The 57,671-nt window shown below is 50.2% G+C and carries 52 protein-coding genes and 2 tRNA genes; 16 read left to right on the forward strand and 38 right to left on the reverse strand.

Annotation, left to right across the window (positions count from 1 at the left end):
• Positions 1 to 626: 626 nt before the first annotated feature.
• The 4 genes from OIN60_RS16330 to OIN60_RS16345 form a co-directional block, all read right to left on the reverse strand.
• The gene (locus OIN60_RS16330; RefSeq protein WP_305755953.1) at positions 627 to 2,225 is read right to left on the reverse strand and encodes a type 2 periplasmic-binding domain-containing protein; all 1,599 of its coding nucleotides are present in this window, start codon (positions 2,223 to 2,225) and stop codon (positions 627 to 629) included.
• 219 nt (positions 2,226 to 2,444) lie between these two features.
• A complete protein-coding gene (locus tag OIN60_RS16335; RefSeq protein WP_305755954.1) occupies positions 2,445 to 4,043 on the reverse strand; it encodes a type 2 periplasmic-binding domain-containing protein in 1,599 nt (532 codons plus the stop codon).
• Positions 4,044 to 4,308: 265 nt separating this feature from the next.
• On the reverse strand, positions 4,309 to 5,220 hold the full coding sequence (locus OIN60_RS16340) for a carbohydrate ABC transporter permease (protein ID WP_305755955.1): 912 nt from the start codon (positions 5,218 to 5,220) through the stop codon (positions 4,309 to 4,311).
• A gap of 12 nt (positions 5,221 to 5,232) precedes the next feature.
• A complete protein-coding gene (locus OIN60_RS16345) occupies positions 5,233 to 6,141 on the reverse strand; it encodes an ABC transporter permease (RefSeq protein ID WP_305756001.1) in 909 nt (302 codons plus the stop codon).
• A 399-nt stretch (positions 6,142 to 6,540) separates the two neighbouring features.
• Here OIN60_RS16345 and OIN60_RS16350 point away from each other — a divergent pair, with 399 nt between their 5' ends.
• Both OIN60_RS16350 and OIN60_RS16355 read left to right on the forward strand, forming a co-directional pair.
• Complete coding sequence (locus OIN60_RS16350; protein ID WP_305755956.1) at positions 6,541 to 9,738, forward strand: alpha-mannosidase; 3,198 nt, start codon at positions 6,541 to 6,543, stop codon at positions 9,736 to 9,738.
• Between the two features lie 24 nt (positions 9,739 to 9,762).
• Positions 9,763 to 11,043, forward strand: coding sequence for a glycoside hydrolase family 125 protein (locus OIN60_RS16355; protein ID WP_305755957.1), 1,281 nt, complete (start codon positions 9,763 to 9,765; stop codon positions 11,041 to 11,043).
• Between the two features lie 28 nt (positions 11,044 to 11,071).
• Here OIN60_RS16355 and OIN60_RS16360 read toward each other — a convergent pair whose 3' ends face one another.
• Complete coding sequence (locus OIN60_RS16360; RefSeq protein ID WP_305755958.1) at positions 11,072 to 11,980, reverse strand: AraC family transcriptional regulator; 909 nt, start codon at positions 11,978 to 11,980, stop codon at positions 11,072 to 11,074.
• Positions 11,981 to 12,101: 121 nt separating this feature from the next.
• On the opposite strand from OIN60_RS16360, the gene OIN60_RS16365 reads away from it, so the two are divergent.
• From OIN60_RS16365 to OIN60_RS16380, 4 genes are all read left to right on the forward strand, one after another.
• Entirely contained in the window at positions 12,102 to 13,160 is a 1,059-nt protein-coding gene (locus OIN60_RS16365) for a Gfo/Idh/MocA family protein (RefSeq protein ID WP_305755959.1), read from the forward strand.
• On the forward strand, positions 13,157 to 14,014 hold the full coding sequence (locus tag OIN60_RS16370) for a sugar phosphate isomerase/epimerase family protein (RefSeq protein ID WP_305755960.1): 858 nt from the start codon (positions 13,157 to 13,159) through the stop codon (positions 14,012 to 14,014). The genes OIN60_RS16365 and OIN60_RS16370 overlap by 4 nt, the downstream gene beginning before the upstream one ends.
• Before the next feature lie 247 nt (positions 14,015 to 14,261).
• Positions 14,262 to 14,942, forward strand: coding sequence for a hypothetical protein (locus OIN60_RS16375; protein WP_305755961.1), 681 nt, complete (start codon positions 14,262 to 14,264; stop codon positions 14,940 to 14,942).
• 56 nt (positions 14,943 to 14,998) lie between these two features.
• Positions 14,999 to 15,361: a toxin-antitoxin system TumE family protein gene (locus OIN60_RS16380; protein WP_305755962.1), complete on the forward strand. Its 363-nt coding sequence runs from the start codon at positions 14,999 to 15,001 to the stop codon at positions 15,359 to 15,361.
• 69 nt (positions 15,362 to 15,430) lie between these two features.
• On the opposite strand, the gene OIN60_RS16385 is transcribed toward OIN60_RS16380, so the two are convergent.
• The 14 genes from OIN60_RS16385 to OIN60_RS16450 all read right to left on the reverse strand — a co-directional run bounded on the left by OIN60_RS16385 (position 15,431) and on the right by OIN60_RS16450 (position 32,555).
• Entirely contained in the window at positions 15,431 to 16,297 is an 867-nt protein-coding gene (locus OIN60_RS16385) for a sugar phosphate isomerase/epimerase family protein (protein ID WP_305755963.1), read from the reverse strand.
• Positions 16,298 to 16,504: 207 nt separating this feature from the next.
• On the reverse strand, positions 16,505 to 17,965 hold the full coding sequence (locus OIN60_RS16390) for a glycoside hydrolase family 1 protein (protein WP_305755964.1): 1,461 nt from the start codon (positions 17,963 to 17,965) through the stop codon (positions 16,505 to 16,507).
• 26 nt (positions 17,966 to 17,991) lie between these two features.
• On the reverse strand, positions 17,992 to 19,857 hold the full coding sequence (locus OIN60_RS16395; protein ID WP_305755965.1) for a beta-glucoside-specific PTS transporter subunit IIABC: 1,866 nt from the start codon (positions 19,855 to 19,857) through the stop codon (positions 17,992 to 17,994).
• A gap of 231 nt (positions 19,858 to 20,088) precedes the next feature.
• Positions 20,089 to 20,931 (reverse strand): BglG family transcription antiterminator LicT, encoded by an 843-nt coding sequence (gene licT, locus OIN60_RS16400; RefSeq protein WP_305755966.1) that lies wholly within the window; start codon positions 20,929 to 20,931, stop codon positions 20,089 to 20,091.
• Positions 20,932 to 21,315: 384 nt separating this feature from the next.
• Positions 21,316 to 22,383 (reverse strand): ABC transporter ATP-binding protein, encoded by a 1,068-nt coding sequence (locus OIN60_RS16405; RefSeq protein ID WP_305756002.1) that lies wholly within the window; start codon positions 22,381 to 22,383, stop codon positions 21,316 to 21,318.
• 161 nt (positions 22,384 to 22,544) lie between these two features.
• On the reverse strand, positions 22,545 to 23,297 hold the full coding sequence (gene map / locus OIN60_RS16410; RefSeq protein WP_305755967.1) for a type I methionyl aminopeptidase: 753 nt from the start codon (positions 23,295 to 23,297) through the stop codon (positions 22,545 to 22,547).
• A 273-nt stretch (positions 23,298 to 23,570) separates the two neighbouring features.
• Positions 23,571 to 26,309 (reverse strand): isopeptide-forming domain-containing fimbrial protein, encoded by a 2,739-nt coding sequence (locus tag OIN60_RS16415; RefSeq protein ID WP_305755968.1) that lies wholly within the window; start codon positions 26,307 to 26,309, stop codon positions 23,571 to 23,573.
• Positions 26,310 to 27,699: 1,390 nt separating this feature from the next.
• The gene (locus tag OIN60_RS16420) at positions 27,700 to 28,356 is read right to left on the reverse strand and encodes a DUF4310 family protein (protein WP_305755969.1); all 657 of its coding nucleotides are present in this window, start codon (positions 28,354 to 28,356) and stop codon (positions 27,700 to 27,702) included.
• A gap of 2 nt (positions 28,357 to 28,358) precedes the next feature.
• The gene (locus OIN60_RS16425) at positions 28,359 to 29,144 is read right to left on the reverse strand and encodes a DUF4311 domain-containing protein (RefSeq protein WP_305755970.1); all 786 of its coding nucleotides are present in this window, start codon (positions 29,142 to 29,144) and stop codon (positions 28,359 to 28,361) included.
• A 26-nt stretch (positions 29,145 to 29,170) separates the two neighbouring features.
• On the reverse strand, positions 29,171 to 29,509 hold the full coding sequence (locus OIN60_RS16430; protein WP_305755971.1) for a DUF4312 family protein: 339 nt from the start codon (positions 29,507 to 29,509) through the stop codon (positions 29,171 to 29,173).
• 3 nt (positions 29,510 to 29,512) lie between these two features.
• Positions 29,513 to 29,878 carry a glycine-rich SFCGS family protein gene (locus OIN60_RS16435; RefSeq protein WP_305755972.1) on the reverse strand — a complete coding sequence of 122 codons (366 nt, stop codon included), beginning with the start codon at positions 29,876 to 29,878 and terminating at the stop codon, positions 29,513 to 29,515.
• Position 29,879: 1 nt separating this feature from the next.
• Complete coding sequence (locus OIN60_RS16440) at positions 29,880 to 30,254, reverse strand: hypothetical protein (protein ID WP_305755973.1); 375 nt, start codon at positions 30,252 to 30,254, stop codon at positions 29,880 to 29,882.
• 85 nt (positions 30,255 to 30,339) lie between these two features.
• Positions 30,340 to 32,244, reverse strand: a complete 1,905-nt coding sequence (locus OIN60_RS16445; protein WP_305755974.1) for a BglG family transcription antiterminator — start codon at positions 32,242 to 32,244, stop codon at positions 30,340 to 30,342.
• 53 nt (positions 32,245 to 32,297) lie between these two features.
• A complete protein-coding gene (locus tag OIN60_RS16450; RefSeq protein ID WP_305755975.1) occupies positions 32,298 to 32,555 on the reverse strand; it encodes an HPr family phosphocarrier protein in 258 nt (85 codons plus the stop codon).
• 351 nt (positions 32,556 to 32,906) lie between these two features.
• Between OIN60_RS16450 and OIN60_RS16455 the strand changes: the two genes are divergently transcribed.
• The 5 genes from OIN60_RS16455 (at position 32,907) to lpdD (ending at position 37,776) form a co-directional block, all read left to right on the forward strand.
• The gene (locus OIN60_RS16455) at positions 32,907 to 33,353 is read left to right on the forward strand and encodes an Hsp20/alpha crystallin family protein (RefSeq protein ID WP_305755976.1); all 447 of its coding nucleotides are present in this window, start codon (positions 32,907 to 32,909) and stop codon (positions 33,351 to 33,353) included.
• A 183-nt stretch (positions 33,354 to 33,536) separates the two neighbouring features.
• Positions 33,537 to 34,724, forward strand: coding sequence for an enoyl-ACP reductase FabV (fabV, locus tag OIN60_RS16460; protein WP_305755977.1), 1,188 nt, complete (start codon positions 33,537 to 33,539; stop codon positions 34,722 to 34,724).
• A 652-nt stretch (positions 34,725 to 35,376) separates the two neighbouring features.
• Positions 35,377 to 36,219, forward strand: a complete 843-nt coding sequence (locus OIN60_RS16465) for an AraC family transcriptional regulator (protein ID WP_305755978.1) — start codon at positions 35,377 to 35,379, stop codon at positions 36,217 to 36,219.
• A gap of 83 nt (positions 36,220 to 36,302) precedes the next feature.
• Complete coding sequence (gene mgrA, locus OIN60_RS16470; protein ID WP_305755979.1) at positions 36,303 to 37,298, forward strand: L-glyceraldehyde 3-phosphate reductase; 996 nt, start codon at positions 36,303 to 36,305, stop codon at positions 37,296 to 37,298.
• Between the two features lie 124 nt (positions 37,299 to 37,422).
• A complete protein-coding gene (gene lpdD, locus OIN60_RS16475; protein WP_305755980.1) occupies positions 37,423 to 37,776 on the forward strand; it encodes a prenylated flavin chaperone LpdD in 354 nt (117 codons plus the stop codon).
• On the opposite strand, the gene OIN60_RS16480 is transcribed toward lpdD, so the two are convergent.
• The 8 genes from OIN60_RS16480 to deoR form a co-directional block, all read right to left on the reverse strand.
• On the reverse strand, positions 37,718 to 37,918 hold the full coding sequence (locus OIN60_RS16480; protein ID WP_370872518.1) for an AraC family transcriptional regulator: 201 nt from the start codon (positions 37,916 to 37,918) through the stop codon (positions 37,718 to 37,720). The two genes, lpdD and OIN60_RS16480, sit on opposite strands and share 59 nt — an antisense overlap.
• 148 nt (positions 37,919 to 38,066) lie before the next feature.
• Complete coding sequence (locus OIN60_RS16485; protein WP_305755981.1) at positions 38,067 to 38,813, reverse strand: amino acid ABC transporter ATP-binding protein; 747 nt, start codon at positions 38,811 to 38,813, stop codon at positions 38,067 to 38,069.
• Between the two features lie 13 nt (positions 38,814 to 38,826).
• Positions 38,827 to 39,495: an amino acid ABC transporter permease gene (locus OIN60_RS16490; protein ID WP_305755982.1), complete on the reverse strand. Its 669-nt coding sequence runs from the start codon at positions 39,493 to 39,495 to the stop codon at positions 38,827 to 38,829.
• Between the two features lie 66 nt (positions 39,496 to 39,561).
• A complete protein-coding gene (locus OIN60_RS16495; protein WP_305755983.1) occupies positions 39,562 to 40,404 on the reverse strand; it encodes an amino acid ABC transporter substrate-binding protein in 843 nt (280 codons plus the stop codon).
• Positions 40,405 to 40,585: 181 nt separating this feature from the next.
• Positions 40,586 to 41,887: a pyrimidine-nucleoside phosphorylase gene (locus OIN60_RS16500; RefSeq protein WP_305756004.1), complete on the reverse strand. Its 1,302-nt coding sequence runs from the start codon at positions 41,885 to 41,887 to the stop codon at positions 40,586 to 40,588.
• Positions 41,888 to 41,940: 53 nt separating this feature from the next.
• On the reverse strand, positions 41,941 to 42,651 hold the full coding sequence (gene deoD, locus OIN60_RS16505; protein ID WP_305755984.1) for a purine-nucleoside phosphorylase: 711 nt from the start codon (positions 42,649 to 42,651) through the stop codon (positions 41,941 to 41,943).
• Positions 42,652 to 42,772: 121 nt separating this feature from the next.
• A complete protein-coding gene (deoC, locus tag OIN60_RS16510) occupies positions 42,773 to 43,438 on the reverse strand; it encodes a deoxyribose-phosphate aldolase (RefSeq protein ID WP_305755985.1) in 666 nt (221 codons plus the stop codon).
• A 108-nt stretch (positions 43,439 to 43,546) separates the two neighbouring features.
• Complete coding sequence (gene deoR / locus OIN60_RS16515; RefSeq protein ID WP_305755986.1) at positions 43,547 to 44,479, reverse strand: DNA-binding transcriptional repressor DeoR; 933 nt, start codon at positions 44,477 to 44,479, stop codon at positions 43,547 to 43,549.
• Positions 44,480 to 44,716: 237 nt separating this feature from the next.
• On the opposite strand from deoR, the gene OIN60_RS16520 reads away from it, so the two are divergent.
• Both OIN60_RS16520 and OIN60_RS16525 read left to right on the forward strand, forming a co-directional pair.
• Complete coding sequence (locus OIN60_RS16520; protein ID WP_305755987.1) at positions 44,717 to 45,211, forward strand: winged helix-turn-helix domain-containing protein; 495 nt, start codon at positions 44,717 to 44,719, stop codon at positions 45,209 to 45,211.
• A gap of 59 nt (positions 45,212 to 45,270) precedes the next feature.
• A complete protein-coding gene (locus OIN60_RS16525) occupies positions 45,271 to 46,539 on the forward strand; it encodes an MFS transporter (RefSeq protein WP_305755988.1) in 1,269 nt (422 codons plus the stop codon).
• A 123-nt stretch (positions 46,540 to 46,662) separates the two neighbouring features.
• On the opposite strand, the gene OIN60_RS16530 is transcribed toward OIN60_RS16525, so the two are convergent.
• Complete coding sequence (locus tag OIN60_RS16530) at positions 46,663 to 46,920, reverse strand: GlsB/YeaQ/YmgE family stress response membrane protein (protein ID WP_305755989.1); 258 nt, start codon at positions 46,918 to 46,920, stop codon at positions 46,663 to 46,665.
• 218 nt (positions 46,921 to 47,138) lie between these two features.
• Here OIN60_RS16530 and OIN60_RS16535 point away from each other — a divergent pair, with 218 nt between their 5' ends.
• The gene (locus tag OIN60_RS16535) at positions 47,139 to 48,653 is read left to right on the forward strand and encodes a WIAG-tail domain (protein WP_305755990.1); all 1,515 of its coding nucleotides are present in this window, start codon (positions 47,139 to 47,141) and stop codon (positions 48,651 to 48,653) included.
• Between the two features lie 59 nt (positions 48,654 to 48,712).
• Here OIN60_RS16535 and OIN60_RS16540 read toward each other — a convergent pair whose 3' ends face one another.
• Positions 48,713 to 49,393, reverse strand: coding sequence for an S-layer homology domain-containing protein (locus tag OIN60_RS16540; RefSeq protein ID WP_305755991.1), 681 nt, complete (start codon positions 49,391 to 49,393; stop codon positions 48,713 to 48,715).
• 176 nt (positions 49,394 to 49,569) lie between these two features.
• Here OIN60_RS16540 and OIN60_RS16545 point away from each other — a divergent pair, with 176 nt between their 5' ends.
• On the forward strand, positions 49,570 to 50,523 hold the full coding sequence (locus OIN60_RS16545; RefSeq protein ID WP_305755992.1) for an acetylxylan esterase: 954 nt from the start codon (positions 49,570 to 49,572) through the stop codon (positions 50,521 to 50,523).
• A 64-nt stretch (positions 50,524 to 50,587) separates the two neighbouring features.
• On the opposite strand, the gene OIN60_RS16550 is transcribed toward OIN60_RS16545, so the two are convergent.
• Positions 50,588 to 50,902: a DUF3817 domain-containing protein gene (locus OIN60_RS16550; RefSeq protein WP_305755993.1), complete on the reverse strand. Its 315-nt coding sequence runs from the start codon at positions 50,900 to 50,902 to the stop codon at positions 50,588 to 50,590.
• Positions 50,903 to 51,037: 135 nt separating this feature from the next.
• Here OIN60_RS16550 and OIN60_RS16555 point away from each other — a divergent pair, with 135 nt between their 5' ends.
• A complete protein-coding gene (locus OIN60_RS16555; RefSeq protein WP_305755994.1) occupies positions 51,038 to 51,220 on the forward strand; it encodes a small acid-soluble spore protein Tlp in 183 nt (60 codons plus the stop codon).
• 111 nt (positions 51,221 to 51,331) lie between these two features.
• Here OIN60_RS16555 and OIN60_RS16560 read toward each other — a convergent pair whose 3' ends face one another.
• From OIN60_RS16560 to OIN60_RS16595, 8 genes are all read right to left on the reverse strand, one after another.
• Complete coding sequence (locus OIN60_RS16560) at positions 51,332 to 51,553, reverse strand: hypothetical protein (RefSeq protein ID WP_305755995.1); 222 nt, start codon at positions 51,551 to 51,553, stop codon at positions 51,332 to 51,334.
• 178 nt (positions 51,554 to 51,731) lie between these two features.
• Complete coding sequence (gene clpP / locus OIN60_RS16565) at positions 51,732 to 52,313, reverse strand: ATP-dependent Clp endopeptidase proteolytic subunit ClpP (RefSeq protein ID WP_305755996.1); 582 nt, start codon at positions 52,311 to 52,313, stop codon at positions 51,732 to 51,734.
• 16 nt (positions 52,314 to 52,329) lie between these two features.
• A complete protein-coding gene (locus OIN60_RS16570) occupies positions 52,330 to 53,064 on the reverse strand; it encodes an RNA polymerase sigma factor (RefSeq protein ID WP_305755997.1) in 735 nt (244 codons plus the stop codon).
• Between the two features lie 184 nt (positions 53,065 to 53,248).
• Positions 53,249 to 53,322: transfer RNA gene (locus OIN60_RS16575), tRNA-Pro, on the reverse strand.
• A gap of 60 nt (positions 53,323 to 53,382) precedes the next feature.
• A tRNA-Gly gene (locus tag OIN60_RS16580) sits at positions 53,383 to 53,457 on the reverse strand.
• Positions 53,458 to 53,894: 437 nt separating this feature from the next.
• Complete coding sequence (locus OIN60_RS16585) at positions 53,895 to 54,752, reverse strand: transglutaminase family protein (RefSeq protein ID WP_305755998.1); 858 nt, start codon at positions 54,750 to 54,752, stop codon at positions 53,895 to 53,897.
• The gene (locus tag OIN60_RS16590) at positions 54,749 to 55,759 is read right to left on the reverse strand and encodes an alpha-E domain-containing protein (protein WP_370872520.1); all 1,011 of its coding nucleotides are present in this window, start codon (positions 55,757 to 55,759) and stop codon (positions 54,749 to 54,751) included. Before OIN60_RS16590 ends, OIN60_RS16585 begins: the two co-directional genes overlap by 4 nt.
• A gap of 3 nt (positions 55,760 to 55,762) precedes the next feature.
• Complete coding sequence (locus tag OIN60_RS16595) at positions 55,763 to 57,220, reverse strand: circularly permuted type 2 ATP-grasp protein (RefSeq protein ID WP_305756000.1); 1,458 nt, start codon at positions 57,218 to 57,220, stop codon at positions 55,763 to 55,765.
• Between the last annotated feature and the right edge of the window lie 451 nt (positions 57,221 to 57,671).

Consider the following 57,671-nt stretch of genomic DNA (forward strand, 5'->3'; position numbering starts at 1 on the left):
GCTTCTGCGTGCAGATTTCTCCGAGCGCAGGCATCCTAGCTACACGGGGGCTTGGCCCCTCCCGTGACCGGACTCTCACCGGTTAGAAAATGCGTGCTTAGCTGGGCACGCGCCAAAGGCGAACGCTCCGCTTTTCCGGAATTGCTTCGTTCTCTCCGCTGCTCCGTGCTTAACCCAACTTAATAATTCCTAATAGAGCTCAATTATCGAAAAGGAGGTTTATTTCCATGTCAGATGATTCCACAACAAGACGCCTTAAAGAGTTAGGGATCGAGCTCCCTGAAGCGAGTGATCCTGCAGCACGATAAATGGTTGTTCTGATTTGTTCTTAGAAGCTTTTGGTGAAGAGAAAGGCTCCCATGCAAGGTCCGTATTCGGAGCTATTTCTTTGCGTGATAATTTGCCCATCATCATTGATTCCATATTTGAATATAGTACTACGGACTAGTCTTCAATTGATGACGTTTACAGTCTTTGCACAATTAACGACTCGTCAGTCCACGAAAACGTCTGTTAAGAGGCTTGCGCCTACGTGGATTTACTCCGCCCGTCAAATCGCCGGAAAAGGTGAAGACGGTACGATATAACTCAAGATTGGATATGTGACAGCTCTATGAAGGGTTGCCTTAGCTGGATTTCCAGCGGTCGTAGGCTGTTTGATAGATCTCCGCCAGACGGCCTCCGCCCATTTTGTTAATAGTCTCCACATACTTATCCCAATTCGCAAGCGGCTCCTGGCCTGTCACAAACCGTGCCTCCATCTGCTCCACATACGTGTCCAGGTCGGATTGCAGACTTGTGACCTCCGCCTGTTCTTCCTCGGTCAGGAACAATACAGGGAACGGAATTCTCGCTCCCCGATCAAGCAGCTTCTCCTGTGATTGCTGGGCCACCCATTTGTCAAAATCAGTGGTAAGCCCTTTGTTGATATCGTCCGTCATCATAGCTGGTGTCGGAATGCCGTAATTCGGCGTGATGGTGGCGCGATAGTCTTCGCGTTCCATGCCGTTCGGAACAGGCAGCCATTCCTTCACACGTGCTTCCTTGTCCGTATATTTCCAAAGCAGGCCATCCGGACCTTTATCGAACAAAACGGCACCTTCGTAGGAATAAATGTAATCCACCCACCGCATCGAGGCTTCCGGCGCGGGATTCGTGCTGGTAATCGCAAAGGCTCCGCCCGTGACTCCCTTGTTGCGGGCAATCGCCGGGGTATCGACCATGTCACTTTTCACCGGGCTGAACATCGGATCATCCGAGCTTGGTTCGCCGCCCAATACAAAATAGGCATGCCAGTCGGAGAACAGGCCCAGTTGTCCGTTCTTGCCCTTAGCTTTTTTCTGTTCAGCCGTTTGCGAAAAGGTATCATGATCCAGCAAATCCTCATTCCAAAGCCGGTTCAGGTAAGTCAGATACTCCTTGTACCCTTCTTCAACCGGTGTGTAATGCACCTTGTCCAGGTCATCCACATAAATTTTCTCTTCATAAATGCCGAAGGCACCCAGGAGCCATGTGCGGATGTCCTTCAGCTTTACGGAGGTGAGCGGGATTTCATCCTGCTTACCGTTGCCGTTCGGGTCCTCTTCCTTGACGCGTTTCAGATATTCATATAATTCGTCTGTCGTTTCAGGAAGCTTGGTTACTCCCAATGCCTTTAAATAATCACCGTTATACCACAAAGGATTCTTGTACCAGGGTTGGTTGAACTCGATGCGCGGCAGAGAATATATATGCCCGTCCGGCGCCGTAATCGATTTGCGGATTTCCGGATTTTCATCCAGAATTTTTTTGAAATTTGGCGCGTATTCATCGATCAGATTTTCAAGCGGAATCAGAATGCCCTGACTGCCGTAAGTCAGCTCTTCGGCCGGAGTCAGGCCGGCTGCGTAGAACATGTCCGGATACTCCCCGCTGACGAAGACCAGATTCTTTTTCGTCTCGAAGCTTTCCTTCGGGGCATTCATGAATTCAAGATGGATTCCGCTAAGCTCCTCCATTTCATGAATGACCGGCATATCCGCCCAGTTCTGAATACCAACATCCGGCCCCATCATCGTAAGCGTCAACGGTTCACTTACAATGGGAAAGCCTTCTTTATTAACGATTTCTGCCTTAGCGGACGGCCCTTCCGCCGCCCCTGAGTCCGATGATCCGCAGCCCGCCAGCAGCGATACACTAAGGCCCGCCGCCAGCAGCAGGCTGAGGCTTTGTTTCAAAGTAATCATAGTTTCATCCCTTTCCTGTCATAGATGACTAAGATGGCAGTAAAATTCCTTTCACTTCCCCAGCTTCGAAGAAAACACCCAAGAAAATTGCTTTCCCCACGTACAGAGGGAGCAGAATTCCACTGGAGAAGCGGAGCGTTCGCCTTTGTCCCCGGATTTTTACCACTTAAATGTAATTCAATAAAATCCGGGGACAACAGCGATCGGAAGTGGAATCTGCTAACTCTCCTTCCAGCGGTCATACGCCCCCTGATACACCTCACGCACGCGGCTGCCGCCCATTTTCTCCAGCGTTTCAATGTAGTTGTTCCAGTTACCCAGTGGCTCCTGACCTGTGACAAACCTGGCCTCCATCTGCTCCACATACGTACGCAGGTCCGACAGCAGGCCAGACACCTCCGTCTGCTCCTCCTGCGTCAGGAAGAGCGCCGGGAACGGAACCCGGGCTCCGCGGTCCACCAGCTTCTCCTTTGTCTCCTTGTCGACCCAGTCATCAAAGTCGCTCTTGAGTCCTTTCACCACATCATCGTTCACCATCATTGGCGAGGCGATACCGTAATTGGGGGTCAGGGTCGCACGGTACTCTTCGCGGTCACCTCCGCCGGGAACCGGAAGCCATTCCTTGGTCAAGATATCTTTATCCGTATACTTCCAGAGAACGCCCTCTGGACCTTTATCGAACAGCAGCGCTCCCTCATATGTGTAAATGTAGTCGATCCAGCGCAGGGAGGCTTCAGGCGCCGGATTGGAGCTGGTAATGGCGAATTGCCCCGTGGAAATGCCTCTATGCTTGGCAATGGCGGCCGCCTCGACGGAATCGCTTTTTATCGGGATGAACATAGGGTCTTCGGTGCTCTGCTCTCCGCCAAGTGTAAAGTAGGCATGCCAGTCAGGGAACAGGGCAAGCAGATTGCTGCGGCCTTTCGCCTTTTTCTGCTCATCCGTCTGTGAGAAGGCTTCATGATCCAGCAAGTCCTCGCTCCACAGCCTGTTCATATACTTCAAATACTCCAGGTAGGCGTCATCCAGCGGGGTAAAATGGACCTGCTCCTTATCATCCACATACAGTTCTTCATCGTAAATGCCGAAGGCGCCGAGCATCCAGACCCGGATGTCCTTGATCTTGACGGACTCCAGCGGGATTTCGTCCGCCTTGCCGTTGCCGTTCGGGTCTTCTTCCTTCACCCGTTTCAGATAGGTATAAAGCTCCTCCGTCGTCTCCGGCAGTTTCTTCACACCAAGCGCTTTCAGGAAATCCCCGTTGTACCACAGCGGGCCTCGGTACCAGACTGCATTCAAGTCAATGCGGGGCAAAGAATAGATATGACCGTCGGGAGCGGTGATCGATTTGCGGATATCCGGGTGCTCGTCGAGAATTTTTTGCACATTGGGCGCATATTCCGGCAGCAGCTCCTCCAGGGGCAGCAGAATGCCCTGGCTGCCGTAGGTGATCTCCTCGGCCTGCGTCAGGCTGGCCGCATACAGTATGTCCGGATACTCCCCGCTGGCGAACACCAGGTTTTTCTTCGTTTCAAAGCTGTCCAGCGGGGCGTTGGCAAACTTCAGTTGAATGCCAGTCAGCTTCTCCATCTCCTGCATCACCTTCATGTCCTGCCAGTTCTGAATGCCGACGTCCGGTGCCATCATCGTAAGGGTCAACGGTTCACTAACAATCGGAAAACCTTCTTTATTGACAATTTCTACAGTAGCGGACGGCCCTTCCGCCGTTCCTGAGTCCGGGGAGCCGCAGCCCGCCAGCAGCGATACACTAAGACCTGCCGCAAGCAGCAGGCTGAGGCTTTTTCTGAAAGTAATCATATTTCCATCCCTTTCCCGGTGTTTTCCTGGCGTTGAAACTAACGGAATAACCCGCTTCGAAGAAAGCACCCAAAAAATGTCTTCCCACGTACAGAGGGAGCAGAATTCCACTGGAGAAGCGAAGCGTTCGCCTTTGTTCCCGGATTTTTACCGCTAAAAACAATTCAATAAAATCCGGGGACAACAGCGATCGGAAGTGGAATCTGCACCCGGCGTATCTGTAGCTAACACCGAGGTTATTCCGTTATTCCGTTATTTCGTTATCTCACCCCTTCACGGAACCAATCATCACCCCCTGCACGAAATAGCGCTGCAGGAAAGGATAGATCACGATGACCGGCAGCGTGGAGACGATAATGGCGGCATATTTTACAAGTGATGCCACATCCGCCTTGTTGTTCAGCGCAATGGCCATGTCCCCGCTGACGGCAACGCCCGTCGTTTCTGCCGTCATCTCCTGCAGGACGAGAATCTGGCGCAGAATGAGCTGCAGCGGATATTGGCTCTCATCCGTCAAATAAATGAGCGCCGAGAAATAGCTGTTCCAGTGGCTCACCCCGTAAAACAGGGCCATCACGGCGATAATGGGACCGGAGAGCGGCAAAATAATGCGTACGAACAGCTTGAAATTGGTGCAGCCGTCCATTTGGGCGGCTTCCTGCAGCTCATGGGGAATCGTCGTCTGGAAAAAGGTTCTGGCAACGATGATATTCCAGACGGAGGCTGCCACCGGCAGAATCAGCGCTCCCATCGAGTTCATAAGGCCCAGGCTTTTGACCAGCAGGTAGCTCGGCACCAGACCGCCGCTGAAGAACATCGTAACGAGCATCATCCCCATAAAAAAATTACGCCCGACAAAATCCTTCCGGCTCAGGGCATACGCGGCCGGGAGCGTTACTGCCAGATTCAGCAGCGTGCCGAGTACCGTATACAGGATGGTGTTGGTGTAACCGTTCCATATTTTAGCGTTTTCAAAAACCCGCTTGTACCCGTCTACATTCCAGCCCTTGGGAAACAGCCACATTTCCCCCGAATTAACGTATCGCGGATCGCTGACCGAAGCGCTCAGGATATAGAGAACCGGGTACAGCACAATGATCATGGCAATGGACAAGTAGATATAGTTCAAAATAACGAATAACCGGTCCAAACGTGTCTCTTTAACGGGTGTAATCATCAGCTGTCCCCCTTACCATAAGCTGTTTTCGCTTGTGCGGCGTGCGATTTGGTTGACGGTAATCAGCAGCAAGGCATTTACAACGGAATTGAATAATCCCACAGCCGTGGAGAAGCTGTACTGGGCATCCACCAGGCCCGAACGGTACACGAAGGTGGAAATGACGTCAGAGGAGCTCATATTGAGCGGATTTTGCAGCAGCAGGATTTTCTCAAAGCCAACGCCCAGAATATTGCCCATATTGAGAATCAGCAGAATGGTGATCGTCGGCAAAATAGTCGGAATATTGATGTGCAGCATGCGCTTGAAGCGGCTGGCTCCATCGACGATGGCTGCCTCGTGCAGCTGCGGATCGACACCGGACAGCGCCGCCAAATAAATAATCGTCCCCCAGCCCGCGCTCTGCCAGACACCGGACAGCACATACACGGTCTTGAACCAGGCGGGATCGGTCAGGAGATCAGGCGACTGGAAGCCAAGAAATTCCACGATCCGCACAATCATGCCGCTAGATGGGGATAAAAAGGTGATAATCATGCCGGCCATAACAACAACGGAAATAAAGTGTGGAGCATAGGTGATCGTCTGTACGGATCGCTTGAAAAAGCCGTTCCGGATTTCATTAAAAGCCAGCGCCAGGATGATCGGAAGCGGGAAGCCTACCGCCAGCTCGTACAAGCTAAGGCTAAAGGTGTTCCATAGCAGGTCCCAAAAATAATAGGAATTAAAAAAGCGTTCAAAATGATCAAAGCCTACCCACGGACTGCCGGTGATCCCCTTCGTGGGAATAAAATTTTTGAAGGCGATCTGGACACCGTACATCGGGATGTAGTGAAAGATAATAAAATACAGCAATGCCGGAGCGATAAACAGATACAATTCCCAATTTTTCAGAATCCGGCTCCAAAGGGTTCTGCCCATCTCTCTGGAGGAAAGAACGGTACCTTGCACTGCAGCCGACTTCAACGAGAGAGTCCCTTCCTCTCTTTTCTTCATAGCATCCATCCCCTCTTTTCAATGTTCAGGCTGTAGTTCGCGGCTTGCGCCGCAACCCCGGGGCCCCGCTTGGAGTTACTGAGGAAATTGTAGTCCGACGCTTTCACAAGGTAAATATGTAGAATCTGCACAAACGCGGCAAAATAGCTGCCATCCTTTATACAACAAGGTTTTAAAGAACTATGCAACTCCTTTTTGAAAGCGTTTGTACATGTTGGCTATATGTGAAATTTGTTATCGAAGGGTCAATTCACATCTAACACATTGCATAATCGATCAGGTTGTGTAATTCTTTCTAACGAGCCGTTAGGAGGGATATGGAACATGTTTCTGACTGAGAAAAAATTGTATGCACGTCTGAGAGAATTAGATGAATACCGTTACCGGGACCGGATTCCGTTCAAGGAGCTCCGGACACTCGAAGATGAAGGTTCCGGAGTCAATCCCGACCTGCCGGAGATCAGTGGAGACTGGGGGATTATCCATCACGGGGATACCTGGACCGGCCGCGACCGTTATCTATGGCTCTCCGTCGATGCGGAATTCCCGGCCGAGTGGGCGGGAAAACGAGTGCTGGGTCGCTTCGATTTCGGCACCACCGGCGGGGGCACCAATTCAGGGTTCGAGTCGATGCTGTACTTGGACGGCCAGCCATATCAGGGCGTCGATTCCAACCATAAGGAAGTGTTCTTTGCGGGAGTGGATGTAGCAGGCGGCAGCAAAAGACTGTTATTCCGGCTGTGGTCGGGCCTCGAAGGAGGCGGAAAGCCCAGAGAGCAGAAGCATGAAATCAAGCTCGCGGAAATTTGCTGGCTGGATGAAGCGGCAGACGATCTGTACTACACCGGGTTAACGGTGTATCAAACGATCCAGGTGCTGGACGAGCAGGATGCCGAACGTGCGCTGCTGCAGAAAACGATGGATCGGGCCTTCCGCCTGATCGACTGGAGCGAGCCAGGCTCGGACGCTTTTTATGAAAGCGTGGCTGCGGCCCGTAAATATCTGTCCGACCGGATCGATGAAATGGACAAAAACACGCTCGTCACCATTACCTGTGTCGGCCATACCCATATTGACGTCGCCTGGCTGTGGCGGTTAAAGCATACGCGTGAGAAAAGCGCCCGCTCCTTCTCTACGGTCATGCGTCTGATGGAGCTGTTCCCGGAATATATTTTTCTGCAAACCCAGCCGCAGCTTTACGAATACATCAAGCAGGACTTCCCCGAAATTTATGAGCAAATTCAAAAACGGGTCAAGGAAGGGCGCTGGGAAGCCGGCGGCGGCATGTGGCTGGAAGCGGACTGCAATCTGACGTCAGGTGAATCGCTCACCCGCCAGCTGCTGGTGGGCACCAGATTTTTCAAGGAAGAATTCGGAGCAGATTGTGAGTACCTGTGGCTGCCTGACGTGTTCGGGTACAGTTGGTCGCTGCCACAAATTTTACGCAAGTCCGGAATCAACACATTTATGACCACCAAAATCAGCTGGAACCAATATAATCGAATGCCGCACGATACGTTCAAATGGCGCGGGATTGACGGCTCGGAGGTGCTAACCCATTTCATCACCACGGTTGAGCCGTGGGCTGTGGCCTCGTCCACGTTCTATACGTATAACGGGCATGTCGAACCAAAGACGGTCAAAGGCAGTTGGCGGGCTTACCGGGACAAGGAGCTGAATCAGGAACTGCTGCTATCGTATGGCTACGGCGACGGCGGAGGCGGCGTCAATCGCGAAATGCTGGAAATGCGGCGCAGAATCGACCGTCTGCCAGGGCTGCCCAAGGTGAAGACCGGCCGAGCGGATGAGTATTTCCGGCGGCTGCAGGAGACCGTGGAAAATACGGGGAGCTACGTGCACACCTGGGACGGGGAGCTGTACCTTGAATACCACCGCGGCACCTATACGAGCCAGGCCTACAATAAGCGCATGAACCGCAAGCTGGAGCTGCTGTACCGGGAGGCGGAATGGCTCAACGTCTGGCAAAGCGTGCTGGGCGGAGATTGGACGCTGTACGAGGGGAAAAAGCTGACGGACGGCTGGAAGATCATTTTACGCAACCAGTTCCACGACATAATCCCCGGCTCCTCGATCCGGGAAGTCTACGAGGACAGCAGGCTGGAATACGCCGAAGCGGAGGAAATCGGCCAGTTAGTGCGAACACAGGCTGAACAAGGCATCGCTTCTGCCGGGGAATCAGACGACCCTGGGCGGAAGTCAGATTCGGCGGGAGTCAGATCCTTCGTGATCTGGAACTCCTCCCCATGGCAGCGCACAGACCTGGTTGATGTTCCCCTTCCAGACAGCGGCGGTTCAGGTGTATGGCGCACCATGGACGGCCGCACGCTGAACGCGCAGTGGAATAACGGCATCTGGACGATTCAAGTGGAAGACCTCCCTCCGCTCGGTTACACAACAATTGTGTTGGAAATGGGAGCCGGGAATGCAATTCTGCCGCCTACAAGCGCGGATACACCATTCCAGTTCCGGGAGAACGGGCTGTCGACGCCGTTTTACGAGCTGGAATGGAACGGACACGGGCAGCTTACCCGCCTGTACGACAAGGAGCAGCAAAGAGAGGTGCTGGCACGGGGAGGCCGCGGCAACGTGCTGCAGCTGTTTGAGGATAAACCGCTCAATTTTGATGCATGGGATATCGATATTTTTTATCAGGAAAAAATGCGGGAGATCACGGAGCTGACCCGTATGGAAGTGGTGGAAAAAGGCCCGCTGCGGGCGGTGATCCACTTCGAATGGAAATACGGCGGGTCCGTCATCACGCAGGATATGATTCTGTATGCCAACGACCAGCGCATAGATTTTGCGACAGAAGCGGATTGGCATGAGCGGCATCAGCTGCTGAAGGTAGCCTTCCCCGTTCACATCCGCTCGACCGAGGCGACCTATGATATCCAGTACGGCAACGTCAAGCGGCCGACCCACTGGAATACGAGCTGGGACAGCGCGCGTTTCGAGTCTGTCGGCCACCAGTGGGCGGATTTGTCCGACCGCGGCTACGGTGTCAGCCTGATGAATGATTGCAAGTACGGTTATGACATCAAGGACAACGTGCTGCGCCTGTCCCTGATTAAATGCGCCACCTCGCCGGATATCGAAGCTGACCAGGGGCATCACCGCTTCACTTATTCCCTGCTTCCGCATCAGGGTGACTGGCTGCAGGGCAATACCGTGCCAAGCGCATGGGCCTTGAACGCCCCGTTGCGCTTCACCGAAGGAGCCGCACACGCCTCGTCGTTGTCGATGTTCCGTCTGTCCACAGACACCGCCATGGTTAGCGCCGTGAAAAAAGCCGAGGACAGCAACCAGGTAATTTTGCGGGTCCATGACTACTCCGGCAGCAGGCAGCCCTTGACCATCACAAGCGACCTGCAGATTGTTGGCTGGAGAGAATGCAATCTGATGGAAGTGTCCGATGAAGCCATGCGGCTGGAGAGCGAGCTTCAATCTGTGCTGGAGCCTTACGAGATCAAGACGTTCGAGATTGATATTCGCACCCCATAACTTTGTTCAGGAGGACTCACTGAAATGAATCTGCCCGCATCGATCGTTCAGGTACTAAAAGATGCGGAGCAGCGGCTGGCCCACCGGCCGAAGCTGCTCCGCCTGTTCACCAACTGCTTTCCCAATACGCTGCAAACCACGACCAAGCTGCTGGACGACGGCACCACCTTCGTATTTACGGGCGACATTCCCGCCATGTGGCTGCGTGATTCCGTGGAACAGGTGCGGCATTATATCCCGTTCGCCAAGGACGACCCTGAGCTGCAGCGTATTTTGGAGGGACTGATCCGCCGCCAGATGTTTTACATCAACATCGATCCGTATACCAACGCATTTAATGAAGAAGCAAACGGCAGGCATTATAACGACGGGGACCAATCCGGGATGACCCCCTGGATGTGGGAGCGCAAATATGAGCTGGATTCGCTCTGTTTTCCCGTGCAGCTTGCTCATATGTATTGGAAGGCGACGGACAGAACGGACATTTTTGACACCGCCTGTTACCAGGCCCTCTCCTCCATCGTTGATGTGATGATCACCGAACAGCGGCATATGGAAAAATCTCCGTACCGCTTCGTACGCCCAGGCTTCAAGGAGACTGAAACGCTGCAGAACGAAGGTCTGGGCATGCCTGTCAATTACACGGGAATGACCTGGTCCGCCTTCCGGCCGAGCGACGATGCCTGTCTGTTCGGTTATAACATCCCGTCCAATATGTTCGCCGTCGTCGTTCTCGGACATATCCGCGAAATTGCGGAAACGGTATTCAAAGACAGCGGGCTAGCGGCCAAAGCCGACAAGCTGCGCGGTGAAATTGATTTTGGCATCCGCACCTACGGCACCGTGAACCACCCGCGCCATGGTACTATTTATGCCTATGAAACGGACGGATTCGGCAACCACTGCCTGATGGACGACGCAGGAACCCCAGGGCTGCTCTCCATCCCCTATTTCGGTTATGCCGGGACCGACGATCCAATTTATCGAAATACGCGCCGCTTTGCGCTAAGCAAGGACAATCCTTTCTATTTCGAAGGAAAATATGCCAAGGGCATCGGCAGTCCGCACACCCCCGGCGGTTATGTATGGCATATGGCGCTGTCCATGCAAGCGTTAACGGCCGACAGCGAACAGGAGGTCAAGGAATTGATTGATATGCTGGTGAATACGGACGCGGACACTGGCTTCATGCACGAAGGCTTTCATCCGGACGATCCTGCCGATTTTTCGCGGGAATGGTTTGCCTGGTCCAACAGCCTGTTTGCAATGCTGATTTATCAGTCCATGGAGAAAGGCTGGGTATAGCTCTGGATAATTTAGGGCGACCCGGTTTTCAGGCCATCCAGTGTTCTTCCTCCGTCCTGCCGGCTGCAGCAGATGTAGCTCTCAGCTCGGAGGCAGACACCGATTTGTGTTTTTTGAAGGTGCGGCTGAAATAGGAGATGTCATTATATCCGGTCGCCCAGGCAATTTCGGAAATTGTCATATCGGTATGACGCAGCAAATATTCAGCTTTATTAATGCGGATCTGGTTAATGTACTCGGACACCGTGCGCCCGGTCAGCTCGCTGAACAGCCTGCTGAAGTGAAACCGGCTAAGTCCAGCCATGCGGGACAGTTCATGCACCGACAGCTCATCCCCGAGATGCTCTCCAATATATTCAAAAATAGGCGTAAAGCGCTCCAGATTTTTTCTCCTGCTCATATCGAGCGGCTGCGGAGGTGCTTCGGTCACATAGTTGCGGAACAAAATGGCGAGCAGCCGGTACATGGAGGATTTGATTGACAGCTCGTAGCCGGGCTCTTTGCCTTTGAACTCTTCAACGATAGAATTCATGCAGGCATGCAGACTCGCATCATTCCGAATCCGGTGCTGGAACAGCATTCGGTTCTGCAGAATTGGCACGATGAACTTGGTTTCGATCGCATCGGGCGACGGGCTTTGCAATACAGATAGATCCACGATAAGGGCGTAATAGCGCAGTTGCTCGGACCTGCAAATGCCATGGTGCAGATCGTTGCTGTTCAGTACAATCAGGTCGCCGCCGTGCACCTCGTATGGCATGGAGTTGCATTCGATGACCGCTTCGCCGGACTCGAAATAGAGCAACTCCATATGCTCATGCCAATGATGGGGAAACAAGGTGCTGCCTTCCCCGCCCGCTCTGCAGGTATGAAGCTTGATGGGGAAATAGCGGTCCGGCATATCCATGGGCTCGCGCAAATCGGCAGGTCTTTTCATGTACACTCCTCCTCTGTGACCGCACATTATTTCAAACAAACAGCAAGGTGCTGCATGGATTTAAGCTGCATTGCATCCTTACAATAGATTATAGACCTAATTATGAAAGGAGCAACAAGGCATGAAAACCGTCAATATCGGCATCATAGGCCTCGGCAGCATTTCCGAATACCATCTCAAACCATACGGCAACAATCCGCACGCGAACATTTACGCAGTCTGCGATCTGAATGAGGAACGGGCCAAAACGGCCGCTGCCCTCTACGGTGCTGAAAAAGTATATACCGATTACCGTGAGCTGCTGGCGGATGAGCAAATTGATGGCGTAAGCATCTGCACCTGGAATAATACGCACGCAGAGATCAGCATTGCCGCGCTGAACGCGGGCAAGCATGTTCTCGTGGAGAAGCCTCTGTGCCGCACTACGGAGGAAGCCGTCAAAATCCAGGAAGCTGTCGAGGCTTCAGGCAAGCTGCTTCAGGTCGGCTTTGTGCGCCGTTATGATCCTAACGCCCAAATGCTGCGCGCCTTCGCGGATGCGGGCGAATTCGGCGAAATTTATTATGCCAAAGCTTCCTCGATCCGCCGTCTCGGCAATCCCGGAGGCTGGTTCAGCGATATCGAGCGCTCCGGCGGCGGCCCTCTGATTGATATCGGCGTGCATGTCATTGATCTGTGCTGGTACATGATGGGCCGTCCCAAGGTCAAATCCGTTACAGGCAATACATATCGCAAACTGGGCAACCGCGCCAACATTCAGAATCTTTCCCGGTATCAGGCGGCCGATTATGATGCGAAGAAAAATGATGTGGAGGATCTGGCGAACGCCCTGATCCGCTTCGAGAATGGAGCCTCGCTCATGATTGAAGTCAGCTTCACCCTTCATGCCAGCAAGAATGAAAGCACCGTCAAGCTGTATGGTGACAAGGGTGGCTTTGAAATCGATCCTGAAGTCATGATGACGACCGAGAAGAACAATACGATCCTTAACGTTCATCCGCAGACCGACAGTGCCGGCTTCCAGTTTGAAAAGGCGTTCCAGAATGAAATCGACCATTTTGTCGACTGTATATTGACTGGCAATCAGCCGATCAGTCCTGTCGAGGACGGCGTTGAAATTATGAAAATCCTGAACGCCGTTTATGAATCTGCCGCGCAAGGAAAGGAAATCTACCTATGAAGCTGGGACTGAGCACTTACAGCCTGTATGGCGCTTTGAAGAGCGGAGAGATGACTGTTGCCGATGTCATAGATTATACAGCCGAAATCGGTGGAAGCCATGTCGAAATCGTGCCTCTCGGATACAATCTGACCGAAGATCCCGGACTCATTGATATTATTGTTGAAAAAGCCAAGGAAAGAGGGCTCGACGTCTCCAATTATGCAATCGGTGCCAACTTCCTTACGGAAGACGATGCGGCTTACAAAGCAGAAATCGAACGGGTGAAAAAGGAAGTGGACATCGCCGCCCGCCTCGGCGTCAAGCTGATGCGGCATGATGTGGCGTCCTCGCCTGACGTCTCTATCGGCCATTTCAATGTGCAACTGGAGCGTCTTGCCGATGCTTGCCGGCAGATTGCCCGCTATGCCGCACAATTTGGAATCACCACCAGCATCGAGAACCACGGCTACTTTATTCAGAACAGTGACCGTGTTCAAACTCTAGTGAAAACCGTAAATGAACCGAACTACAAAACGACGCTGGACATCGGCAATTTCATGTGCGCGGATGAAGACCCTGTAGCGGCAGTCAAGAACAATCTGGCTTATGCGTCCATCGTGCATATCAAGGACTTTTATCTGCGGCCTTCCTACCGCAATCCTGGTGAAGGCTGGTTCCGTACCACTAGCGGCAACTACCTGCGTGGTGCCATTGCCGGCCATGGTGACATCGACCTGCACGAAGTGCTGCGTGTCATCAAACAGTCCGGTTATGATGGATATTTCTCCCTGGAATTCGAGGGCATGGAAGACTGCCGCACAGGTGCGAAAATCGGCTTCGACAACGTGCGTCGTATCTGGGATGAGCTGTAAATTCGGAAAGCACGGTTGATTGTGAGGAATAATCGGAAGAAGCCTGGTTGGCCTGGTTGATAGTGCGGTAAATAAATATGTTTTGATCAGCCTTGGTCCTTTGGACTGAGGCTTTTTTATTCTACCCAGCCCTAAATCATGAATAGAATTGATCGCTTTAGATTAGAATGAGTAATATGCATTGGCAGTTTATTTGTAGTTACATTGCAGTTTACTTTCAGTTCGTGTAGAATAGGAGGATAAAGAGGTGAACAAAGTGCCTATAACAGAACAAGATAAACTAAACTTTAATTCGGTCATTGAGAACACTTTACAGAAACCGGAACAAGCCGAAGCTATGGCGAAAATACTTTATAACTTAGCACTCAGATTAAACGCCGTGCCTCAAAACTTTATGTCTGAATTCACAAGGTTAATTGAAAGAGGTTTGGTAGAGGAAAGCAAAACCATACTCCCTAAAGCCTTAAACGAGATCAGTACCACTGTGTTATCTCTGGCAGAAGAAGATCTCTCCAGATCCTACACGACCGGACAATTATCCAAAATATTCGGTGTCAGCATTTCAACGATCAATAACTGGATTGATGCCAATCGTTTTGTTGGTTTCAGCCGGGCAGCAAAAAACAAACAAGCAAGAATTAGTGAAAGCACGATTTGGGTATCACCTACGGGGGAAAAAATCCCTGTAAGTGAAGTAGCTAAGCTCTATCAAACGAATCAACAAAAAATGCAGCTTCAGCACGAACCTACTAAATATGAACGTGTCCGTTACCTGGTCGAAATGATCAAATTTTATGAAGAGCGGTACAGAGGTACTTTTGAAGAAGTAATTAAAGAGAAAGGAGACCCGTCGATGACAGAAGACTTTCAGTGGTCCAGAGAAGGAAAAGAGTGGCGAGCTTTTCTTCAAGAAATTGAATATGATTGATCGGTAACCCGCCATCAAACTTAGAATTATTGAAAAGGAGATTCGGGGATGCCATCTTGTATATCCGTGAAACTGACAGCACCAGCAAACCAAGCTCAGCATTCGCCCAAAGAGCTACCCTCGTTTTCGTTGATAATTCAAAGCTTTACATAACAGAACATCTGAAAAGCGGACTTATTACTCATTATTACTACGACTGGATTCATGGTAATGGCAATCAGGTTTTAGCAAAGTTTCATTGCGAACCTCATGATGACCCTGATTATCAAACAGATACTGAGCCCTATCACATTCATCCACCTGATCACTCAAAATTAACGAATCAGATACGGTTTGCAAACTATTCGTTTAGGGATCTGTCATCCATTGTTGAAGGCATCTATTTGTTTCATCTGCTGCCGAATAAGCCTAAGGTATAATTTTCCTTATCTAAAAGAGGTCTGTAGAGGCTTAGAAAGCTCTATAGACCTCTTTTTTACGTATTGCTGTTAACGGTGGCGGTAGCTCTGGATAAACTTCACAGCTGCTCGGATATCGTTTTCCGGACGCTCGCCAACCTCTCTTTCCACCGTCAAATAACCGGCATAGCCGATATCCTGCAGGGCAGTGAAATAAGCCTCGAAATCAACGTTGCCTTCGCCGAGCGGCACCTCACGGAAACCCGCCCCGCCTTCCGCCATGACTGCAATCTGCTCGTGGTCCAAAACCCCATACACGTCACGGGGATCAACCTCACGCAGACGGACACCGTCCTTAACGTGGGTATGTACAATGTAATCGCGCAGCGTATACACGCCCTGTACAGGATCATCGCCGGTGACCATCACCATATTCGCCGGGTCAAAATTGACCGCTGCCCCTTTGGAGTCCAGCGAATCCAGGAACTTCTTCAGCCGCTCCGCAGGCTCAGGGCCAGTTTCGATGGCAAAATATCCACCGCGTGAGGAAGCATAGGCCGCCAGCTCATTACAGGCCTGCTGCATGATGGCATATTCGGGATCATCGCTGCTTTCCGGAATAATTCCGATATGTGTCGTCACGATATTGGTGCCCAGATCAAAAGCAAGATCAAGCACCTGCTTCGATTTTTCGATTTTCCAGCCGTTCTCCTCCGGATTTTTGAAGCCATGACCGCCGTAATCCGCACATAAAGCCGACACCTCCAGACCCAGCCCGGATATATAATTCCGCAGTTCCTTCCTGTCCTCTGCCGTCAAATTGTCCGGCTCCATTTCACCCGCAATGGCCCAGATCTGAACACCGTCAGCCCCGATTTCCTTCGCTTTCTTCAGGCCCTCCTTTACGCCAAGACCAAAGCTGTCTGAAATAACGCCGATTTTATTCTTGAATCCCATACCCATCATCCCCTTTTTTTCATTTTTACATCATATGTACCTACTTCGAAATCCAGCTCCTGGCCTGTCGTCAACAGCGTATTCAAACATTATAATGTTGTTGCGTTTTATTTTATAGTCATTGTCGCGCTGCCGCAATATGTAAAAAACGACCGCCCCACTTTAGCAGTGAAAGGCAGTCTGTATTGTTGTCTAATTCTGTTCAAGTTACAGCTCTTCGCCATTGGCAGCAATGACATTTTTATACCAGAAAAACGAATCCTTGCGTGAGCGTTCCAAGGTTCCATTGCCTTCGTCATCCTGATCGACGTAGATAAAGCCGTAACGCTTGGACATTTCGGAGGTCGACATGCTGATCAGGTCAATAGGCCCCCAGCTAGTGTAACCGATCAGGTCTACACCGTCGGCGATAGCTTCCTTCATTTGGGCGATATGCTGGCGCAGGTAGTCAATCCGGTAAGTGTCATGAATAGAACCGTCTTCCTCTACTTTATCATAGGCCCCCAGACCGTTTTCCACAATGAACAACGGCTTCTTGTAGCGGTCATACATTGTATTCAGCGTAATTCGCAGACCGGTCGGATCAATCTGCCAGCCCCAATCGGAGGCCTTCAAATAAGGATTCTTTACACCGCCGAACAAATTGCCTTCCGCTCTGTCGCCCCCCGGTTCTGCGGAGATCGTCAACGTCATATAATAGCTGAACGAAATATAATCCACCGTATACTTTTTCAAAATCTCGTCATCGCCGGCTTCTTTTTGAATTACGATATTATTCTCCTCGAAATAGCGGTTCATATAAGTGGGATATTCCCCGCGTGCATGAACGTCCGTGAAGAACAGGTTTCTCTGATTCTCCTGCTGGTTCTTCAGCACATCCTCCGGGTTGCAGGTATGGGCGTAACTTTCCATGCGGGCAAGCATGCAGCCAATCTTTGCATCTGGAATAATCTCATGGCATAATTTTGTCGCAAGCGAGCTTGCCACAAATTGATGATGAAGCGCCTGATAAATTGTCTGCAGTTTGTTATCCACACGGTCAATGACAACACCTCCGCCGGTAAAAGGACTGATGGTCATCATATTGATCTCGTTGAAGGTCAGCCAATATTTCACCTTATCCTTGTAGCGTCTGAACACCGTCTCCGCGTACTTGGTGAAACAGCCAATCACTTCCCGGCTCGCCCAGCCGTTATATTTCATCGTCAAGCCGAGCGGCGTCTCATAGTGCGCCAAAGTAACAAGAGGCTCAATGCCGTATTTATGCAGCTCATCAAAGACGTTATCGTAAAATTGCAGCCCTGCCTCATTTGGCTCTGCATCATCACCGTTCGGAAAAATACGTGCCCAGTTGATCGACAACCGGAATACCTTGAAGCCCATCTCGGCAAAAAGAGCAATATCCTCCTTAAAGCGGTGATAAAAATCAATGCCGTAGCGCTTTGGAAAACGAGCATCCTTAAGCTCTCCAGACAAAATTTTCTCAATCTGTTCAGAGGTAATTTCAATGGCGTGGCTGCCTGTGCGCTTTTCCTTCGGCACATAGACCACCATATCGGCGCTGGACAAGCCCTTGCCGTCTTCATTATAAGCGCCTTCCAACTGATTTGCCGCCGTAGCGCCTCCCCATAAAAAACCTTCCGGAAATCCCTTTTTTACAGTACTCATTTTAAAAAAGCTCCTTTCTTATTCACCTAAACTACGGTTGTCATCAAATAATCCTGATTTTGGACTTCCTGCTCGTCGGTTTTCAGGATATCCAGATAGCTGGCTGAATTGGTAACAATAACAGGTGTGGACACAAGATAACCCGCCGCCCGAATCTGCTCGACATCAAATTTCAGCAGCAGCTGCCCCTTCTCCACCTTGTCTCCCTCCTGCACTTGCTTTTCGAAAAATTTCCCTTTCAGACGCACGGTATTAACTCCAATATGGATCAGAAGCTCCGCCCCTCCATCGGATGTAATGCCGATCGCATGCCCTGTCGGGAAAACCGTCGTTACGATACCACTCACCGGCGCGGTCAGTCGGCCGCCGGTTGGCTCAATGACGATACCTTGTCCCATCGCACCTGACGCGAAGGCCTCATCCTCAAGCGTATGAAGCGGTTTTACCATACCAGTCAGAGGGCTTACAATGACTTCTTTTACAAAGGCTGTGGTGTCGGTCTGCTTGTCGTCCGTCACTGTTTCAACATTAGGTTCGGCTTCCCGGACTTCCGGCTGCTTAAATCCCAATAAATACACTAATACTGCTGCCAGTACAAAGGCAACGGCAAGTCCGATCACGACGTACGTGAATCCTGGTCCGAAATAACTCGGAACAGCCAGCAAGCCGGGAAGGGCGAAGGAAATGCTGCGTGCTCCCCCCACGCCGATGATAGCAGCGCCAATCGCGCCGGAGATACAAGCGTAAATGAATGGCTTTTTCAGCTTCAGGGTTACACCGTAAATCGTCGGCTCTGTTACGCCAAATACGGCGGCCAGCGTGGAAGAACCGGCCAATGCCTTCAACTTTTGATCCTTTGCCTTGAGAAATACACCAAGCGTTGCTCCCGCCTGGGACAAAACTGCTGCCGCAAGCATAGGAATCATCGTGTCGTAACCGATTGTAGTCAGGTTGCTAAGCATAACAGGGACAAAGCCCCAATGGACGCCGAAAATAACAAACACCTGCCAGAATCCCCCGGCGATAAGCCCTGCTGCAAGAGGGCTCAAATTATAAATCCAGGTATACCCTGCAGCAAGGGCGTTACTGACGGAGTTGCCCACAGGTCCAAAGATCAGAAAAGTCAACGGCACCACAATGAACAGTGCCAGCATCGGTACCACAATGTTCCGGACAGATTCATGAATAACTTTGCGGAAATAGTTTTCCACATAGGATTGAACCCATACCGCGAGAATAATCGGGATGACGCTTGAGCTATAGGTTACAAAAATAATCGGAATCCCCAAAAATGCCAGGCCTTGCGGTTCATTCATGGCTGCAACCACATTCGGGTATACAAGCGCTCCCGCCACCGCAACGGAAACAAACTGATTCGTTTTAAACCTCTTGGCCGATGTTATGGCCAGAAAAACCGGCAGGAAATAAAACACGCTGTCAGAAGCCGCATTCAGGATTAGATAGGTGCCGCTCGCGTCGTTAATCCAGCCCAACTGCGAAAATAAAGCCAGCAGTCCCTTCAAAACCCCCGCGCCAGCCATAGCCCCCAGCAGCGGTGAAAATATACTGGAGATCAGATCGACAGCCGATCCGAGCAAGCCTGATTTCTCGGATGCTTCATTGCTGCTGCTTTGTTCGGCATCCTGCAGGCTGGTCTCCTTCATCATTTGCTCATATACCTGAGCAACGTTATTGCCTATAACGACCTGAAACTGTCCTCCACTCTCTACAACGGTAATGACGCCCGGAGTGTTTTCAAGCGCTTTTTTGTCCGCTTTGCTCCGCTCCTTGAGCTTAAACCGCAGTCTGGTCGCACAGTGAAAAACGGAAGTCACATTGGATTCTCCACCCACAAGCCTGATAATTTCCTGGGATAAGCTTTGCTTGCTCATATTACACCAGTCCTTCTTTTGAAAAATCAATTCAGATTTTATGTTTGCTGAGTCCTGAAGTGGCGCCACAACAGATTGATATTATTCCTCCGCAAACAAGAAAAACCTGAACTCGTGGTAATATAGGCACATGATCCGGCATCGCGCGACTATATTACCATCAGCTCAGGTTTTGCCTGCATGACCAGTAACACCCTGTTAACAGATGGTTTATCGATATGCTGTTTAGGATTAATCCTGATTTCTTTCCGTAATCCGGTGTATATGAATGGTCAAATATACATACTCATCTTTACTCAAGGACTGTTGATGGGTCTTCTCCAGATAATCATTAATTTTGGTCACACACCCAAAAGCGGCTGCATACGATTTTCTCACCTGGTTATACAGAAAATCGTCGCCGCCGTTGTGTACCTCATTCCGCAGCACTCTCATCGCGAAATACTGCAGATGGGTCAAAAATCTGGAGTAGATCAGCGTCGATTCATCCAGAACAATCCCAAAATGGTAGGTGACGATGTTCAAAATGTTCTGAACTATTTCCGTCATAGCCATCGTATGCTTCATTTCATTGCCGTCAATACGCGCGTTGACAAAATGAAGAGCGATAAACCCCGCCTCATCCTCCCCGAGCTTTACGCCGGTTTTGTCCTCAATCATTTGAATCGCATCCTGGCTGACCATAAATTCTTTTTTGTAAAATCGTTTAATTTCAAACAGCATTGCATTCTTTAATGCCAGGCCTTTCTTGTGGCGCTCCAGCGCAAAATGGATATGATCCGTCAAGGTCAAATAAATATTCTCGCTCAGATCGGTTCCCAGAATATAATGGGCATGCTCCACAATATCATTGGACAGCTCCAGCTGTTCTGCCGGAATTTCGCTGAGAAGATCAGTCAGCTTCGCGGTCAGCAGGCTCTGGCTCATCGTGAATACCTTATCAATTTTCCCGGGATCAACGGTGTCACCAATCGACTTATTAAAGGAAATCCCCCGGCCCATGACGATAACCTCTTTGCCTTTATCATTTTTGGTCAGAAGCACATTATTGTTCAGTATTTTCTCGATTATCATCTGCCATCACCCTTAAATACGAATGTGAACAAAAAAAGCCCGAGCTTATTAAAACATCATGAGCCTCATGACGTTAAAACAAACTCAGGCATTGCCCGCTTCACCGGTCACAATCCTTTAGATTAGTGTTATTGTAACAATAACATAAAGCGATTACAATATATTTTTTCATGACATGAAACATATCGGTTAGAAATACTTTATCCCAAAATATAGTCATTGCACGAAGCTGAGAAATAACCCAGGTGGTCCGTTGTTGTGCTGGCCTGGAAAATTTGCTGGTTGATCATCACGCTAAAGGCAGCCGTTCAGGCGGCACAAAAATAGCGCCGAACCCCTCAGGTTCGGCGCTTTGCATGCATGATATTTAGCTATTACTCCAGATTATGCCTCGTAGCTATCCACCATGATAGGCTGTTCATACGCATTGTCCAGCTTGCGTATTTTGCTCTTCACGATTTCCGGCGGCTCGACGGCAGGAGACATTGGATGCAGCAGCCACGATTTCACATAATGGGTATCGGACACTTTAAAGATTGGAGGCTCCTTCTCAAAATCGATTTGCATCGCATAAGTGCTCCGCAACGCAAAGGCATCTCCCTTAGGTGGATGCAGCAGATCTGGAGGTGTTCCCGGAATTGCTGTCAGCTTCTGCCCTCTGCTCTCCAAATGCGGCATGGATGCCAGCAGTCCCCACGTGTACGGATGCTTCGGATCGTAGAAAATTTCGTCCACAGTGCCGGTCTCCACGATCTGGCCTGCGTACATAACAGCTACCCGATCCGCCACCTTCGCTACTACGCCAAGGTCGTGGGTGATGAAAATAATAGCTGTTTCAATCTTCTTCTGAATCTCCTTCATGAGTTCCAGAATTTGCGCCTGAATCGTCACGTCAAGAGCCGTTGTCGGCTCATCGGCAATCAGCAGTTTCGGATCCGCAGCAAGCGCCATGGCAATCACGACCCGCTGTCTCATCCCGCCGCTGAACTCATGCGGGTACTGGTTAAAGCGCTGCTCGGGATGCGGAATTCCTACTAGCTTAAGAAGCTCGATTCCCCGATTATACGCAGCTTCCTTGGACATCTTCTTGTGCTTGAACAACACTTCCGTAATTTGGTTTCCGACCTTAATTGTCGGATTCAGAGAAGTCATCGGGTCCTGAAAGATCATACCGATTTCGTTACCGCGGATACTTTGCATTTCCTGATCGGTCTTGCTAATAATTTCCTTGCCGTCAAACAGAATCTGACCACGTTTGTAGATAGCCGGAGGTGAAGGAATCAGCTTCATAATTGCCTGTGAGGTCACACTCTTGCCTGAGCCGGATTCGCCTACAATGGCCAGAGTTTCCCCTTTATTGACATGAAAGCTGACACCGCGGATGGCTTGGAGCTCTCCACCGCGCACTTTAAATGAAATTGCTAGATCTTTAACTTCCAGAAGCTTGGACATTATATCACTCACATTCATTTATTCTGAATAATTATTATCAAATAATTCTACCACACCTGTCCGTACAGTCAAGACTGACACGGTCCGTAAGGTGCATGAAGCTACGGTTCGATATACTGTATTTGGAAATTCGAATGTGAGCGCCGCACTCCCTCAAAGCCTCAAATTTCCTGGGCAGTCAGAATCAACGGCCCGTTCTTCGTGATAGCTATGGTGTGTTCATATTGAGCGGACAGCTTGCCATCCAGCGTTCTGGCTGTCCAATTATTGTCATCCATCTGGCTGTGCCAGGTTCCTTCATTGATCATGGGCTCGATCGTAATGATCATACCCTCTTTCAATCTTAGCCCTCTGCCCGGCACGCCATAATGGGGAATTTGCGGCTGCTCATGCAGCGTAGGGCCAATACCGTGGGCAGTGAAGTCACGCACAACCGAGAAGCCAAGCGGTTCCACATAGCTTTGAATGGCATGCCCGATATCCCCCAGTCTGTTGCCCGCCACTGCCGCCTCAATCCCTTTGTACAGCGACTCCAGTGTAACATCGAGCAATCTTTGCGTACGTTCAGGAATGCTGCCGACCGCATATGTCCAAGCTGAATCAGCCAAACCGCCATTCAAATTGACCACCATATCAATCGTGGCGATATCTCCTTCCTGCAGCGGCTCATTACGAGGGAAGCCGTGGCAGATTTCATCATTAATTGAAGCACAGGTGGCGTATTCGTATCCCTTAAAGCCTTTCTGCTCTGGAGTGGCCCCGTTACGGGCCAAAAAATCTTCCACAAACCGGTCGATTTCCATGGTCGTGATGCCAGGGCGAATAATTTTGGAAATTTCACGGTGACATGCCGCCAGCAGCTTTCCAGCCTCATGCATCTGTTGTATTTCACGCTCACTTTTTAAAGTAATCATCGCTTTGCTCCTCCATCCAAAATTCATCTATACCAGCATCTATTCGCCGGATGAATATCGGCAATCACCAGCATGCCGAATGCAAGCGTCAAGGATTTCACCCGGTGCCCTATGGAACTGAGCGATGCGTACAGCAGTATAGTCTATCTTATGATGGTAAACAAAACAAAAACAGTAATGAAAAAGTGACCGTTATCCAAATTAACGCGCATGCAACCCCTTTACGAAATAGCAACTACCCTCCACGTAACTCACGTGGAGGGTACCTTGTTTCTATACTTTATTATTATGCTTTCTTCTAAGCAAGAACAGGCCTGCAAGCAGGATGATAAATCCGGCCAGCAGATAGCCATACATATTCGTTGCGGTTTCTGGCAGCTTGCTGCCTGTGCCTTCACCGTCCCCGGAGGAGCCTCCGTTCACCGAATCACCTGATGTACCGGATTGTCCTGTTCCTCCATCCCCATCCGACCCGCCAGATGGTCCGGAATCTGTGGAACCGGAGTCAGTATCTCCCCAGCCCGGGTTATTCGGATTACCGGAGGAGGACCCATCGTTCGGATTTCCCGGAATGCCCGGATTGCTGCCGCTTCCTTCGCCGATGACGATGTCTTCAGATGGCTGATCCGGGTCGTTCAAGTTATCCCCGTTCACTTCAGCAGTGTTCCGGATCGTCTGACCGTTCTGGCCTGCGATCAATTTTGCCTGGAATACAATCGTATGCCAGCCCGTATCCGTGATGTCACCGAACTGTCCGCTTACGGTACCGTTGACATAAGCGCCTTTGTCGCTATCCTGCGCATCCGTTACAGTAATGCCGTCCACTTTCAGAGAACCCGGCGCATATTCCAACTCAGCACGCAGCGCATCGGAGATTTCCAAATTCTTTACAACACTGCCTGCGACGGTATTGCGGGTACGGATCGTGTACTCAATCACATCGCCGACCTGAACCGTACCACTATTGAGGTCATTCGCTTCTTTCTCCGATTCCAGGACAGGAGTCAGATCGTCGATCGTAATCTCTTCGCTTGGTTGATCCGGATCATCCAGATTGTCCCCGTCGACTTTACCGACATTCTTGATCTTGTCACCCTTGTCTCCCTTAACAATCTTCGCTTGGAACTCCAGTACATTCCAACCAGTGCCCGTTACCGTGCCAAAGCTGCCTGTTACAGTGCCATTTACATATTCACCTTTATCGCTGTCGTCGTTATCCGTCACGGTAACGCCGCCCACCTTCAGCGTGCCTGGCACATATTCCAGCTCTTCTGGCAGGTCGTCAGAAATGATCATGTTCGTTACACTGCTATTTGAAACCGTGTTGCGGGCGCGGATCGTATACTCGATCGTATCGCCGACTTCCATGCTGCCTCCGTTCATATCTTTCGCCGATTTCTCAGATTCAATCAATGGGGAGCGCGAATCATCGTCGTCATCGTCCGAGCCGCCTCCGCCACCTCCTCCGTTACCCGGTTCTTCCGGATCTACAGGTGGTCCTACTATCGGCGGTTCTTCTTCAACCACAATTTTCTCCGTTGGCTCACCTGGCTGCTCAATGTTGTCCCCGGTTATTTTTCCGGTATTCTGGATCGTCTGGCCACCTTGTCCGGTCAAAATCACCGCTTGGAACTCCAGCGTGTGCCAGTTCATATCCTCAACGTTGCCATAGGAACCATACACTTGACCGGAGACTGAATATCCGGCATCGTTATCTTCGCTATCTGTTACAGACACGCCATCTACCTTCAAGCTGCCAGGCACATATTGCAGTCCTGCAGGCAATGTATCCGAGATCGTCAGGTTCTCCAGATAGGTGTCGTTCACAACGGCTCTCGTACGAATCGTATAAGAGACTGTGTCTCCGACTTCATAGGTGGCCTTGCTCGCATCCACATTCGTAGCGAACTTCTCTGATTCAATCTGCGGGTTCCGCGGATAGATCTCCACTTCTTCCCTTGGTCTATCCGGTGTATCTACATTGTCGCCATTTACCTCGGCAATATTGATAATATCCCTACCGGCTTGTCCCGGTTGTACAACAGCTTTGAATTGAACCGTATGCCAATTCAGGTCCGATACGTCTCCAAACTGGCCGGCTACCTTGCTGGAGGAATAGTAACCGCTGTCGTCCCCTTCAGCATCTGTTACGGCAACGCCATCCACGGTTAGACTACCCGGCACGTATTTCAGTTCAGAAGGAATTGAATCCGAAATCACAAGATTTTTCACCGTAGTGTCTGTGATCGTATTTCGTGTCTGAATGCTATAAAGCAGCGTATCTCCTACTTCCGGATGTTCACTATCTAAGTTGTCTTCCGCTTTCTCAGCAATGACAGCCGTTTTTTGGGACTCTAATAATGGATTTGGTTTAACGGTGAACTCTGTTTCTGCCGTTACTGGGTCTAAACCATCACTTTTCACACTAGCAACATTATTAATGGTATTGCCTGCTTGACTATTCAAAATTCTCGCTTCAAGCGTAACAATACGTTCGTCAGTATCAGATACATGACCGAAGTTTGCTGTAATCTTGCCGTCATTAAATTCAGGAACTGTATTATGACTAGCCTGTAAAGTTCCTTCTATAAATTCTAACCCTTCAGGTAGTTCATCTTCGATCGTTACATTCTTCGCTACGGTATCGGCGACTGTATTTCTGGCAATAATCGTATATACAACCGTGTCACCGACTTCATAATCCGTCTTGTCTACCAATTTGTTTTTAACATTTTTGCTGATTTCCAATGCCGGAGGAATTACTTCCAATGCTGCTCCCCAAAAATGCGGCAAGTACCCGTCCAAACCGGATCCAGGGCTTTGAGCCTGAGCAGTGAAAATCTGATCCAAGCGATCTACCCCTGGAGGAAAATAAGGAGAACCGGTAAAATCATAGTTATAGATATCCGTGTTAGCCGGAGTCCGATCCGGATTTCTTGTACTTACATTTTGACCGTTTTTCGTAATACTTCCATTCCAGAAGTTATTTTCTTCTCTGGTACTATCACTCATATACGAATCATTAAGGACTTCGTTATTTTTATATGAGATAATTCTATATTGGTCATTGGAGATGTTTACATTTCCTCCATATACACCAGCCACCATACTGCCCTGTAAACTACCCTCTTGCTTTGTCAAGAAAGGCTGATCTGATAAAGTTGCAGTGATGCTTCGGGAGTTACTATTAAGGCCATCGTAATAATTTAATTTTGTCATCATTGGCGGCAAATTCTCATTTTTTTCGACAAATACGATGTCCCAATTAGCTAAAGCATCCCTGCCGGGTGGAATAGACAAGGGGTCCCGCAGCTCTAGGTTTTTCCCCCAGTAATGTCCTGCACCTTCTGCTTTAACAAATTCCGCAATATCATATACCCCATTAATGTTTGTATCAAAAAAGAACTTTCCGCCTTGGGGTCCCTGTATAAAAGTTCCTGACTGATCGCCTGCTGAACTTTGTAGACTATCAGGGGAAATATAAAGAAACGCAGCTTCAATTTCTCCACTAGGTACGTATTCCATTGAACTGCTGCTAAAAGTCGATGGATCACCATCTGTATCAATATAACTGCCTTTTGTAGCTGGGTCTATTGAAACGTCGTAGCCATTAACGTTACTACCGCCTATAGCTTGAAGATGATAGAATCCAATTTTATTGAATACTGTCATTTCGGTTTTTCCATTAAAGGAATAAGACGGCACTTGACTTGAAAACATATCCCCTTCTGCTTTTGCAGTACGGGTCATTGAAGGCAGTATGCCACTAGATATGACAAGCACGATCATCAAGCACGTTAATATATAACGAGCCCTTTTCCTCACTTTTCCTTTTAACTTCAAATTTCCCCCTCCTTAAGATTCACTCCGTTTAACGAAGTTACATTCCAATTGTTTATTCCAATTCTCTAACTGCGACAATTAAACTATTGCCTCCCTTCAAGCCGATGTCATTAAATGATGCATGCTGAAATTTGACATTCGTCCCTCCTACTCCCCGATATTTATTCAAATTTTAATGATTTCACTGTTAATATAATCCACACTCCAGATTTAGACAATATTTTTACAGTAATAAATTAAATTTGCGCAAATAACCAGAAAATAACATGAAAAAAGATCTAATCTGTAAATTATCAACCCTCTAAATCCCTGATTATTCCCTTTATTCCCATTCCACTTTTTTTGTGAAAATTGGCATAGTTAAACTTTTATTCACGGCGTCATATTTCGCATTTATGCAACACCTCCCTCCTTCGTTAATATCCTTGCTGAAGGAAATCAAAAGCTCTGCCAGCGATTAGCCGGCAGAGCTTTTGATTTTGGTTCCAAATTCTAACTGATCCTGGGAGTGTTTGAAATATCAAATGAAACCTCTTGTGGTACAAATGAAAAGCCTTGCTTATTTCGGGATCTCGATCGGAAAAAATGCGCCCATGATCATCGCGCCGATAATCGCTCCGCCTGCGACTGGCTTTTTGAACGCGTAGAAAATAGCCCCTCCGATGGTTGCCCCAATTCCGACAGGAATGGAAGCCATAGCCGCAGAGATAATGATCAACGGTCCGAGATAACGCCCGGCCGCATTGCCTGCGCCCATCATAATGTCCGCGCCGAACGTTGAGTTTGAAGCATTGATGGTAAATTTCCGAATCATAATAATGACGAACCCGACTATGAAGCCGAGAACCGCTCCTGTCAGCAGCGCCAACGGGAAGGAGGTCAGCGGAGCTGTCATTCCCGCTCCCAGCATCAACGCAGGCACCCCGATTCCAAGACCGGTCTGCAGCGCCCCCCCGATATCCAGAATGCCGACGAGTGGACCTTCCAGAATACGGGCGAACAGGAAGCTCGCTCCGAAGGCAGCGGCGGCACCATAGCTTCCACCCTTAATGCCCGCTTCGAGCATGGCCACAATCGCAATATCATTAAATGCCCCTACATGGTAGACATAGTACAAGTGCGTTCCGGCAAAAATGCCCGAGGCCAGCAGCGCGACGAATAGTGTAAATGCCCATTCCGAATACCAGAATCCGGATTGCAATTTTGTATTTTCCATGGTTAACCCACCTCAGATCCAAAGAGTGCGTGCAGATCAATAAGCCATTGCGGAATCGCCATATTCAAGCTTTCAATCAGCTTCGCGTCAAAGCCACGGAAGAAGCCGCTGAACAGGAAGAGCAGGACAACCGCCACAACGAGTGTTTTGGTAATACGGTTCCATCCGCTGTCGTCTACGCCTTTGCCAATCAGGATACCAAGCACGATGCCCGGAACGGCATTGCCCATCACCAGGTGTGACAAGCCCCCAAGGATCGTCGCCCATACCCCTGTGCGCTTGCCGGCATCCATTGCCGCCGTCCAAAAGACGATTGGCATGATCGGGTTGATCAGCCAGTTCGCCGCAGGCACCAGCACCTGGGTTGCGACGGCCTGCAGTGAGGCCGGAATGGCCGCTGCAGTGGAGTTCAGCACTGTGACAACAACCGCGCCGACCACGGCGCCGGTCCATGCCATTTTGCGCGGATCATGAAGCGTTTCTTCCACGTTTTTATTTTTGAACAGCAGCGTTGCCGCCGCCCAGTTCGGGATAATACGATGATCCACATCCTGGGTCAGACCGCCAGCGCCTACGACGGACGCCCAGGCGTTAAACAGGAAGCCGAGACCGAACGAGAAATGTGCCACCGGGTCCCCTTGGCAGGCATTCAATTCACCGAAGGTACGAAACGCCCCCATCCCCTGCACTTTCGGAGCGTGGAACATTCTGGCGGCGCCTGCCCCCACGCCAAAACCTACAAACAGACCGATTACGATTGATTTTAAAATGATCTCCAACGTCTCCATGGCTTCCCCCTTAATTAAGCAAACACCTATCGCATGCGGATGACATGCTGGATTGCAGTCTGTTTTTCTTCATGGACCTCGTATTCGATTTTGGACAGATCCATATATCTGAGCATGACAGTGATCTTCGCCTTGACTTCATAGCGGGTCCGGGTGCGTGGGAACAGAATTCCCAGAAACTTCTCGGTACGCACCGTCTTGGCTGCGGACAGAACCTCCATGTTCCGCGGTTCAATCTGCAGCATCATGTCCGCATCATTTGCAGTAACCTGTTTTTTCATTTCATTTAAAATGTGCTGGAAGGCAGCGCGTTCACTCTCTCCGCTGCCCGTGATCGTTAACGTTATTTCCTTTTCCAGGTACATGGCTTACCTCCCGTTGGTCTGAATATAAGCTTCCGTAAGCCTGCGGCCCAGTTCCTCAATATCCATGAAACCGAAGCCGATCACCTTCTTCCCGTTGCGGATGGCCGTCACCCCTGCGTCAACAGACCGAAGACCAAACTCCATTGGGTATTTATATTTGGTGTTGGCTGTCACCGCCCCCGCTCCACCGCTGCCGCAGAAGGAAATTCCGAAATCGGCCTGCTCCTGATGCATGACATCACCCAGCTTCATGTCAGCACCGATGCCTGGGATCACGATGGCGATCCCTCCTGCCGCCTCCACTCCCTTGGCTACATTTTGTCCTTTACCGAGACGGTCACCAATCACTACTTTTACTTTTTCACTCATGTTAATTTCCTCCCATATTGGCCTTTACGGCTTCAAAATGAACTGCCAGGTAAAAAATTTCTGCAGTATCCGGCTCCTGCAACTCCGCTCCGGGAACCAGCTTCAACAGCTTGCGGCTTAATCGCTCATATTGTGGGCTGATTTCTGTCAGCATTTCGTCTGGAATTTCCGGCAAGTATTCTCCTTCTTCCAGCCGCTTTACATAGGCAAGCACATGGATACCGATAACCACCGCTTTGTCATGGCCAATATCAAGCCCCGCCCCGGGCGCGTATTCCTGCAGTTGGGACAGCCATTGCTCCAATGTGGATTGCGCTTCTTGATCGGCAGTCGTTTTATCTGTAATGTCCTTCAGGACGTTGCTGGTTATAAACATGATAGACCTCTCCGGTTTTTTTAGATTAATGGAAGTATAAGTTTTCCTATAGTCTTGGGTGCAAGCTGTTATGCTTGCTATGTGATCAGCCTTCCTCCGGTTGCTCCAAATACTTGAGAATCGCCTGCAGCTCCGCCTCGGAGACCTTCAGTCCCCTTTGCTCGAGAATGGTGAGCAGGCGCTCACGATCCGTCTGGGGTGGTGTAGCCGCAAGGATTGCGCTTGGATCCTCATATTGGATATGAAGGGCGACTCTCTGCATCATGAAGATCAGATGCATCTTCAATCCTTCCAGCCGATCGGATGTCAGATGGCTCCCCAACTCATCGGCAATTTGTCGGCCCAGCTCAAAGCCTCTGAACACCATTTCCTGAAACCAGGACTGCAGCGCTTCCGGGTCATCTATTTGCCCAGACGAAGGCGGCAGCGGGTTGCCGGAATCCTTGGGTGTTTCGGCCTTGAGCGGAGCGATGGCGGTCACCTTCTCCTGAATCACCTCGAAATCACGCTTCCCCGGGATCGGGCTGACGACGACGGACGGTACCGGAACATCAACGGGGAACACGCTAATCACCAGGTCATAGTCCCCTTCCTGAAGCATTTTGTTCAATTCCATCACAGAGCAGCTTCCGTCGATGCTGAGGTTCGGGATTCGCTTCTCAATCACGGTCTTCAGCAGCCGACTTGTTCCCTTGCCCGTGCCGCATACCACCAATCCGCGTATGCTGCGCTGTTCATTCAGACGTTCATAAGCAAGCTGGAAGTACACTACAATATAGCCGATATCCGAATCGGTTAAATAAATACGGTAGGGCCCGTACACTTCAATGCTTGCGCTCTTAACAGACTCGAACATCCCGCGATAGGCGCTGATAATGTCCTGGAGCATAGGATTCGGCTCAACAACACCATAGCTGTATTGGGTCAGCTTGCGGGAGGTATGGGCCAGCAGATGGCTGAACAAGTCTGGATCTCTGGCCAAATCCGGGTCCATACTGCGGCTAACCGCTTCGATTAATCTTCTAGTAATGACCAATGCATCCGGAAGCATCGGCTCCCGCCCTACCCTTGAATCTGCAGGGGCCGGGATTCTGCTGACTGCCTGCAGACATACAAACCAGATATCCTGATCGGTAATTTGCCCGCCTGTTTTTTGGGAAAATCCGGACAGCACCCGCCTGAAGATGTCAAATACCTCAGCTTCATCCCCCGGCATCCTGTCAAACTCTGTGGACTGTTCGGTCACACTGTTGGAGGATATGACGATACAAAGCCTAATGAAAATGCCGATGACGGCCTGATCGGACAGAAGCACTCCTGTGCAGCGCTCCGTCTCCTCCACCAAATCCCCGACCGCCGAGAATACCGCATTCAGATCGTCTGCAGGCTGTAAAAACTGCTCCAGCAAAGGAGTGAAATGAATTCGCGGCTTCTGCCTGGACGCTGCGCTCTGCACAATTTGCAGCATATCGCTGCCATCGAGCAGACTGTAAACGAGCTGTTCCAGCACCAGCCTTTTCTGTACGCCGGAGCCCGTAATTTTCACGCCTTTACGCGATCTTTCAAGCTGCAAATCCCATTCCCGAAGCAGCAGCTCCGCCTGTACCAGATCGGATAAAGCCGTGTTGCGGGTAATACCCAAATGAGAAGCAATCCGGCCGATTGTGGTCTCCCCATCCCGCAGCAGCAGCTCCATGGTTACATACTGGATTCTCTCCTGCTGCTTCAGCGCATTGTGATCTTTATCCGCATCCATTTTGCGAAGCAAATTGTCCCGTTCCTCTTCCGGGCATTCGATCCAGATCCCCGTACTGGGCTTCGATTTGATCTCGACTCCTTCGCTGGCGAGCCACATACGTATGCTTTCGATGTCATATTTAATCGTACGCTCACTGACTCCGAATTCACTGGCACAATCCTTGATTCGTACCGGATTCGGCGTATACAGTATTTTTTTCAGCAGCGCACGGGTCCGGGTCACCATGGTCATTTCTCATCACCTCCCGTATCACCGGTTATATCCTGTGCAGCTCGCTTTTGTTCCTACTCAAGGTCAGATTCGAGCAGATCTCCAATGCCCTTCAGCGCTTCCTCCTCCTGATCACCCGCCGTAATCAGCAGGATTTGGTCACCGTATTTCATTTCAAGAGAGAGCACGCCGATAATGCTCTTCGCATTTACTTCCTTGGAGCCTTTGACGATCCGCACATCGCACGGATATTGCAGCGCTTTTTTGGTAACAGCCCCTGCCGGCCTTGAATGAATACCGAGCGGGTTTTGAATAGTCAGTTCTTTTTGCATGGTATTTCTCCTTAGATTTTGTGAATAGCTAGCTTATATTTTTGTTAATGTAACATTTACTAACATTAACAAAAATGTAAGCGATTCATTTAGAGATATTTGCTCTCAACAACTGTGCAACATATAAAATAAGTCAATTAAATTAACATAACATTAACGATTTTGGCCCAATTTGAATAGATCAAATTTTTTTCACCGGCAATGGTGCAGTTTATTTTACACACAGTGTTCACAATCATCAAAAAAGGTCAAAATCAAAGAAAGTCAAATTACAGCTTTTGCTGCACAAACTGTTGAGGCAGATAATAAAAATACAAGTAAAACAATCATTATGTAGGAGGACTGAGACGTATGTTTGACCTGGTTCCATTCCGCAAACGCAGTGAAGAATTGTTCGATCAAATGGTGAAGTCGTTCAACACTGTAATGGACGACAGCTTGTTCCCATCGTTTAGTAAAGGTGTTACTCAGCCGTTCCGCATTGATATAAGAGAAATAGATGATAAATATGTTGTCGAGGCTGAGCTCCCTGGTGTCGCCAGAGAGGATATCGATATTGATCTCAATCAGAACTACCTGACAATCCGGGCCAGACGCAATGAATTGGCGGAGCAAATAGACGACAATAACAAGATCATCCGCCGGGAACGCCGCTCAGGCGAATTCGTTCGCCGCTTTTACGTGGAAAATATTGAGGAGGATGCGATTCGGGCCAAGCTGCAGGACGGCATTCTGACGCTGGAAGTTCCCAAACGGGTATCCACCAGTACGCAGCACAAGCGCATTAATATTGAATAATAATTTGCATACAAGACAGCCTGGCTCACACTTTGAGCCAGGCGTTTTTTTATGCTGCGGTACCGTTCAAACACTTTAACAGCGAAACGGTTTCCGTTTGGCAAAAAAATTAGGTAAAATAAGAAAGCATATATTCGCTTTTCCCTGAAATTAAGCAGAGCTAAGGAAAGGAAATTAATCGACATGATTATTAAACCAAGAACACGCGGTTTTATTTGTACAACGGCACATCCGACAGGCTGTGCACACCAGGTGCAGGAACAGATCAATTATGTAAAACAGCAGCCTGCTGTAAAAGGGCCGCGCAACGTGCTTGTAATCGGGGCCTCCACGGGCTATGGACTGTCTTCGCGTATCGTAGCCGCCTTTGGCGCAGGCGCCAATACGATTGGCGTGTACCGTAACGGCGAATCCGTCAAAGGCCGTACCGCATCAGCAGGCTGGTACAATTCCGCAGCCTTCGAGAAAACCGCACAGGAAGCCGGACTACAATCCATCAGTGTAACCGGCGATGCCTTTTCCGAGGACACGAAGCAGAAAACGATCGATGCGATCCGCGCCGAGCTGGGACAGGTTGATCTGGTGGTCTACAGCGTAGCTTCAGCCCGCCGCACCGATCCCACGACTGGAGAAACAAAAAATTCGGTTCTGAAGCCCATCGGGCAGCCTTATTCCAACAAAACGGTTAATTTCCACAACGGGGAAGTCACTGGGGTGACCATCGAACCGGCCACTGAGGAGGAGATTGCGAATACGGTGTACGTGATGGGCGGGGAAGACTGGCAAATGTGGATCGACCGCCTTCAGGAAGCAGGCGTGCTTGCTCCGAATGCCATCACGGTCGCATACTCGTATATAGGCTCGGAAATTACGCAGGCCATTTACCGTGAAGGCTCGATTGGACGTGCCAAGGATCATCTGGAGGCAACTGCACAGGACTTGAATGAACAGCTTGCCGCAGGCGGCGGACGGGCCTATGTTACGGTCAGCAAAGCACTGGTTACCCAGTCCAGCTCCGCGATTCCAGTTGTGCCTCTCTATGTATCGGCATTGTACAAGGTGATGAAAACCAAAGGACTGCACGAAGGGGCGATCGAGCAGATGTACCGCTTGTTTGATCTCCTGTATAACCAAAGCGAAACACCTGTCGATGCCGAGGGACGGATTCGCATTGATGACTGGGAGTTGCGTGCGGATGTACAGGCAGAGGTGGCACAGCTATGGGCTGAGGTCACAACGGAAAATATTTACGAGCTGACCGATCTGGACGGGTACCGTCGTGAATTTTTCCAACTGTTTGGTTTTGAGACCGAAGGGGTGGATTATGAAGCGGATGTGGAGCCGGAGGTAGCGGTTCCGGGAGTCAGATAAGCTTCAGGTGGATTGTAGGGGTGTGGGCGCTCCGAGACGCTCCGAGAACGAAGCATTCCTACAATCGCTGTTGACCCTTCGGGCCAAAGGCGATCGCTCCGCTTTTCCGGAATTGCTTCGTTCTCTCCGCTGACTGCGAGCATCCCCCCTACTGAAAACAGCTATAAGCAATCGGCAGCTCCAAGGGAACCTCCTACGCTTCCGAGGGGGAGAGTAACTAGTCGAGAACAGGGTTTGGTTTAGCCCTGTTCTCGGCTTTTTTTCTGTATAATTCTATAGTCTCAATAAACAAAAAAACAGCTTCATGGTAATTAGAAGCTGTACCTGCCAGAAAATTTTTACTGTGCTCCAAAGATTTGCATATCTTCTTTTGAAGCCTTTAGAGTGAACAAAGTTCCGATATCCATTAATATTATCAAATAAAGATCAGTTTGTTCTTCATGCATCCATTTTATTTCAAGATGCTTATCAACCATTACACTTGTAATACCATCTATAACAGAAACATAAATAAATTCTTCTTTCCCCTAGAAATTCCATATCGAGATAGAAAATAAGCCTTTTGAACGGTGGAGAATATGATTGTCCCGGGCTGCTTATTTGAAAATCAGACAAGAATGGTATAATGTCCGTTATACCAAACTAGGAAAGCGTGAGCTATTTGCGAATTGACCACTATAATTATGCCAAGCCACCTCATGATCCGGACGGGCTGCATTTGATTTTCTGGGGCAAGGAGGCCTGTGCTCCCCATCATTCCTTTGGGCCTGGCATCCGTGATATTTATAAGGTTCACTTTGTACATTCCGGGCAAGGCATTGTGCGGACAGGGAACAGGACGTTTGAGGTGTACCCTGGTCAAGGGTTTTTGTCCTTCCCGGATACGAGGATCTATTATCAGGCTGATGCCCGGAATCCATGGACTTATTCCTGGATTGCTTTTCAGGGAAAGCAGGCGGCTGAAATTCTGTCGAGAACCGCGATCAGCAAGGACCAGCCTGTATTTCCGATGGATGTCATGCTGATGCCCAAGCTGTACGATACGCTCGTTCAGCTTCAGGAGCAATCTCCTTCCGGAGATTTACGCGCCCAGATGGCTCTGCTGGATTTTTTGTCCACCCTGATTGAGACCTTCCCGGAACGCTCGGCTGAACAGGTGCGGCGGACAACGCAGATGGAGTATATTCATCGCAGCCTGGAATTCCTTCATGCCCACTACAATGAACAGATCTCCATAGGACAACTGGCTGCCCTGTTGGGATTGGACCGGAAATACGTGTCCGCCCTTTTCAAAAAAGAGCTTGGCCTGCCTCCCCAGCAGTATCTGCTTCAGTACCGTATGAAACGCGCCTGTGAAATGCTGAGAGAGGGCGATTACACTGTCAGTGAAGTGGCTTATGCGGTGGGGTACCAGGACATTCCGCTCTTCTCCAAAATGTTCAAGAAAACAATAGGCCTATCTCCCAAAGCGTATCAAACCAATACGACAAAATGACAAGTTTATCATCCATGCCGACATGGGAGAAGAGCGCAATGTAAACTATAATAGTCCTATCTTTCATAGGGAGGACATTACAAATGAGTTATTCTGCGCTTGCATCCAGATACGACACTATGAAATATAACCGCTGCGGTCGAAGCGGTCTGAGGCTGCCGGCTATCTCGCTCGGACTGTGGCATAATTTCGGAGGAATCGACGCATACGAAAATGGCCGCATGATGCTTAGAAGGGCCTTTGATTTGGGAATCACCCATTTTGATCTTGCCAACAACTACGGCCCCCCACCAGGCTCAGCCGAGGAAACCTTCGGCAGAATTCTGAAGAGTGATTTCGGACCTTACCGGGATGAAATGATCATTTCCACCAAGGCAGGCTACTATATGTGGCCAGGCCCTTATGGCGAATGGGGCTCGAAGAAAAACCTTGTCTCTAGTCTGGATCAAAGCTTGAAGCGGATGGGCCTGGAATATGTCGATATTTTCTATCATCACCGTCCAGACCCCGATACTCCGCTGGAAGAAACGATGGCCGCCCTGGATCTCATTGTCCGACAGGGTAAGGCGCTATACGTAGGAATTTCCAACTACAAGCCGGAGGAAACGAAGAAAGCAGCGGCCATTCTCAGAGAATTGGGCACTCCCTGCCTGATTCATCAGCCCAATTACTCCATGATGTCCCGCTGGATTGAAGACGGGCTGCTGGACGCTCTCGACGAAGAAGGAATCGGCTCCATCGTGTTCTCTCCTCTGCAAAAGGGGTTGCTGACGGACCGTTATCTGAACGGTATCGCGCCAGATTCCCGTGCAGCCGGACCGAGCGTCTTCCTGCGCAAGGAGGAGATCACCGAGGAACGCATTTCCATGATCCGCAAGCTGAATGATCTTGCGGCCGCAAGGGGACAAAAGCTGTCACAGATGGCACTGGCCTGGGTTCTTCGCGGAGGCAGAGTCACTTCCGCCTTGATCGGTGCCAGCAAGGTTTCACAAATTGAGGATGCCGTCGGCGCACTGAACCATCTCGAATTTACAGAACAGGAATTGAGCAGCATTGATGACATTATTCTGAACCGCTAAGGTCCATTCCGATACGGATCAGCCTGGCTCCAAAGGGCCAATGTGAAAGAAAAAGAGCGAGTAATGGTGGAAATACGACCACCGATACTCGCTCTTTCAATTCAAAGCGAAGGGGACGGCTAGTATGATTCATTTGGAGAGAACCGCAGGTCGAATCCGGCTTGTGCTCAATGCTTATTTTATGGGGGAGGACATTGTAGTGCTGCTATCCGGGGGCGACCGTCCCCATCTGGGGACTATTACTGCGGGCTCCCGCCTGGAACCATTAAGCACACTACAGCTGCAAAACCACAAGGAATTTTACATTACCGAAGAAATTGCTGTCCGCTTGCGCAAGCAGTTTCGCGGAAATTTCGCTATCTGCTGCGGCGTTCATCTGAACGACATTACAGCCGAGGAAATCAGCCTGGTAACAGAAATTAGTGTTGAACTAGGAGATGAGTTGATCGGGCTTCTGGCGGAGGGTCAGCAGCGATAAAGCCGGAAATAGCCTGAAAAAGACGCTGAAAATGGAACGTCGAGAATCCCGCCTGATCCGCTATGGGCTTAATCTCTAAGGAAGCCTGCAGGTTGGCCTCCATATAGTCGACAGCCTTCTGGATGCTTTTGTAGTAGTCCATACCTCCATTCCTTTCTCTTTTGTCTGACACCTGTATTTTACGACAGGAAATTAAAGTTTTTTTGATTTATTGTGCTTGATTTTAGGAACAAAAAAGCTGTCCCCAAGCAAACGATGCTTGGTAGACAGCCTTGAACATCATACTAAAGTTACTCCTCCTGCCCACTGATGCGCTTCAGAAACTGCACCGCCCGCGGGCTGGTCGGATTGCCGATCACCTGCTGCGGAGGTCCTTCCTCGACGATATAACCACCATCCATAAAAATGACCTTGTCCGCGACATCAGCGGCAAATTTCATTTCATGAGTTACAACCACCATCGTCCGTCCCTCGGCCGCCAGCTGTTTCATAACTTTCAGCACATCGCCAACGAGCTCTGGATCCAGCGCCGAAGTCGGCTCATCGAACAAAAGCACCTCAGGCTCCATCGCCATTGCCCTGGCAATACCGACACGCTGCTGCTGCCCTCCGGACAGCTGATGCGGGTAGGCATCTGCCTTTTCGGCCAATCCAACCTTCTCCAGCAGCTCTATGGCCCGGCCCCTTGCTTCCGCTCTGTCTTTCTTCTGCACAGTCACCGGGCCCTCCATCACATTCTGCATAACTGTCATGTGCGGGAACAGGTTGTACGACTGAAACACCATGCCCGTTTTCTGGCGCAGGGACAGCACACTTTCCTTCTTCAATTTCGACCCAAAGCTGAGCGACAGCCCACCCAGCTCAAGTGTCCCCTGATCCGGAACCTCCAGCAGATTGAGACAGCGCAGCAGTGTTGTTTTACCTGATCCCGAAGGTCCGATAATAACAAGCACCTTGCCCTTCTCCAACGTCAGGTCTACTCCCTTTAACACCTGCAGCGAACCGAACGATTTATGCAAATTGCGAATCTCGATCATCGGTACCCTCTCCTTATTTAACTGTATGACGGCTTGTCCGTTTTTCGAGATAGTTCTGCAGCGCCGACAGCACCGAGCTGAATGCCAGATAAATCACGCCGGCTTCACTGTATACAAGCAGCGCTTCATACGTAGTTGCCACAATCTGCTGTGACGCGCGAAACATCTCTACATAAGTAATGGTGGCGGCCAGTGACGTATCCTTCACCAGGCTGATGAAGGAATTCCCGAGCGGCGGCACCGATACACGGGCAGCCTGAGGCAGAATCACACGCCGCAGCGCCTGTGCCCTCGTCATACCTAGCGATGATGCAGCCTCCCATTGTCCGGCAGGAATCGACTGGATCGCGGCCCGGAAAATCTCCGAATTGTAGGCCCCTACGCTCAGCGTAAAACCGATGATGGCCGCAAGGAGCGGGTCCAACGTAATACCGATGGAAGGAAGGCCGTAGAAAATAATGTACAACTGCAGCAGCAGCGGCGTACCGCGTATGACCCATACGTAAAAACGCGCGATAAGGTCAGGGATCTTCCAATTCGACAACCGCACTAGCGCGGTCGCCAAAGCTAAAAGCAGTCCAAGCGCAAAAGAAATGAGCGCCAACGGAATCGTAAAAGTAACCCCTGCCTTAAGCAGGGGCCAGAAAGAATCGATTAATATCTGTATTTTGCGATCGTCCATAAGTCAGACATCCTTTTACAGTCAATTCGCAGTCCTATTGAAGATCATTCATGGATGATCTGGACCTTATTTTGAAACGTCCTCGCCAAAATATTTCTTGGAAATGGTCAGGTAGGTTCCGTCCGCCTTCATATCGGCCAACGCCTTGTTTACGGCTTCCACCAAATCATCGTTGCCCTTATTGAACAACGCCGCGCTTTCCGCAGCATCATCAGCTTCTGCGACCGATTTGAGCGGCACATCCGGACGCTGTGTCTTCAAATCCAGGAAGGACAGCCCGTCATTCACGGTAGCGTCGACACGCTTGGAGAGCAGCAGGTCAATCGCCTGATTAAAACCTTCAGTACCTACGATTTCAGCTCCGTTGCTCTTCGCGATCTCCGTCAGGTTGCTCGTCAGCGACTGCGCCGACTTCTTGCCCTTCAGATCCGCAAAGCCCTTGATATCATTATTGTCCTGGTGCACGATCAGCACAGCTTTGGATACGATGTACGGATCGGAGAAAGCGTATTTCGCTTGCCGCTCCTCGTTGATGGATACTTGGTTAAATACCACATCAAAACGTTTGGCATCCAGACCGGCAAACATGCCGTCCCATTGGGTCTCGATGAATTCCGGTTCCACACCGAGACGCTTGCTTACCTCCCGGGCAATATCCACGTCAAAGCCCGTCAGGTTGCCGGATGCGTCATGAAACGTAAAGGGAGCGTATGTGCCTTCGGTACCGATCCGCAGCTTCCCGCTTGCTTTAACAGCCTCAAGTGCGCTTTGCGTCGTTTCATTATTCGCCGTTTCCCCGCTGTCTGCAGCCGTATTATTGGAAGCAGCATTATTGGCATTGCCGCCGCATGCCGCCAGCAAAACCATCGTAAATGCCAGCATCAACGTCAACAAACTAAATTTCTTCATGTCTTCACTTCTCTCTTTATTATATATTCTAACCACGGGACAATCCCGACAAAATGAATAGTACACTATTGAATTGCCTGAGTCAATCAAATTATTATAATTCCAATCAATTTAGTGTGTTTTATAAAGTCATGAATACTGCTGCAATAAAACAGGCCTCAGGAAACCTGAGGCCTTAATGTTATTCCGTTACAACCCCATGCAGCAGCACAGGAGCCATAGCATGCTCAGCAATACGCACATTCGCATAAATTTTTTCCAGCACCTCGTCCACATTCTCCCGATTGGAATGAATGGTCATCAGGGACTCACCCGCTTTGACGCTGTCGCCGATTTTCTTGTTCAGCATGATTCCGACCGCCAAATCAATTTCAGATTCCTTCGTAGCACGGCCCGCTCCAAGCAGCATCGCTGCCGTTCCGATTTCGTCAGCTACCATCTCGGCTACCACGCCGTCCTGCCGTGCTGGAACTTCAATACGGTAAGCAGCTTGTGGCAGCCGCTCGGGATGTTCCACAACGGAAGGATCGCCTCCCTGATTGGCGATGAATTCCTTGAACTTCTCCAGCGCACGCCCGCTGCGGATTGCTTCCTGCAGCTTCTCTTCCGCCTCTTCCAGCGAATCCGCCTTCTTTGCCAGATAGACCATCTGTCTGCCGAGCGCAAGGCACAGTTCTTCCAAATCCTTGGGACCATGCCCCCGCAGCGTATCAATCGCCTCCCGGACCTCAAGCGAGTTACCGATCGCAAATCCGAGCGGCTGGCTCATGTCCGAAATGACAGCCATCGTCTTGCGGCCGACGTTGTTGCCGATGCTGACCATCGCTGTGGCCAGCTCCACGGCCTCTGCAGCTGTCTTCATAAAAGCTCCTGCACCTGTTTTTACATCCAGTACGATAGCGTCCGCACCTGCCGCGATTTTCTTGCTCATAATCGAGCTGGCAATCAGCGGAATCGAATTGACGGTAGCCGTCACGTCCCGCAGCGCATACAGCTTCTTGTCAGCCGGAGTCAAGTTACCGCTCTGGCCGATGACCGCAATTTTATGCTCATTCACCAGCTTGACGAATTCGTCCTTGGTGATCTCCACATGGAAGCCGGCGATCGATTCCAGCTTGTCGATGGTACCACCCGTGTGCCCCAGTCCACGGCCCGACATTTTGGCTACCGGGATGTCCAGCGCCGCTACGAGCGGAGCCAGCACCAGCGTTGTTGTATCACCCACTCCTCCGGTGGAGTGCTTATCCACCTTGATGCCTTCAATCGCGGACAGGTCAATCGTTTCCCCGGAATTCACCATGGCCATCGTCAGATCCGCCCGTTCACGGGCGGTCATATCTCTGAAGAAAATCGCCATAGCCAGGGCGCTGACCTGATAATCCGGAATGTGGCCGTTCGTATATCCATCGATAACAAAACGGATTTCCTCGGTACTAAGCTCCTTCCCGTCCCGCTTCTTCTCAATGATGTCTACCATTCTCATCATGATTTCTCCTCACTTGTGAAAAATGCACGGATAATTCCGTGCGGCTGCGACTACTCCAGATTTACTGCAGTCTCCAGCGCAACCTCCATCATGTCGTTAAAGGTGGTCTGCCGTTCTGCGGCAGTCGTCTCTTCTCCCGTAAGCAGATGATCGCTTACCGTCAGAATCGTCAACGCATTCACCCCATGCTTGGCAGCCAGCGTATACAGCGCGGTTGTTTCCATCTCCACACCCAGTACACCATGGGCCATCAGCTTTTCCACAACGGATTTATCGTCACGATAGAACATATCCGAACTGAAAATATTACCGACATGCATGTTCAAACCTTTGGCCACGCCCCGCTCGTATGCTTCTTTCAGCAGATGAAAGCTCGCAATTGGTGAAAAATCGTACCCCCCGAACACATGCCGGTTCATGCTGGAATCCGTACAAGACGCCTGTGCCAGAATAACGTCCCGCACGCGCACCTGCTGCTGCATGCCCCCGCAGGTGCCAACACGAATCAGGTTGCGTACGCCATATTCGGTAATCAGCTCATTCGCATAAATGCTGATGGACGGAATGCCCATGCCCGAGCCCTGCACGGAAATACGCTTGCCACGATAGGTTCCCGTAAAACCAAGCATTCCGCGTACCTCGTTGTAGCATTTCACGTTCTCCAGATAAGTTTCGGCTATGTACTTGGCACGTAATGGATCGCCGGGTAACAAAATCGTTTCCGCCACGTCTCCCGCTTGTGCTCCAATATGTACACTCATTTATAGTTCCTCCTAAGTTAGGGAATTGTAACCAAAGGTACACCCCTCAGAGATGAGAAGGGTGTACAGGCAATACCTTTTACAGATCTGTTACTTCACGCTGGGGAGCCTTCTTTCCGGATTAATAGGAAGCTGTGGACTGGCCGCCTTCCATGATTTTCACGCCCGAGCTTGCTCCAATCCGCGTCGCTCCCGCCGCAATCATGCGCTCCATATCTTCCCGGCTGCGGACTCCTCCGGAAGCCTTGACACCGACATTGTCCCCGACGGTTCTACGCATCAAGGCTACATCCTCCGGTGTAGCTCCTCCTGTAGAGAATCCGGTGGATGTCTTGACGAAATCTGCTCCAGCTTTAACAGACAGCTTACTGGCCCGCACCTTCTCCTCGTCCGTCAACAGGCTAGTTTCAATGATGACCTTCACGAGCGCCTTGTCCGCCGCAGCCTCCACTACCGCCCGAATATCCCGTTCAACCAGCTCATCATTGCCGTCCTTCAATGCGCCGATGTTAATCACCATGTCCACTTCGGTCGCACCCTTGACAATGGCATCACTTGCTTCAAAAGCTTTGACCTCGGTAGTGGATGCTCCCAGCGGAAAGCCGATCACGGTGCATACCTTCACATCCGTTCCCTTCAACAGTTCTGCCGCAAGGGCAACCCTCGCCGGATTCACGCACACAGACGCAAATTTATATTGCTTCGCTTCCTCAGCCAATTTACGGATTTCCGCTTCCCCGGCATCCGCCCGCAGCAGCGTGTGATCGATCATTTCTGCCAAATTCATATAAACCCGCTCCTCTTTTAAACAATACTTTGAAAATCATTTCCCACTCAGTTCAAGCCTATACTAACACGCGTATGAACGTAAGTAAATTTAGTCATGAAATTTTGTTCAGGTCAACAGCGCCTGGGCGGTAAACTGATCCGTAACGAGAATATTGGCGTACCTCCCGACAAGCGCTGCCCGGATCGCATCAATTTTACGCTGACCGCCTGCTACCAGAACCGATTTCTCTTTCTTTTTCAGATCGGCAAGGTCGATGCCTACAGTACGATTGTTGATTTCCTCGCTGCATATCTGTCCGTTTTTATCAAAAAAACGTGAGCAAATATCCCCCGCCCCCGTTTGCTGGAGATGGGTCTGCTCTTCCGCGCTGAAATAGCCAAGCCTGAACAGCAATGCGTCTTCCTTAACCGTTCCGACGGTAAACACAGCAATATTAGCCTGCTTGCCCAGTTCTATAATCCGGCGAATGTGCCGGTCCTCTTCCACCATTTGTTTCAGGGCAATGCTGTCGAAAATGACCGGAAGCGGCAGGTAGCGGGCAATGGTGTGAAAGGCATCGGCGAACAAATTCACGGTTTCAGCAGCGTAGGTATTCACGTGTGAATGGCTTACGCCTCCCTTGAGCTGGACAATCTCCACCCCCCGCACCGGCTTGGACTCAAGCTGCTGTGCCACCGCATGCATGGTCGTCCCCCAAGTTACGCCAATAATGTCGGAATCCTGTACCGTCTCATGCAAATAATCGGCCGCCTTCTTGCTGATATGCTTCTGAATGACCCGGTATTCATTTTCGGGCGAGTAACAGACCAGCACCTGATCAAGGCCGTAAATCTGCTTGATTTCTTCTGCAACGGCATCCAAATCTTCAAGCGGATCAATGATACTGATTCGTACAAATCCCCGGTCTTTGGCGTGCTGCAGCATTCTGGAAACCGTCGGGCGGGATACTCCAAGCCGAGCGGCAATGTCTTGCTGGCTGTAATCCGACAAATAGTAAAGACGGGCTGCTTCTATGCTTAACCTCTGCTTCTCATCCATGGGTTCAACCTACTTATCTGCAATAATGGGTCAATAAATTATCGTATTTTTTCAGATGACCTTTATTATACCTGTTCCCGCTTCGATTTACGATTCCTCATGTCTAACATCGATTCAATTGGAAAATCATCTGTACGCTTTTTATTTTTTATAATATACTGTTATTTAGCTCATTCTGGATTCCAGATTGTTTTGATTCTCAGATGGGACCTTAGATTAAACAAAGGTGTGATGGATTTGAAACACAAGGATACAAGTGAACATGACGCCCTTCACGACATGCTCGTAATCAATGAACAGCAGAAGAAGCTTTTGCAAAGCGCCCTACGCATCACCATTATGCATGCCCTTGGACATGAACCAAGAACAGCCAAACAGGTGGCGGATCAGCTTCACAAAACTCCGGGCAATGTCCATTATCACATTCAGCGACTGTATGAGGGCGGGCTGCTGGAGTTGGCCGATACCCGAACCCAAGGCGGCATTGTTGAAAAGTATTATAAAGCCAAAGGCACCCGCTTCCACTATCCGGGCTCCAAAGAGGACGGGATGCAGGAAGCGGAATCGGTCATGGATTGGTTCAGCAGGCTGCACCTGTCCGCAGAGGAGCTCAAGGAATTCCGCAAGGATCTGATTACCCTGCTTGAAAGATGGGAGAAGCGTACGGGAGAAAGCGACGAGTACGCGGTCAGCATTCGTGTTGCGCGTATTTCGTCTGAGCAATATGAATAAGCTCATAGCCACTGTCCAATTGAAGGTTAACGCTATTTTTAAATGAGGTGATTCACGCTATGGACTTAGAAACATCAACTGTCCCGGGCTCCGGCTGGCGTAATTTCATTACACCGATCAAGCAATCCAGGACGTTCACGCTGCTCTGGCTCGGGCAATGGATTGCCGTGCTTGGCAGTAGCGTAACTACGGTCATCCTGCCAATCGTTGTTTATTCGATTACCGGCTCTACAACCATAATGGGTCTGGCTATGGCGATTTATATGCTGCCCAACATATTGGTGCTGCCCTTTTCCGGATGGATCGTTGACCGGGTCAATCGAGTCAGGCTCATCATGTTCACCAACGGCATCCGTTTTTTGCTCATGCTTGGCGCCTGCTTGACCATGCTGAGCGGAGGCATGAATCTGTCGATTTTATTTGCAGGGCTCGCTGTCTATGGTTTGATGGACGGGATATTTAATCTCGCATACTCGGCTCTGCGAGCGCAGGTATTTACGCCTGACATCCGCAATGCTGCAAATGCCCTCTCCCAGATCAGTGTGCAGGCCGTGCGTCTGCTTGGACCACCGCTTGGTGGCATCATTGTATCCGTTACCTCCGCCGGTGTCGGATTTGGCCTTGATTCGTTGACCTATCTGATCTCTTTTCTTTGCTTTTGGCTGCTGGCCTCTGTTCTTGCACGCACCCCAGCCTTATCCCGTAATACAGAGTCAGGGAAAGAAAGCTTTATCTCTGAATTCATGGAAGGCTTCAACGTTTTGAAGAAGGAGCCCTGGCTGTGGGTCACGATCCTGGCCTTTTGCTTCATCAATATATGTTATACCGGCGTAATTTCCGTCCTGGTGCCATGGCTATTCAAGGTTCATCACGGCTACAGCCCTGTCATTTACGGATTGGCCATGACCGGAACCGGTGCAGGGGCGATCATAGGGGCCTTCGTATATGGAGCAAGACGAACCTGGAAGCACCGCGGGTTAATCGCGTATGGCGGGGCCTTTGCAAGCGGCCTTGCCCTGTTCCTGCTCTCTTTCATCAACTGGATGCCCGGTCTGGTATTGGTTATGTTCCTGGAGGGCTTCGGTATTATGATGTTTGCGATCATCTGGGAAACCAGTCTTCAGGAGCTTGTGCCCCCGGAAGCGTTCGGCAGGGTCGCTAGCCTGGACATGCTTGGTTCCTTCGCCCTGCTTCCGGCTGGCTATCTTGCCGTAGGTGCACTGGCTGACCAGATTGGAGGTCTATGGACGATCCAGTTGTTTTCGCTGACTGGGATGGCCATCGTGGCAGGTGTGCTCTGCATTCCTTCAATACGCCGTTTCCAGTAAGTATTTTAGTCACTTACACAGCAAAAACCGCCATATGATTGGCGGTTTTTGTAAATACACAGTTAATCTTCGAAAGCGGGTGTTTACGAAACAGATGTGCTTTTGATGAACAACTGGGTTGTGCTACCCTCGGCTTCTTCCCATTGAACGGAAAATCAAGCTGACAATGGCAACCAAGATAATCGCTCCGATCAAAGCCGGAATGATGTAGAAGCTGCCGATGACAGGCCCCCAGTGGCCCAGGATCATGCTGCCCAGCCATCCGCCGATGAAACCGGCAATAATGTTGCCGATGATCCCGCCTGGAATATCCCGGCCTACGATCATGCCTGCCAGCCAACCAATGATACCGCCCACGATTAATGCCCACAACCAACTCATATTGACTCACCTCATTTAATTTTTTTGTTGTTGTGATTTATTATTAACCAAACACATCGTTTTGTAACACTGGATATGTCTGGAGCCTGATATTAGCATGGCTGCATTCTTCCCGGCGTAGAAGAGCTTAACCGGCTCCTCCTCCTTCTTCCAGTGACAAGGGCCTAGTACACTGCATATGATGCCTTTGACGATGACTACAGAAAGGAGAGAGCTGCTTGAAAAAAAACAAGAGCACTCCGGGAAGAAAAAAACGCAAAAGGCCGCTCTACTACGTAGATAATCCCAATGTAAATGAGCTGGATTGGCTACAACCTATCAAAAAAGCAGAAATGCAAATTCATTCCGTTGCCATGCCGCGGGTTCCGGCAGAACCCCCAGAGCCAAGTTCAGCGAATAACCTCCCTGTGATCCAAATGGCAGTACATGAATCAGGAGCGGCTGACAAGAAGCCGGTAGATTCTATCGCATCCATACAAAATGCTTCCTTTCCCTCCGCTCCTGCTGTTCAAGTACATGAGCTGCTTGAAGACAAGAAGGCATCGCATATGAATCAGGGTTTTATATATACAGACAATATTAGAAACACAGCGGTAAACGGCAATAAGAAGGCCCCTGTCTCCAGGATCTTAACTTCCGATAACTTCTCCAACGGATCAGCCCAGAGTAGCCATAGAGTGAATAAAACTATAGGTACTTCCAAGCTGGGGGAACATGCGGTGATCTCACCGAAATTGGCACCTAAGTCTGTACAATCCATGCATCTGGCCGACGATTCAGTTTCCGCTTCGTCTCTCCAAGCAGGCGCGGTTCAATCAGAGCAAGTAGCCCGCAATGCCATACATTCGGATCATCTACAGCCCAAGGCTGTACTGGCACGTAATTTGGGAGCTCAATCCGTCTCCGAGGAGGCGATACGGGATAAAGCGGTCACGTCGAGCAAGCTGGCAGAGGGCAGTGTAACTTCTACGAAGCTCGGGACACAAGCGGTTCAGGGTATACATTTGGCTGAACGGTCGATTCAAGAAGGTCATATTACAGATGATTCCATCCACTCGGGTCATTTGCAAGCCTCCTCTATCCTGGAAAATCATTTGGCTCCCGGATCGGTAACCGAGCCTGCAATACGTCCCGAAAGCATAAACGGCGACGCGCTGAAGGCTGAATGCGTCACTTCCTCCAAGCTTGCCCGGAATTCCGTGAAACCGGTCCATATTGAAGAAGGGGCTGTTCGGGCAGAGCATCTGGCCGACAAAGCCGTACATGTCGAACATCTTGCTCCGGGTTCGGTGGATTCAAATCACCTGCAATCCTCTTCCGTGCTTGAGCGCCACATCACCCCGGGAGCAATAACCGGAGATGCGCTGCGGGAGGGGACTGTTCAAATGTCTCACCTTGCGGATGAAGTTCAGGCCTCCATTCAGGAGCTGCATGAGAAAGTGGAGCTTTTGCATCCAACAAATGAAGCATCCCATCCTCAACCGGCTATGCAGCAGTTCGGCAGAATTCCATTTTTTATCCATGGAACAGCAGAAGTAACCGAGGTTTCGGTTACATTTGATGAGCCTTTTTCCAGCCCGAACTATACACTTGTGGCTATGACCAATCATTCCGCTTTTTATGCTGTCCTGAAATCCCAGTCTCCTGCCAGCGCCGTTCTGGAAATTGCAAAGCTGAGACGCACAGATCAAAATTTCGGCCTTATTTCATGGATCGCCATTGGCAGTGATTAAAATGCAAACAGCCTGAACCCGTGTAGCTTACGGGTTCAGGCTATTTGCACCGTCATGATTTATTTTCCGGTAGTACTACCGTCGCGCGATTGTAAGAAGGAGACGGCATTATAAGTCATTACTGCCGCGTCTGCACGTGTGATCGACTGTTTGGGATCAAAACCGCCCTCCCCGTTCAAGGTGTTGATTCCCCACACCAGTGAGCGCTGGATGCTGCCCTGATAAGATGGGTTGATGTCCGCTTCATCCGTAATCTTCTGTGGGATAATTTTGATCATCGGCAAATGACCCTGCTTTTCCATAGCTTGCGTCAGATAGTGGGTAAACTCTTCCCGTGTCAGCTCCTTGTTAGGATCGATCTCAACAGGAATCTCTATTCCGTTATAGTAAGTCGCGAGAAAAGCGTCCGTATACCATTTACCGTCTTCGACATGATCAAAGGTATCCTTCGCATAGGGACCACTTGTGAAATCAATAGCAGCCAAGCTTAGTCCCATCGCATTGCTAATCAACTGAACCCCTTGTGCAGCAGTCATTTCCTGTTGTGGGAGAAACTGATCTGCGCTAACCCCTTTAATAAATCCTTTTTCTTTCAACGCTTCAATTTTTTCTTTTCCTGCTATATTGCCAAGGTCCGCGAAGCTGCTCCCAGCTGCCTGTAATGTTGCTCCCGACCACAAGGAGACTGACAATACAGTTGCTGCAGACAATAATACCAAATTCCGTTTCTTCATTTTCATGTTCACCACTCCATTTGTGTTAGTACAGTTATCGACGAAAAAGTTCTAGAAAATGTTGCACTTCGGTAAGAAAACATCTATCGACGCACCTTCCAAGAGCAGGGCCACGCTCACCAAGCCCTCTTTCTGGTATAGTGAAGTAAAAGGATGCAGCAAAGCACGAAGGAGGACAGCCCGTGAACGCAATTGAAAAGCGGATCAACGATTTAACCCATTACTCTCCTGATTTGACTGCTCCCGCCGATCTGAATGCATTCTGGGAGCGTTCCTTGAGAGAAGCGAATGCCGAATCGGTCTTTGCCGATAAAACTCCTGTTCCTACTCCTTATCCCTATATGGAGGTCTTTCATATCACTTACAAGGGCTGGGACGATACTCCATTGCACGCTTGGTACATTCGGCCTGCTTTTGCGAACGAGAAGAAGCTTCCCTGTGTTGTGCTGTTTCATAGTTATGCCGGGGGTAAAGGTTACCCTGAACAGTATGCCTCGTGGCTCATGCTCGGATTTGCGGTGCTGGCGATGGATGTGCGCGGACAGGGAGGAGAGACCGGGAACGGACTGGACAGCGGGTACGGAACGGTAAAAGGCTGGGTGACCCAGGGGATCCTTAGCAAAGACACTTGTTACTACAAAGCGATCACCATCGATGCGATCAAAGCCGTGAACTGGGTGTCCGAGCAGCCGGATGTCGACTCTGCTAAAATTGCAGTATGCGGGGCCAGTCAAGGCGGCGGATTGGCGCTGATGGTCTCGGCGCTGAGCCGCAAACCGTCCGTCGCTGTCGCCAATATCCCCAATATGTGCCACATGGACTTCGGTATTTTGAACTCCACCAGTTCTTTATCCGAGGCGGCGGAGTTTGTACACCGCTTCCCTGAGCATTTGGATAAGGTACTTAACACGCTCAGCTATTTCGATATGCTCAACCTCGGAAGCCGGATCACAATTCCAGTTATGGTCTCCGTAGGACTTAAAGATACGGTATGTATGCCGGAAACCGTCTTTGCCGCCTATAACCGCATGACCACAGAGAAGCACATCGAGGTTTACCCCTTTACCGGACATGCCGTCGAAGCTTACCAACAGCGGAAAACAGCCGAATTTATCGCGGATTATTTTAAAATCTGACACAGCCAAAAACCGCAGAGAGAACCCTTTGTTCTCCCTGCGGTTTTGTTCTCCACTTAAAAAGTTAGGCGGACTTGGATATGCTCCTACCCTCCCATTTTCTCATCCATAACAGATCCATTACGATCAGGCCAAACGGTATAAAGGAAACAAAGAAGATTATGATCGGTCGGCTCAAAGACCAGTTCAGCGCCGACCTTGCATAAATCAGAACCATCACGAACAGCAAAAAGGTTGCGCCGTAGATGTTGCCAAATATCGTTACAGCCTGCGGCACTCCTGCACTCTTCAGCGGATAGGCCACAAACAGAATAAGTAAATAAACGACGGCCTGAATCCAGGCTGTAAGCCGGAAGCGGCCCAAAGGTGTTATAAGCACAATTTCGATCCCCTTTCATAATGAGTTTATTATAACGAAAAGGAGGACAAACTCCAATAAGCCCCTGCCATCGGAAGCAGATGTATGATAAACGATATACTTTGGGAAAATGAAGCTGTGAAGGAGGTGCATAGCATGGCAAAACCGGACAACCGAGCTGATAATGTGGAAAAACTGCAGAATTCCGTACCGAATACCATCGAAAATTTCAGGGAAGCCGCGGACTACCTCGACGAGCATGCCGATGAAATTTCAGCCACCGAACGGAATACGATTGAGGAAATAAAGAACGAGGCCAGACATCAGCAGAATACGTAGCCTACCGCATCTACCATCTTAAAAAAATCCCGCTGTAATTGCAGTAATTGCAGCGGGATGATTTTTTTAAAACACCTAGGTCCGGTTGACCTTATTCTATATAATAAGTGATCAGCGCACTGCCTCAGAGGTATGTTCCTTCTCTGTTTCGCTTTCGTTGAAGCTGTCGCTTTGTCCCTGCCCCATCACCTTATCCAGCAGCTTCAGCCATGGAGCAGCGTCTCCGCCGCAGCTTTCAACATCGCCCAGCCAGGCATCCAAATGGGAATGCTCTTCCGGCAAATCGATCACCAGACTATCTTCTTCCACTTCAATGATACAGCATGATTTCATTTCAATAACCTCGCTTGTTTGCCTTTTTAAAATCCTAACGAATTATACGCCTCCTGCAGACTGATTACAATGTCAGGGGTACTAAAAGATTCAACAATTTCTTGAACCTGCTGTTGATGTGATACATGCAAAAAAAACAGGAAGCTTTCGCTTCCCATTTTAAAGGCAAAGTTTTCAGTTAAACACGTGTCACGATCCGGTCCACCAAACCGTATTCCACTGCTTCTTCAGCAGAGAAAAAATGGTCCCTGTCCGTGTCCTTCTCTATGCGTTTCAAGGGCTGGCCCGTATGATCGGACAGAATTTTGTTCAGTTTTTCCCGGCTCTTCAGTATTCGTTCAGCCTGTATTCGGATATCAGAGGCCTGCCCCCGTGCCCCTCCATGCGGCTGATGGATCATAATCTCGCTGTTGGGCAGCGCAAGCCGCTTCCCTTTGGTGCCGCCGGTCAGCAGAATAGTTCCAAAGCTTGCTGCCATACCAGTGCATATCGTGGATATGTCCGGTTTCACAAACTGCATCGTATCATAAATGGAAAACCCGGCCGTCACCGATCCCCCTGGGCTGTTAATGTACATTTGGATGTCTTTCTCGGGATCTTCAGCCGCCAAATGGAGCAACTGGGCCACAATGATGTTGGCCATATGGTCTTCAATCTCACCGGACACCATAATAATACGATCCTTCAGCAGCCTAGAATAAATATCGTAGCTGCGTTCTCCACGGCTGGTCTGCTCCACAACGTACGGTATAGCGTTCATATTTCCATCTCCTGTTCTACGCAGCCAATAAAGCCCTCGTCTCATCCGGCTGACGCTGTAGTGACCCCGCTCTGCCTGAGCGAATACTGCCCTCCAGAATGATGGGAAGCAGCGCTTCCGGCTCTGCCGCATTATGCAGTCCCAGCTCAACGAGACGCTGGGCGTCACCGGACCGGAAAGCGGATAAGTAAGCCTTCAGCAGTTCTTTGCCTTCCTGATCCTCGGGAAGAGGAAACCTTTCGGAATACCGCTGCTTGCTGTTCGCCAGGGATGCGCGTGCTCTTGCCAATGCAGCCTTGACGGCACCTTCAGTCGTACCCAGCAATTCAGCAGCTTCACTGGTTTTGTACTGCAATATCTCCCGAAGTAGAAAGACAGTCCGCTGCCACGACGGCAACCACTGAATCAGAGCGGAAAGAGCCAGCTCGATATCCATCCCATACCTGTCTTGATACGCGGTCTTTATGTTTAAACGTGAGGTAGCGCGCTGGCCTGCAGCTTGTCGTCTAATCCGGTCAATCCAAATATTTCTTGCTGAACGGATGAGATACGCCTCCCAGTTTAAATCCGTGTCCTGCAGCGGCAGCTTCCCAAGCAATTGAAGGCAGGTGCTCTGCACCAAGTCTTCCGCTTCCCATGTAGAGCCTGTAAGCTTGAGGCAGTATTTAAGCAAAGAAGGCAGAGCTTTCAAAAGCTCGGCATGCGTCTGTTTATTTAGATAATCAGATTGTACGGATTTCACAAAGGCCATAAATGGGGCCCCCCTTTGTTAGGTCCTTGTTAAAGGTTTCATAAGGAAGACGTTTAGAGGCGTAAAAAGGATACGCTGCAAGGACAATATTTTTAAAAAAATCAATAAATTAAAAAACGCCACCCGAAGAAAAAGCTGTCTTCAGAGTAGCGTGTATTAGGTCTAATAACAAATATTAAGGATATCGGGACGACACGATTTGAACATGCGACCCCCTGGTCCCAAACCAGGTGCTCTACCAAGCTGAGCTACGTCCCGATGTGTATATAATCATACTGCTAGTTGCTTTAACAGTCAATTATCAATTAGGGTAAAGGATGGAGCGGACGACGGGAATCGAACCCGCGACCCTCGCCTTGGCAAGGCGATGCTCTACCGCTGAGCCACGTCCGCAATATATTCGCACTGAAGCGACTACGTCATTTTATCATAAGCCGAAGATAAGTCAAGAAAAAGGAATTCAAGCCCTACCTGGAGCCGAGCCGGCGCATTCAAGTTTCCGTGGACTTGTTGGAGAGCTCGGCAAGAATGCTTCGATTGGATGCGGCCGAGCCGACGCCCGAGCTACTCGTCAGCATGGATCAGCATTGGCGGTTTTGGATTAGGTGCCCACCTGAACTATTTGTGAATATGCAAAAAGCTCCTGAATCTCCACAAGAGGAAATTCAAGAGCTTACTACCTGCATAAACAACAGATAACGGGCTTATGCAGGTGATTTTTAAAATTGAACTCAACGCTCTTTATGGCTGCTCTGTTCAACTTAGCATGAATCCAACTCGAACGGTTCTCGGCTCTGACCAGAGTCCGCGGAAAGACAGCAGCATCCGGGTCACAGCTGCTGCACGTCTACCTCGACCGACATGTTCTGCAGCGGCGTGCCGCGATAAATCCCCTTGACGGGGACGATATCAAAATAATCCCGCCCATGCCCCAGCTTGACGTACCGTTCATCCACCCGATTGTTGTTCGTCGGGTCGAAGCCGAGCCAGCCGGTGCCGGGAATGTACGCTTCGACCCAGGCATGAGACGCCTGCTCGAAGTCGACCGTCCGTGTCTGCAGATCGCCGATGAAGTGGTAACCGCTCACGTAGCGGGCGGGAATGCCCTTGGCCCGGCACACCGCGATCATCAGATGGGCGAAATCTTGGCAGACCCCCTTCTTCAGCCGTAGAAATTCATCCGTTCGCGTCGTGACGACCGTGGCGTTCGGCTGATATTGAAAATTGCGGTATACCTTCCCGCCCGTCTCCATAACCAGATCGTATACTCCCGCGCCGGGGAGCGATATCTCGTCTGCGTACGCCCGAACGTCTTCGCCGACAGACGTGTAAGGCGTCGGCAGTAAAAATTCCGCGAATTTGTTTTGCAGCGCTTCGTCGGCAAGCGTCCGCCAGTCGTCCTTCGGAGACAGCACTTGATTCCGGACGCCGTCGTTATTGTGCGTAACGACCGTCGATACGGCCGTAATGACGAGTGCGCGATGCTGGGCATTCACGGTGAACGCGTGGATCCGGTTGCCGAAGAAATCTTCATACGTGAACAGCGAAGCGTTCGGCTCCACCGAAATGGTGTGGTGGTAGCACGCCTGGCGGTAGTTCGTCCGCGGCGACAGGCGAATTTCATTGACACTGTCCGCCACCGGCTCCTCGTAGCCGTATTTGGTCGTATGCGAAATTTTGAGCTTCATGCTCGAACCCCCTGCCTCGCGCGAAAAAAAGCGTCACCCACGGCCGCGCCGAGCTGATTGATTGCCTCCATACCGTTCAAAAGCGAACCTTTTGCAAGCTCGGAAGTGTCTAACCACGACAGCTCGGACCGCGCCTTCACCACGAGGCGAATCGCCTTGTCGAGCGCCGGATCGGCTCCGTTCATGCCGCGGATCGTATGAAGGTTCGCCTCCAACCCGCTCAGCCCATGCTGAACTGAGCGCGGGAACAACTCGTTCATGATGAGCAGCGATGCCGTATGCTCCAGCGTGAAATGATCGGAGTAGAGTCGCCGGTACACATCGACGCCGCCAAGCGCCCGTACCGCGGAAAACAAGTAATAGGAAACGCGGGACTCGTCGTCGGCAATAGAACGGTGCAACGACTCCAGCAGCCGCGCCGTATTTTCCGCCCGCTCCAAGTACCGGCCACTCTCCATGATGAGCCACTGCTGATCGCGGAACATCATATGCTGTGCGGCACCGTAAAACATCCCCATATTCTCCTTCACTTTGCGCAAAAACAGAAACGGGGATTCGTACAGCAATTCATCCGCCTCGCCGCTTCTCAGCCATAGCGCAAACCCATTCACAATGTCCCACAGTTCCTCCGGCAGCCGTTCCCTCACCGTCTTTAAATTCGTCTTCGTCGACTGAACGCATGAGTGAATGGAGTTCGAGTGACTAGCATCGAGCGCCACATAGAAGAGCACGTCTTGTTCCCGATATGCAAGTTGCGCGGTCTCGAACTGTGTGGGGTCTCCCACCGCCCGCACCATACGGATCCACAAATGGTCTTCGTCCGCCGTCTCTTCTCGAATATGATAGAACGCGTCGATCAACCGGGCGTGGTTTTCGGCCCGCTCCGTGTAGCGGCCGATCCAAAACAACGATTCGGCAATTCGGTTTAGCATGGCGAACCTCCTCCTAAAAGTTTTGTGAGCACTGCTTCCTGAATCAACTTCGAGCAAAACTCGCTTCGAAAGCATAGGCTATTCTCTTAGCACCCAAGTGTCCTTGCAGCCGCCGCCTTGCGACGAATTGACGACGAGAGATCCTTCCTTCATGGCGACGCGGGTCAGCCCGCCGGGGATTACGTGCACAGATTGCCCGAACAGGGCGAAGGCGCGCAGGTCGATATGCCTGGGCACACACCGACCTTGATCCATAATCGGCGCCGTCGACAGCGATATCGTCGGCTGTGCGATATAATTGCTGGGGTTCATGCGAATGTTTTCCGCAAAACGCATAAGTTCCTCTTCTGTGGCGGAAGGCCCGATCAGCATGCCGTATCCGCCGGACAGAGATGTCTCCTTGACGACCATCCGGTCAAGCCGCTCCAGCACATACTCCCGCTCGTCGGGACGCTCGAGCAAGTACGTCGGCACATTCGGCAAAATCGGCTCCTCGTTCAAGTAATACCGGATCATGTCGGGGACGAACGTATAGATCGCCTTGTCGTCGGCGACGCCGGTGCCCGGTGCGTTCGCGATCGCCACATTGCCGGCGCGGTATGCGTTCATCAGCCCGGCGACCCCAAGCACCGAATCCGGCCGGAAGGCGAGCGGGTCAAGATAATCATCGTCGATGCGCCGGTACACCACGTCGATCCGCTTCAGGCCCGTCGTCGTGCGGGCATAAATTTTATGGTCGATGCAGACGAGGTCGCTGCCCTCCACCAGCTCGATGCCCATCTTCTGGGCGAGATACGTATGCTCGAAGTAGGCGGAATTGAATTTGCCGGGCGTCAACAGCGCGACGGTCGGATTCGCCCGGTCGCGGGGCGCAATCCGCTTCAAGGCGGACAAGAAGGTGCTCAGGCTGTGCTCGACTTCCGCCACGGTACAAGAGAAATACGCATCGTGAAAAAAACGTTTCATCATCATACGCGTCGTGAACAGGTACGAGAAGCCGGACGGCGATCGAAGGTTATCCTCCAGCACGAAAAATTGGCCGTGCTCGTCGCGAATCAGATCGATGCCGGAGCATGTGACGTAGATATCGTCCGGTACGTGCAGACGCATCATCTCCGGTCGGAAGTACCGGTTCGACACGACCATTTTCCGAGAAATGATGCCGTCGTTTATAATATGTTGGTCGTGATACAAGTCGTATAAAAACCGATTCAGCGCCTTCGTCCGTTGAATAACTCCCCGCTCAAGCTCCAGCCATTCGTGCTGCGGAATAATGCGGGGGAAAATGTCGAACGGAATCGTCCGTTCCAGCGCATCCTGCTGCCCGTCGGCGTAAAGCGTGTAAGTAATGCCTTCCTCCAGCATCCGCCGATTCATCGCCCGCCGCCGTCTCTCCAGGCTTTCGGCATTCATCCGCTGAAGCCTCTCGTGCAGCCGCTCGTAATGCCCGCGGACCGCACCGGTGCCGTCGTACATTTCATCGTAAAAAGAAGAAACGGAATAGGCTTGGTTTAAAGGAAGATTTGAAATGTACATGCCGAAAACCTCCTTTTCATAAAAACATAACATCTTATACTCAATAATATCACATATTATGTAGTTGTAAATTACATATTGAACGATAATCAATTTTGTTTGTGAACTTTTTTTTCGATCAGGGAGGTTACAGCTGTTTATATGTAATATAAACTAACACAAAAAGCACACTAGCGCGGCAACTGGGTCCCAAGGATGCCTTTATCCCCCAGTAAAACGGCAAGTCATGAGTACTATAGCTTCCTCATTCACGCAAACGGGAAAGAAATCCTCTTAAACCAGGCACCTTTCCTCCGAAGTTGCGGGAGGGTTTACAGGCGTACTCATCGGTTTATATGCCTATGGGCAAGCTCTATGGCTGAGTTTTCAAAATTTAAGTGCGATTATCTATAAACCTCTCCTTAAACAGGTTGCCTAGAAAAATGTAAAGCCGGTTCCTCGGGATTAACCT

The sequence above is a fragment of the Paenibacillus zeirhizosphaerae genome (genome assembly GCF_030705605.1).
Taxonomy (GTDB): domain Bacteria; phylum Bacillota; class Bacilli; order Paenibacillales; family Paenibacillaceae; genus Paenibacillus; species Paenibacillus zeirhizosphaerae.

What these genes read in the sequence shown, in the direction of transcription:
- OIN60_RS16455 (WP_305755976.1), top strand. Translation starts at nt 32,907, where the DNA reads ATGTTTGACCTGGTTCCATTCCGCAAACGCAGTGAAGAATTGTTCGAT.
- OIN60_RS16435 (WP_305755972.1), bottom strand. Translation starts at nt 29,878, where the DNA reads ATGAGTGAAAAAGTAAAAGTAGTGATTGGTGACCGTCTCGGTAAAGGA.
- OIN60_RS16415 (WP_305755968.1), bottom strand. Translation starts at nt 26,309, where the DNA reads ATGAGTGATAGTACCAGAGAAGAAAATAACTTCTGGAATGGAAGTATT.
- OIN60_RS16485 (WP_305755981.1), bottom strand. Translation starts at nt 38,813, where the DNA reads ATGATCGAGATTCGCAATTTGCATAAATCGTTCGGTTCGCTGCAGGTG.
- OIN60_RS16425 (WP_305755970.1), bottom strand. Translation starts at nt 29,144, where the DNA reads ATGGAGACGTTGGAGATCATTTTAAAATCAATCGTAATCGGTCTGTTT.
- OIN60_RS16395 (WP_305755965.1), bottom strand. Translation starts at nt 19,857, where the DNA reads ATGAGCAAGCAAAGCTTATCCCAGGAAATTATCAGGCTTGTGGGTGGA.
- OIN60_RS16345 (WP_305756001.1), bottom strand. Translation starts at nt 6,141, where the DNA reads ATGGGCAGAACCCTTTGGAGCCGGATTCTGAAAAATTGGGAATTGTAT.
- mgrA (WP_305755979.1), top strand. Translation starts at nt 36,303, where the DNA reads ATGAGTTATTCTGCGCTTGCATCCAGATACGACACTATGAAATATAAC.
- map (WP_305755967.1), bottom strand. Translation starts at nt 23,297, where the DNA reads ATGATTACTTTAAAAAGTGAGCGTGAAATACAACAGATGCATGAGGCT.
- OIN60_RS16340 (WP_305755955.1), bottom strand. Translation starts at nt 5,220, where the DNA reads ATGATTACACCCGTTAAAGAGACACGTTTGGACCGGTTATTCGTTATT.
- OIN60_RS16430 (WP_305755971.1), bottom strand. Translation starts at nt 29,509, where the DNA reads ATGTACCTGGAAAAGGAAATAACGTTAACGATCACGGGCAGCGGAGAG.
- OIN60_RS16370 (WP_305755960.1), top strand. Translation starts at nt 13,157, where the DNA reads ATGAAGCTGGGACTGAGCACTTACAGCCTGTATGGCGCTTTGAAGAGC.
- OIN60_RS16360 (WP_305755958.1), bottom strand. Translation starts at nt 11,980, where the DNA reads ATGAAAAGACCTGCCGATTTGCGCGAGCCCATGGATATGCCGGACCGC.
- clpP (WP_305755996.1), bottom strand. Translation starts at nt 52,313, where the DNA reads ATGAACGCTATACCGTACGTTGTGGAGCAGACCAGCCGTGGAGAACGC.
- OIN60_RS16445 (WP_305755974.1), bottom strand. Translation starts at nt 32,244, where the DNA reads ATGACCATGGTGACCCGGACCCGTGCGCTGCTGAAAAAAATACTGTAT.
- deoC (WP_305755985.1), bottom strand. Translation starts at nt 43,438, where the DNA reads ATGAATTTGGCAGAAATGATCGATCACACGCTGCTGCGGGCGGATGCC.
- OIN60_RS16440 (WP_305755973.1), bottom strand. Translation starts at nt 30,254, where the DNA reads ATGTTTATAACCAGCAACGTCCTGAAGGACATTACAGATAAAACGACT.
- OIN60_RS16385 (WP_305755963.1), bottom strand. Translation starts at nt 16,297, where the DNA reads ATGGGATTCAAGAATAAAATCGGCGTTATTTCAGACAGCTTTGGTCTT.
- OIN60_RS16335 (WP_305755954.1), bottom strand. Translation starts at nt 4,043, where the DNA reads ATGATTACTTTCAGAAAAAGCCTCAGCCTGCTGCTTGCGGCAGGTCTT.
- OIN60_RS16590 (WP_370872520.1), bottom strand. Translation starts at nt 55,759, where the DNA reads ATGCTTTCGAAGCGAGTTTTGCTCGAAGTTGATTCAGGAAGCAGTGCT.
- deoR (WP_305755986.1), bottom strand. Translation starts at nt 44,479, where the DNA reads ATGGATGAGAAGCAGAGGTTAAGCATAGAAGCAGCCCGTCTTTACTAT.
- OIN60_RS16390 (WP_305755964.1), bottom strand. Translation starts at nt 17,965, where the DNA reads ATGAGTACTGTAAAAAAGGGATTTCCGGAAGGTTTTTTATGGGGAGGC.
- OIN60_RS16585 (WP_305755998.1), bottom strand. Translation starts at nt 54,752, where the DNA reads ATGAAGCTCAAAATTTCGCATACGACCAAATACGGCTACGAGGAGCCG.
- OIN60_RS16555 (WP_305755994.1), top strand. Translation starts at nt 51,038, where the DNA reads ATGGCAAAACCGGACAACCGAGCTGATAATGTGGAAAAACTGCAGAAT.
- OIN60_RS16450 (WP_305755975.1), bottom strand. Translation starts at nt 32,555, where the DNA reads ATGCAAAAAGAACTGACTATTCAAAACCCGCTCGGTATTCATTCAAGG.
- OIN60_RS16365 (WP_305755959.1), top strand. Translation starts at nt 12,102, where the DNA reads ATGAAAACCGTCAATATCGGCATCATAGGCCTCGGCAGCATTTCCGAA.
- OIN60_RS16330 (WP_305755953.1), bottom strand. Translation starts at nt 2,225, where the DNA reads ATGATTACTTTGAAACAAAGCCTCAGCCTGCTGCTGGCGGCGGGCCTT.
- OIN60_RS16490 (WP_305755982.1), bottom strand. Translation starts at nt 39,495, where the DNA reads ATGGACGATCGCAAAATACAGATATTAATCGATTCTTTCTGGCCCCTG.
- deoD (WP_305755984.1), bottom strand. Translation starts at nt 42,651, where the DNA reads ATGAGTGTACATATTGGAGCACAAGCGGGAGACGTGGCGGAAACGATT.
- OIN60_RS16405 (WP_305756002.1), bottom strand. Translation starts at nt 22,383, where the DNA reads ATGTCCAAGCTTCTGGAAGTTAAAGATCTAGCAATTTCATTTAAAGTG.
- OIN60_RS16560 (WP_305755995.1), bottom strand. Translation starts at nt 51,553, where the DNA reads ATGAAATCATGCTGTATCATTGAAGTGGAAGAAGATAGTCTGGTGATC.
- OIN60_RS16350 (WP_305755956.1), top strand. Translation starts at nt 6,541, where the DNA reads ATGTTTCTGACTGAGAAAAAATTGTATGCACGTCTGAGAGAATTAGAT.
- OIN60_RS16355 (WP_305755957.1), top strand. Translation starts at nt 9,763, where the DNA reads ATGAATCTGCCCGCATCGATCGTTCAGGTACTAAAAGATGCGGAGCAG.
- OIN60_RS16495 (WP_305755983.1), bottom strand. Translation starts at nt 40,404, where the DNA reads ATGAAGAAATTTAGTTTGTTGACGTTGATGCTGGCATTTACGATGGTT.
- OIN60_RS16540 (WP_305755991.1), bottom strand. Translation starts at nt 49,393, where the DNA reads ATGAAAATGAAGAAACGGAATTTGGTATTATTGTCTGCAGCAACTGTA.
- OIN60_RS16420 (WP_305755969.1), bottom strand. Translation starts at nt 28,356, where the DNA reads ATGGAAAATACAAAATTGCAATCCGGATTCTGGTATTCGGAATGGGCA.
- OIN60_RS16525 (WP_305755988.1), top strand. Translation starts at nt 45,271, where the DNA reads ATGGACTTAGAAACATCAACTGTCCCGGGCTCCGGCTGGCGTAATTTC.
- lpdD (WP_305755980.1), top strand. Translation starts at nt 37,423, where the DNA reads ATGATTCATTTGGAGAGAACCGCAGGTCGAATCCGGCTTGTGCTCAAT.
- OIN60_RS16570 (WP_305755997.1), bottom strand. Translation starts at nt 53,064, where the DNA reads ATGGCCTTTGTGAAATCCGTACAATCTGATTATCTAAATAAACAGACG.
- licT (WP_305755966.1), bottom strand. Translation starts at nt 20,931, where the DNA reads ATGATAATCGAGAAAATACTGAACAATAATGTGCTTCTGACCAAAAAT.
- fabV (WP_305755977.1), top strand. Translation starts at nt 33,537, where the DNA reads ATGATTATTAAACCAAGAACACGCGGTTTTATTTGTACAACGGCACAT.
- OIN60_RS16480 (WP_370872518.1), bottom strand. Translation starts at nt 37,918, where the DNA reads ATGGACTACTACAAAAGCATCCAGAAGGCTGTCGACTATATGGAGGCC.
- OIN60_RS16530 (WP_305755989.1), bottom strand. Translation starts at nt 46,920, where the DNA reads ATGAGTTGGTTGTGGGCATTAATCGTGGGCGGTATCATTGGTTGGCTG.
- OIN60_RS16595 (WP_305756000.1), bottom strand. Translation starts at nt 57,220, where the DNA reads ATGTACATTTCAAATCTTCCTTTAAACCAAGCCTATTCCGTTTCTTCT.
- OIN60_RS16500 (WP_305756004.1), bottom strand. Translation starts at nt 41,887, where the DNA reads ATGAGAATGGTAGACATCATTGAGAAGAAGCGGGACGGGAAGGAGCTT.